The sequence below is a fragment of the uncultured Aquitalea sp. genome, assembly GCF_945957525.1.
Lineage (GTDB): Bacteria > Pseudomonadota > Gammaproteobacteria > Burkholderiales > Chromobacteriaceae > Aquitalea.
Window position 1 is genome coordinate 1 of record NZ_CAMFLA010000025.1, and the last position, 54,595, is coordinate 54,595.

61 protein-coding genes, 1 tRNA gene and 1 pseudogene (1 of these 63 cut by a window edge) are annotated in these 54,595 nt (G+C 61.5%); 35 read left to right on the forward strand and 28 right to left on the reverse strand.

Annotated elements, in window-relative coordinates; all coding sequences use genetic code 11:
• From Q0P52_RS17635 to mnmG, 12 genes and pseudogenes are all read right to left on the reverse strand, one after another.
• A pseudogene (locus Q0P52_RS17635) lies at nt 1-584 on the reverse strand (F0F1 ATP synthase subunit beta); the annotation flags it as partial.
• A 41-nt stretch (nt 585-625) separates the two neighbouring features.
• Nucleotides 626-1,492: a F0F1 ATP synthase subunit gamma gene (gene atpG / locus Q0P52_RS17640; protein WP_293761503.1), complete on the reverse strand. Its 867-nt coding sequence runs from the start codon at nt 1,490-1,492 to the stop codon at nt 626-628.
• A 40-nt stretch (nt 1,493-1,532) separates the two neighbouring features.
• The gene (gene atpA, locus Q0P52_RS17645; RefSeq protein WP_293761831.1) at nt 1,533-3,077 is read right to left on the reverse strand and encodes a F0F1 ATP synthase subunit alpha; all 1,545 of its coding nucleotides are present in this window, start codon (nt 3,075-3,077) and stop codon (nt 1,533-1,535) included.
• Between the two features lie 8 nt (nt 3,078-3,085).
• Nucleotides 3,086-3,622, reverse strand: coding sequence for a F0F1 ATP synthase subunit delta (locus Q0P52_RS17650; RefSeq protein ID WP_293765938.1), 537 nt, complete (start codon nt 3,620-3,622; stop codon nt 3,086-3,088).
• A 7-nt stretch (nt 3,623-3,629) separates the two neighbouring features.
• Nucleotides 3,630-4,100 (reverse strand): F0F1 ATP synthase subunit B, encoded by a 471-nt coding sequence (locus tag Q0P52_RS17655; RefSeq protein ID WP_293765937.1) that lies wholly within the window; start codon nt 4,098-4,100, stop codon nt 3,630-3,632.
• A gap of 55 nt (nt 4,101-4,155) precedes the next feature.
• The gene (gene atpE, locus Q0P52_RS17660; protein WP_293765936.1) at nt 4,156-4,437 is read right to left on the reverse strand and encodes a F0F1 ATP synthase subunit C; all 282 of its coding nucleotides are present in this window, start codon (nt 4,435-4,437) and stop codon (nt 4,156-4,158) included.
• A 68-nt stretch (nt 4,438-4,505) separates the two neighbouring features.
• Complete coding sequence (atpB, locus tag Q0P52_RS17665; protein ID WP_293765935.1) at nt 4,506-5,324, reverse strand: F0F1 ATP synthase subunit A; 819 nt, start codon at nt 5,322-5,324, stop codon at nt 4,506-4,508.
• A 15-nt stretch (nt 5,325-5,339) separates the two neighbouring features.
• Complete coding sequence (locus Q0P52_RS17670) at nt 5,340-5,702, reverse strand: ATP synthase subunit I (protein WP_293765934.1); 363 nt, start codon at nt 5,700-5,702, stop codon at nt 5,340-5,342.
• Nucleotides 5,703-5,794: 92 nt separating this feature from the next.
• Nucleotides 5,795-6,652 (reverse strand): ParB/RepB/Spo0J family partition protein, encoded by an 858-nt coding sequence (locus Q0P52_RS17675; protein ID WP_293765933.1) that lies wholly within the window; start codon nt 6,650-6,652, stop codon nt 5,795-5,797.
• A gap of 4 nt (nt 6,653-6,656) precedes the next feature.
• Nucleotides 6,657-7,448: an AAA family ATPase gene (locus Q0P52_RS17680; RefSeq protein WP_293765932.1), complete on the reverse strand. Its 792-nt coding sequence runs from the start codon at nt 7,446-7,448 to the stop codon at nt 6,657-6,659.
• Nucleotides 7,445-8,071 carry a 16S rRNA (guanine(527)-N(7))-methyltransferase RsmG gene (gene rsmG / locus Q0P52_RS17685; protein WP_293765931.1) on the reverse strand — a complete coding sequence of 209 codons (627 nt, stop codon included), beginning with the start codon at nt 8,069-8,071 and terminating at the stop codon, nt 7,445-7,447. The genes Q0P52_RS17680 and rsmG overlap by 4 nt, the downstream gene beginning before the upstream one ends.
• A 19-nt stretch (nt 8,072-8,090) precedes the next feature.
• Nucleotides 8,091-9,983, reverse strand: a complete 1,893-nt coding sequence (gene mnmG, locus Q0P52_RS17690) for a tRNA uridine-5-carboxymethylaminomethyl(34) synthesis enzyme MnmG (protein ID WP_293765930.1) — start codon at nt 9,981-9,983, stop codon at nt 8,091-8,093.
• Nucleotides 9,984-10,214: 231 nt separating this feature from the next.
• On the opposite strand from mnmG, the gene Q0P52_RS17695 reads away from it, so the two are divergent.
• The 4 genes from Q0P52_RS17695 to Q0P52_RS17710 all read left to right on the forward strand — a co-directional run bounded on the left by Q0P52_RS17695 (nt 10,215) and on the right by Q0P52_RS17710 (nt 14,102).
• On the forward strand, nt 10,215-10,964 hold the full coding sequence (locus Q0P52_RS17695; protein ID WP_293765929.1) for a GNAT family N-acyltransferase: 750 nt from the start codon (nt 10,215-10,217) through the stop codon (nt 10,962-10,964).
• Nucleotides 10,965-11,059: 95 nt separating this feature from the next.
• Nucleotides 11,060-11,761: a tRNA (N6-threonylcarbamoyladenosine(37)-N6)-methyltransferase TrmO gene (gene tsaA / locus Q0P52_RS17700; RefSeq protein WP_293765928.1), complete on the forward strand. Its 702-nt coding sequence runs from the start codon at nt 11,060-11,062 to the stop codon at nt 11,759-11,761.
• Between the two features lie 50 nt (nt 11,762-11,811).
• Nucleotides 11,812-12,747 (forward strand): Tim44-like domain-containing protein, encoded by a 936-nt coding sequence (locus tag Q0P52_RS17705; RefSeq protein ID WP_293765927.1) that lies wholly within the window; start codon nt 11,812-11,814, stop codon nt 12,745-12,747.
• Between the two features lie 149 nt (nt 12,748-12,896).
• Nucleotides 12,897-14,102, forward strand: coding sequence for an EAL domain-containing protein (locus Q0P52_RS17710; RefSeq protein ID WP_293765926.1), 1,206 nt, complete (start codon nt 12,897-12,899; stop codon nt 14,100-14,102).
• A 94-nt stretch (nt 14,103-14,196) separates the two neighbouring features.
• Here Q0P52_RS17710 and Q0P52_RS17715 read toward each other — a convergent pair whose 3' ends face one another.
• From Q0P52_RS17715 to Q0P52_RS17730, 4 genes are read right to left on the reverse strand one after another with little or no spacing between them, the layout of a single operon-like run.
• On the reverse strand, nt 14,197-14,784 hold the full coding sequence (locus Q0P52_RS17715; RefSeq protein WP_293765925.1) for a BON domain-containing protein: 588 nt from the start codon (nt 14,782-14,784) through the stop codon (nt 14,197-14,199).
• Nucleotides 14,785-15,375, reverse strand: a complete 591-nt coding sequence (locus Q0P52_RS17720) for a phosphoheptose isomerase (RefSeq protein ID WP_293765924.1) — start codon at nt 15,373-15,375, stop codon at nt 14,785-14,787.
• 28 nt (nt 15,376-15,403) lie between these two features.
• Entirely contained in the window at nt 15,404-15,742 is a 339-nt protein-coding gene (locus Q0P52_RS17725) for a YraN family protein (protein ID WP_293765923.1), read from the reverse strand.
• Nucleotide 15,743: 1 nt separating this feature from the next.
• Nucleotides 15,744-16,856 carry a penicillin-binding protein activator gene (locus Q0P52_RS17730; RefSeq protein ID WP_293765922.1) on the reverse strand — a complete coding sequence of 371 codons (1,113 nt, stop codon included), beginning with the start codon at nt 16,854-16,856 and terminating at the stop codon, nt 15,744-15,746.
• On the opposite strand from Q0P52_RS17730, the gene rsmI reads away from it, so the two are divergent.
• The 20 genes from rsmI to Q0P52_RS17830 all read left to right on the forward strand — a co-directional run bounded on the left by rsmI (nt 16,851) and on the right by Q0P52_RS17830 (nt 31,871).
• The gene (gene rsmI, locus Q0P52_RS17735) at nt 16,851-17,753 is read left to right on the forward strand and encodes a 16S rRNA (cytidine(1402)-2'-O)-methyltransferase (RefSeq protein WP_293813782.1); all 903 of its coding nucleotides are present in this window, start codon (nt 16,851-16,853) and stop codon (nt 17,751-17,753) included. The genes Q0P52_RS17730 and rsmI overlap by 6 nt on opposite strands.
• A gap of 45 nt (nt 17,754-17,798) precedes the next feature.
• Nucleotides 17,799-17,883 (forward strand) — tRNA-Leu (locus Q0P52_RS17740).
• A 179-nt stretch (nt 17,884-18,062) separates the two neighbouring features.
• On the forward strand, nt 18,063-19,244 hold the full coding sequence (locus Q0P52_RS17745) for an integrase arm-type DNA-binding domain-containing protein (protein WP_293765920.1): 1,182 nt from the start codon (nt 18,063-18,065) through the stop codon (nt 19,242-19,244).
• A 66-nt stretch (nt 19,245-19,310) separates the two neighbouring features.
• Nucleotides 19,311-20,834 (forward strand): SIR2 family protein, encoded by a 1,524-nt coding sequence (locus tag Q0P52_RS17750; protein ID WP_293765919.1) that lies wholly within the window; start codon nt 19,311-19,313, stop codon nt 20,832-20,834.
• A gap of 582 nt (nt 20,835-21,416) precedes the next feature.
• Nucleotides 21,417-21,635, forward strand: coding sequence for an AlpA family transcriptional regulator (locus Q0P52_RS17755; RefSeq protein WP_293765918.1), 219 nt, complete (start codon nt 21,417-21,419; stop codon nt 21,633-21,635).
• Between the two features lie 18 nt (nt 21,636-21,653).
• Nucleotides 21,654-22,367, forward strand: coding sequence for a hypothetical protein (locus tag Q0P52_RS17760; RefSeq protein ID WP_293765917.1), 714 nt, complete (start codon nt 21,654-21,656; stop codon nt 22,365-22,367).
• Entirely contained in the window at nt 22,364-22,762 is a 399-nt protein-coding gene (locus Q0P52_RS17765) for a hypothetical protein (protein ID WP_293765916.1), read from the forward strand. Before Q0P52_RS17760 ends, Q0P52_RS17765 begins: the two co-directional genes overlap by 4 nt.
• A gap of 11 nt (nt 22,763-22,773) precedes the next feature.
• Complete coding sequence (locus Q0P52_RS17770) at nt 22,774-23,058, forward strand: ogr/Delta-like zinc finger family protein (RefSeq protein ID WP_293765915.1); 285 nt, start codon at nt 22,774-22,776, stop codon at nt 23,056-23,058.
• Nucleotides 23,059-23,424: 366 nt separating this feature from the next.
• Nucleotides 23,425-23,598, forward strand: coding sequence for a hypothetical protein (locus Q0P52_RS17775; protein ID WP_293765914.1), 174 nt, complete (start codon nt 23,425-23,427; stop codon nt 23,596-23,598).
• Nucleotides 23,595-23,939 carry a DUF1484 family protein gene (locus tag Q0P52_RS17780; protein ID WP_293765913.1) on the forward strand — a complete coding sequence of 115 codons (345 nt, stop codon included), beginning with the start codon at nt 23,595-23,597 and terminating at the stop codon, nt 23,937-23,939. Before Q0P52_RS17775 ends, Q0P52_RS17780 begins: the two co-directional genes overlap by 4 nt.
• Before the next feature lie 10 nt (nt 23,940-23,949).
• Complete coding sequence (locus Q0P52_RS17785) at nt 23,950-24,297, forward strand: hypothetical protein (protein ID WP_293765912.1); 348 nt, start codon at nt 23,950-23,952, stop codon at nt 24,295-24,297.
• Nucleotides 24,294-27,068, forward strand: a complete 2,775-nt coding sequence (locus tag Q0P52_RS17790; RefSeq protein WP_293765911.1) for a toprim domain-containing protein — start codon at nt 24,294-24,296, stop codon at nt 27,066-27,068. The genes Q0P52_RS17785 and Q0P52_RS17790 overlap by 4 nt, the downstream gene beginning before the upstream one ends.
• Before the next feature lie 455 nt (nt 27,069-27,523).
• On the forward strand, nt 27,524-27,808 hold the full coding sequence (locus Q0P52_RS17795; protein ID WP_293813783.1) for a hypothetical protein: 285 nt from the start codon (nt 27,524-27,526) through the stop codon (nt 27,806-27,808).
• 251 nt (nt 27,809-28,059) lie between these two features.
• A complete protein-coding gene (locus Q0P52_RS17800) occupies nt 28,060-28,653 on the forward strand; it encodes a hypothetical protein (protein ID WP_293765910.1) in 594 nt (197 codons plus the stop codon).
• Nucleotides 28,654-29,306: 653 nt separating this feature from the next.
• The gene (locus tag Q0P52_RS17805) at nt 29,307-29,543 is read left to right on the forward strand and encodes a hypothetical protein (protein WP_293765909.1); all 237 of its coding nucleotides are present in this window, start codon (nt 29,307-29,309) and stop codon (nt 29,541-29,543) included.
• A 3-nt stretch (nt 29,544-29,546) separates the two neighbouring features.
• Nucleotides 29,547-29,678, forward strand: a complete 132-nt coding sequence (locus Q0P52_RS17810; protein WP_293765908.1) for a hypothetical protein — start codon at nt 29,547-29,549, stop codon at nt 29,676-29,678.
• 192 nt (nt 29,679-29,870) lie between these two features.
• Entirely contained in the window at nt 29,871-30,056 is a 186-nt protein-coding gene (locus Q0P52_RS17815) for a hypothetical protein (protein ID WP_293765907.1), read from the forward strand.
• Between the two features lie 213 nt (nt 30,057-30,269).
• Entirely contained in the window at nt 30,270-30,626 is a 357-nt protein-coding gene (locus tag Q0P52_RS17820) for a hypothetical protein (RefSeq protein ID WP_293765906.1), read from the forward strand.
• Nucleotides 30,627-30,763: 137 nt separating this feature from the next.
• Nucleotides 30,764-31,201: a DUF411 domain-containing protein gene (locus tag Q0P52_RS17825; RefSeq protein ID WP_293765905.1), complete on the forward strand. Its 438-nt coding sequence runs from the start codon at nt 30,764-30,766 to the stop codon at nt 31,199-31,201.
• Between the two features lie 196 nt (nt 31,202-31,397).
• Entirely contained in the window at nt 31,398-31,871 is a 474-nt protein-coding gene (locus Q0P52_RS17830; RefSeq protein ID WP_293765904.1) for a GNAT family N-acetyltransferase, read from the forward strand.
• Nucleotides 31,872-32,069: 198 nt separating this feature from the next.
• On the opposite strand, the gene Q0P52_RS17835 is transcribed toward Q0P52_RS17830, so the two are convergent.
• The 5 genes from Q0P52_RS17835 to Q0P52_RS17855 all read right to left on the reverse strand — a co-directional run bounded on the left by Q0P52_RS17835 (nt 32,070) and on the right by Q0P52_RS17855 (nt 35,302).
• On the reverse strand, nt 32,070-32,867 hold the full coding sequence (locus Q0P52_RS17835; RefSeq protein ID WP_293765903.1) for a transporter substrate-binding domain-containing protein: 798 nt from the start codon (nt 32,865-32,867) through the stop codon (nt 32,070-32,072).
• A gap of 50 nt (nt 32,868-32,917) precedes the next feature.
• Nucleotides 32,918-33,271 (reverse strand): DUF4019 domain-containing protein, encoded by a 354-nt coding sequence (locus tag Q0P52_RS17840; protein ID WP_293765902.1) that lies wholly within the window; start codon nt 33,269-33,271, stop codon nt 32,918-32,920.
• A gap of 149 nt (nt 33,272-33,420) precedes the next feature.
• Nucleotides 33,421-33,834, reverse strand: coding sequence for a GFA family protein (locus tag Q0P52_RS17845; protein WP_293765901.1), 414 nt, complete (start codon nt 33,832-33,834; stop codon nt 33,421-33,423).
• 10 nt (nt 33,835-33,844) lie between these two features.
• The gene (locus Q0P52_RS17850; RefSeq protein WP_293765900.1) at nt 33,845-34,603 is read right to left on the reverse strand and encodes a class I SAM-dependent methyltransferase; all 759 of its coding nucleotides are present in this window, start codon (nt 34,601-34,603) and stop codon (nt 33,845-33,847) included.
• A gap of 96 nt (nt 34,604-34,699) precedes the next feature.
• The gene (locus Q0P52_RS17855; protein ID WP_293765899.1) at nt 34,700-35,302 is read right to left on the reverse strand and encodes an HD domain-containing protein; all 603 of its coding nucleotides are present in this window, start codon (nt 35,300-35,302) and stop codon (nt 34,700-34,702) included.
• 184 nt (nt 35,303-35,486) lie between these two features.
• On the opposite strand from Q0P52_RS17855, the gene Q0P52_RS17860 reads away from it, so the two are divergent.
• On the forward strand, nt 35,487-35,777 hold the full coding sequence (locus Q0P52_RS17860) for a putative quinol monooxygenase (protein ID WP_293765898.1): 291 nt from the start codon (nt 35,487-35,489) through the stop codon (nt 35,775-35,777).
• 70 nt (nt 35,778-35,847) lie between these two features.
• On the opposite strand, the gene Q0P52_RS17865 is transcribed toward Q0P52_RS17860, so the two are convergent.
• The gene (locus Q0P52_RS17865) at nt 35,848-36,060 is read right to left on the reverse strand and encodes a hypothetical protein (RefSeq protein ID WP_293765897.1); all 213 of its coding nucleotides are present in this window, start codon (nt 36,058-36,060) and stop codon (nt 35,848-35,850) included.
• A gap of 69 nt (nt 36,061-36,129) precedes the next feature.
• On the opposite strand from Q0P52_RS17865, the gene Q0P52_RS17870 reads away from it, so the two are divergent.
• Nucleotides 36,130-36,354: a hypothetical protein gene (locus tag Q0P52_RS17870; RefSeq protein WP_293765896.1), complete on the forward strand. Its 225-nt coding sequence runs from the start codon at nt 36,130-36,132 to the stop codon at nt 36,352-36,354.
• Nucleotides 36,355-36,427: 73 nt separating this feature from the next.
• On the opposite strand, the gene Q0P52_RS17875 is transcribed toward Q0P52_RS17870, so the two are convergent.
• Entirely contained in the window at nt 36,428-36,622 is a 195-nt protein-coding gene (locus Q0P52_RS17875; protein ID WP_293813784.1) for a hypothetical protein, read from the reverse strand.
• An 86-nt stretch (nt 36,623-36,708) separates the two neighbouring features.
• Nucleotides 36,709-38,274, reverse strand: coding sequence for an inorganic phosphate transporter (locus Q0P52_RS17880; RefSeq protein ID WP_293765895.1), 1,566 nt, complete (start codon nt 38,272-38,274; stop codon nt 36,709-36,711).
• A gap of 224 nt (nt 38,275-38,498) precedes the next feature.
• Between Q0P52_RS17880 and Q0P52_RS17885 the strand changes: the two genes are divergently transcribed.
• Together Q0P52_RS17885 and Q0P52_RS17890 are read left to right on the forward strand one after the other, a co-directional pair.
• Nucleotides 38,499-38,804: a DUF3761 domain-containing protein gene (locus Q0P52_RS17885; RefSeq protein ID WP_293813785.1), complete on the forward strand. Its 306-nt coding sequence runs from the start codon at nt 38,499-38,501 to the stop codon at nt 38,802-38,804.
• Nucleotide 38,805: 1 nt separating this feature from the next.
• Nucleotides 38,806-39,255: a GNAT family N-acetyltransferase gene (locus Q0P52_RS17890; RefSeq protein ID WP_293765893.1), complete on the forward strand. Its 450-nt coding sequence runs from the start codon at nt 38,806-38,808 to the stop codon at nt 39,253-39,255.
• Between the two features lie 19 nt (nt 39,256-39,274).
• Here Q0P52_RS17890 and Q0P52_RS17895 read toward each other — a convergent pair whose 3' ends face one another.
• Together Q0P52_RS17895 and phnR are read right to left on the reverse strand one after the other, a co-directional pair.
• Nucleotides 39,275-40,495 carry an MFS transporter gene (locus Q0P52_RS17895; protein ID WP_293813786.1) on the reverse strand — a complete coding sequence of 407 codons (1,221 nt, stop codon included), beginning with the start codon at nt 40,493-40,495 and terminating at the stop codon, nt 39,275-39,277.
• A 65-nt stretch (nt 40,496-40,560) separates the two neighbouring features.
• Nucleotides 40,561-41,322 carry a phosphonate utilization transcriptional regulator PhnR gene (gene phnR, locus Q0P52_RS17900; protein WP_293765891.1) on the reverse strand — a complete coding sequence of 254 codons (762 nt, stop codon included), beginning with the start codon at nt 41,320-41,322 and terminating at the stop codon, nt 40,561-40,563.
• Between the two features lie 191 nt (nt 41,323-41,513).
• Here phnR and phnW point away from each other — a divergent pair, with 191 nt between their 5' ends.
• The 5 genes from phnW to Q0P52_RS17925 all read left to right on the forward strand — a co-directional run bounded on the left by phnW (nt 41,514) and on the right by Q0P52_RS17925 (nt 47,569).
• Complete coding sequence (gene phnW, locus Q0P52_RS17905; RefSeq protein WP_293765890.1) at nt 41,514-42,647, forward strand: 2-aminoethylphosphonate--pyruvate transaminase; 1,134 nt, start codon at nt 41,514-41,516, stop codon at nt 42,645-42,647.
• Nucleotides 42,648-42,650: 3 nt separating this feature from the next.
• Complete coding sequence (locus tag Q0P52_RS17910) at nt 42,651-44,042, forward strand: aspartate aminotransferase family protein (protein WP_293765889.1); 1,392 nt, start codon at nt 42,651-42,653, stop codon at nt 44,040-44,042.
• Nucleotides 44,039-44,854, forward strand: a complete 816-nt coding sequence (phnX, locus tag Q0P52_RS17915) for a phosphonoacetaldehyde hydrolase (RefSeq protein WP_293765888.1) — start codon at nt 44,039-44,041, stop codon at nt 44,852-44,854. Before Q0P52_RS17910 ends, phnX begins: the two co-directional genes overlap by 4 nt.
• A gap of 157 nt (nt 44,855-45,011) precedes the next feature.
• Nucleotides 45,012-45,800, forward strand: a complete 789-nt coding sequence (locus tag Q0P52_RS17920) for a TatD family hydrolase (RefSeq protein WP_293813787.1) — start codon at nt 45,012-45,014, stop codon at nt 45,798-45,800.
• A 122-nt stretch (nt 45,801-45,922) separates the two neighbouring features.
• Entirely contained in the window at nt 45,923-47,569 is a 1,647-nt protein-coding gene (locus tag Q0P52_RS17925; RefSeq protein ID WP_293765886.1) for a methyl-accepting chemotaxis protein, read from the forward strand.
• 83 nt (nt 47,570-47,652) lie between these two features.
• Here Q0P52_RS17925 and Q0P52_RS17930 read toward each other — a convergent pair whose 3' ends face one another.
• Nucleotides 47,653-49,128, reverse strand: coding sequence for a TolC family outer membrane protein (locus Q0P52_RS17930; protein WP_293765885.1), 1,476 nt, complete (start codon nt 49,126-49,128; stop codon nt 47,653-47,655).
• 295 nt (nt 49,129-49,423) lie between these two features.
• Here Q0P52_RS17930 and Q0P52_RS17935 point away from each other — a divergent pair, with 295 nt between their 5' ends.
• Nucleotides 49,424-50,065 (forward strand): transglutaminase-like cysteine peptidase, encoded by a 642-nt coding sequence (locus tag Q0P52_RS17935; protein WP_293765884.1) that lies wholly within the window; start codon nt 49,424-49,426, stop codon nt 50,063-50,065.
• A gap of 10 nt (nt 50,066-50,075) precedes the next feature.
• Nucleotides 50,076-51,995: a LapD/MoxY N-terminal periplasmic domain-containing protein gene (locus tag Q0P52_RS17940; protein ID WP_293765883.1), complete on the forward strand. Its 1,920-nt coding sequence runs from the start codon at nt 50,076-50,078 to the stop codon at nt 51,993-51,995.
• A gap of 194 nt (nt 51,996-52,189) precedes the next feature.
• Here the strand turns inward: Q0P52_RS17940 and Q0P52_RS17945 are convergent.
• On the reverse strand, nt 52,190-54,595 hold part of the coding region annotated (locus Q0P52_RS17945; RefSeq protein ID WP_293813788.1) for an Ig-like domain-containing protein (this coding region is incomplete at its 5' end). The annotated region continues 1,208 nt past the right edge of the window; 2,406 of 3,614 annotated nt are visible.

Below are 54,595 nucleotides of genomic sequence, written 5' to 3' on the forward strand. Positions count from 1 at the left end.
GAGTCCTTCATTTCGTGGTAGAAGTCGTTACCCTCACGAGTACGCTCACCTACACCAGCGAATACGGACAGACCGGAGTGGGCCTTCGCGATGTTGTTGATCAGTTCCATCATGTTCACGGTCTTGCCTACACCGGCGCCGCCGAACAGACCCACTTTACCGCCCTTGGCGAACGGACACAGCAGGTCAATCACCTTGATGCCGGTTTCCAGCAGGTCGGTAGCAGAGGACAGCTCGTCAAACTTCGGAGCAGCCTGGTGAATGGCGCGACGCGCCTCGGTAGCCACCGGACCAGCTTCGTCCACCGGGTTACCCAGTACGTCCATGATGCGGCCGAGGGTGGCAGCGCCAACCGGCACCGAAATCGGTGCGCCGGTGTTGGCTACAGCCATGCCACGCTTCAGGCCGTCAGAGCTACCCATGGCGATGGTACGCACAACGCCGTCGCCCAGCAGCTGCTGGACTTCAAGCGTCAGATCTGCGTCAACCAGCTTCAGGGCATCATAAACCTTCGGCATGGCGTCGCGCGGGAATTCCACGTCGATCACCGCACCAATGATTTGTACGATTTTGCCTTGGCTCATTATCGGTTCCTAAACAATAAACTTTTACAGTCTGTGACGGCTTACACCGCTGCGGCGCCGGCCACAATTTCAGACAGCTCGGTCGTGATCGCCGCCTGGCGTGCCTTGTTGTATACAAGGCGCAGCTGCTTGATCGTGTTGCCGGCATTATCGGTGGCGGCCTTCATGGCCACCATGCGCGCAGCCTGCTCGGAAGCCATGTTCTCGGCCAGAGCCTGATACACCACCGATTCCAGATAACGTTTGACCAGGAACTCCATCAGGCTCGGGGCATCCGGCTCGTAGAGGTAATCCCACGAGTGCGAGTGCTCCACCACCATGTGATGCGGAGTCAAGGGCAGCAGTTGCTCCAGGGTCGGCTCCTGCTTCATCGTATTGATGAAACCGGAGTACACGATGTAAACCGCGTCCAGTTCGCCGTCAGCATATTGCTTGAACAGCACTGTAAGCGGGCCAATCAGTTTTTCCATCTTGGGCACATCGCCCAGATGTACCGCGCTTGCCACGACATTCAGTCGGGCGCGCTGGCAGGCGGCCAGGGCTTTTTGACCCAGGCAGCAAACATCGACTTCGATGTTTTGTTCCTGCAGTTCCTTGACCTTGGCGTAGAAGCGCTTGAACGAATTCACGTTCAAGCCGCCGCACAGACCCTTGTCGGAGGAAACCAGGATGATGCCAGCGCGTTTGACAACGTCACGGCGTGCAAGCAGGGGGTGACCCAAGTCCGCATTAGCCTGAGCCAGGTGCGCCATGACTGTGCGCACCTTCTCGGCGTAAGGACGGGCAGCGCGCATACGCTCTTGCGTTTTGCGCATCTTGGAGGTCGACACCATTTGCATAGCGCGAGTGATCTTCTGCGTGTTTTGCACGCTTCGGATCTTGGTGAGAATGTCTTTTCCGACTGCCATATCCCGAACCTTTCTTTAATTACGACGTGAGTCGAAAGGCTCAGTTGAAGCTGTAGCCAGCCTTGAACGATTCCATCGCCTTGGCCAGTACCTTCTCGTTATCGGCAGACAGGTCGCCGGAGGCGTTCACAGCAGACAGTACTTCGCTGTGGTTCGCACGCACGTAGGCGAGGAACTCGGCTTCGAAAGCCAGGGCTTTCTTCACCGGAACGTCTTCGTAAGCGCCCTTGTTCACGGCCCACAGGGTCAGCGCCATGTCAGCGGTGGACAGCGGCAGGAACTGCTTTTGCTTCATCAGTTCGGTAACCACTTCACCGTGCTGCAGCTGCTTGCGGGTAGCTTCGTCCAGATCGGAAGCGAACTGCGAGAACGCAGCCAGTTCACGGTACTGGGCGAGCGCCAGACGGATACCGCCGCCGAGCTTCTTGATCACCTTGGTCTGAGCCGCGCCACCTACGCGGGATACCGAGATACCGGCGTTGATGGCCGGACGGATACCTGCGTTGAAGAGGTCGGATTCCAGGAAGATCTGGCCGTCGGTAATGGAAATCACGTTGGTCGGCACGAAGGCGGACACGTCGCCAGCTTGGGTTTCAATGATAGGCAGGGCGGTCAGGGAACCGGTCTTGCCTTTCACTTCGCCAGCGGTCAGTTTTTCCACTTCGTCCGGATTGATGCGCGCAGCGCGTTCCAGCAGACGGGAGTGCAAATAGAATACGTCGCCCGGGTAGGCTTCGCGGCCCGGCGGACGGCGCAGCAGCAACGAGATCTGACGGTAAGCAACGGCTTGTTTGGACAAGTCGTCGTATACGATCAGCGCGTCTTCGCCGCGGTCGCGGAAGTATTCGCCCATGGCGCAACCGGAGTACGGTGCGATGAACTGCAGCGCAGCGGCTTCGGAAGCGGAGGCGGCAACGATGATGGTGTGACCCAGAGCGCCGTGCTCTTCCAGCTTGCGAACCACGTTGGCGATGGAGGAAGCCTTCTGACCGATGGCGACGTAGATACACACTACGCCGGTGCCCTTCTGGTTGATGATGGCGTCCAGCGCAACAGCGGTCTTGCCGGTCTGGCGGTCGCCAATGATCAGCTCACGCTGACCACGGCCGATCGGCACCATGGAGTCCACGGACTTCAGACCGGTTTGCATCGGCTGGGATACGGACTGACGGGCAATCACGCCGGGAGCGATCTTTTCGATCGGGCTGGAAGCCTTGGCGTTGATCGGACCCTTGCCGTCGATAGGCTGACCCAGGGCGTTGACCACGCGGCCAACCAGTTCCGGACCTACCGGCACTTCCAAAATGCGACCGGTACACTTGACTTCGTCGCCTTCGGAGATGTGCTCGTACTCACCCAGAACCACGGCGCCGACGAAGTCGCGCTCCAGGTTCATGGCGAGGCCAAAGGTATTGCCCGGGAATTCGAGCATTTCGCCCTGCATCACGTCTGCCAGACCGTGGACACGAACGATACCGTCGGTCACGGAAATGACCGTACCCTTGGTACGGACTTCAGCGCCTTCAGCCAGGTTCTGAATCTTGGCCTTGATCAGATCGCTGATTTCAGAGGGGTTCAACTGCATGATCTCTCCTAATTCTTGAGGCTTGCCGCCATCGCTTGCAGCTTGCCGCGCACGGAACTGTCGATGACGTCGTCACCCACCAGTACCCGCACCCCGCCGATCAGATCAGCGTTGTCACGCACATCAAGACGCACGGTTTTGCCGTACTTCTTGGAAAGCGTGGCGGTGAGCTCGGCTTTCTGCTCTTCGGTCAGCGGGAACGCCGTTTCCACTTGCGCGTCAACGATGTTTTCCGCTTCGGCCTTGAACAGCTCGAACTGATTCGCGATTTCCGGCAGCAGCATCAGACGGTGGTTCTCGATCAGGGCGGACACGAAACGTTTTACGCTTTCGTCGCCGCGCTCGCCGAGAACATCCAGCATCAGCGCCTCAACCTCTTTTGCGGTATGTTTCGGACTGGTAACAACTGCCACCACGTCCGGGTTGTTCACCATGGCAGCCAGCCACGCGAGCGCATCGGACCACTTGTCCAGCGTGCGCTGCTCGGTGGCGAGGCTGTATACCGCTTCGGCGTAGGGCCTTGCGACGGTAATGAGTTCTGCCATGAGTTAATTAAAACTCCGCTTTGATGGAGGAAAGCAGATCGGCGTGCTTGGTCTGATCGATTTCCTTGCGCAGGATTTTCTCCGCGCCGGTCACGGCCAGAGAGGCCACGTGCTCACGCAGGGTCTCCTTGGCGCGCAGCACTTCTTGATCGATCTGACCCTTGGCTTCGGCCACGATACGGGCACCTTCGGTGCTAGCCGCGTCTTTGGCTTCTTCCACGATCTGGCTGGCGCGCTTCTCGGCAGCGGTCACGATTTCCATCGCTTGCTGCTTGGCCTTGCGGATTTCGTCCGCAACGCGCTTTTCAGCGGCTTCCAGATCTTGCTTGCCACGTTCTGCAGCGGCCAGGCCGTCTGCAATACGCTTGGCACGCTCTTCCATCATATTGGTAAGCGGAGGCCAAACAAACTTCATGGTGAACCATACCAGGATGGCGAAAGTGATCGCCTGGCCCAGTAGTGTTACGTTGAATTCCACGCTTGTTTTCCTCCAGATTTAAGACTTGCTACACCAACCGTTCAATGGCTGCTAATTAGCCGCCCAGAGCTGCTTTGGCAGCGGACAGGAACGGGTTGCTGAAGGTGAACAGCATGGCAACACCAACACCGATCATGGAGATCGCGTCCAACAGACCGGCGATAATGAACAGCTTGGTTTGCAGAACCGGGATCATTTCCGGTTGACGGGCGGAGGCCTCGAGGAACTTGCCACCCAGAATGGCGAAGCCGATAGCAGTACCCAGAGCGCCCAGGCCAATGATCAGAGCGGCTGCAATAGCGGTCATCGACTGAATCTGAGAAACGAGTGCTTCCATTTATGTATCTCCTAAGACTTAATGCAAGGATGGTTGGTAAAAAAGTTAAAACACGAACTAACAGAAAATCAGTGCGCTTCCACGGCAAGGCTGAGGTACACGATGGTCAGCATCATGAACACGAAAGCCTGCAAGGTAATGATCAGGATGTGGAAGATGGCCCACGGCGCGCCCAACACCCATTGAGCACCCCACGGCAGGAGCGCGATCAGGATGAAGATCAGCTCGCCGGCGTACAGGTTGCCGAAAAGACGAAGGGAGAGGGAGATCGGCTTGGCGGCCAGCTCCACCAGCTGGAACACGAAGTTCAGCGGAGCGAGGATGATTGCGCCGATTGGGTTGTGCGTGTGGAACGGAGCCGTCAGCAGTTCTTTGCCCCAGCCGCCCAGGCCCTTGGCCTTGATGGAGAAGCCGATGATGCAGAAGAAAACGGACAAAGACATGGCGAAGGTGGCGTTCACGTCGGCCGAAGGCACGGAACGGAAATAAACGTGGTGCGGTTCCAGACCAAAGAAGGTGTGGCCTACCCATTGAGCGATGTTGGGCAGCAGGTCAACCGGCAGCATGTCCATCGCGTTCATGAGGAAAATCCAGCAGAAGATGGTCAGCGCCAGCGGGGCGACAACCTTGCTCTTGGCATGGAAAATTTCTTTCACCTGTGTGTCCACCAGTTCGATGATGGACTCGACGAACAGTTGGAGTTTCCCCGGATTTTCCAGACTGGCGCGACGTGCCACCATGGCGAAAACACCGGCAAAGATGAAAGCCAGAACCAGGGATACGGAGAAGGTGTCGACGTGCAGGCTCCAGAAGCCGCGGCTAGGTGCCGGGTTGGAGTTCCAGAACGTCAGGTGGTGATTGATGTACTCAATTGCGTTGCTTGCCATCGCTCTTTTCTCAATTTATTTGATCAGAAGCCCTACCCAGTACCCGGCGATGGCGGCAACGAACCCCCCGAAATAGCCGACTACTGATAAATCCTTGAAAAATCCCCAAACCGCACCAAACATTAAGACGGTGAGGCCGAACTTGACCCCTTCCGCCATGAAGTGCGCCTTGATAAGCACCGCAGGCGGGACATGGCGCCGGGCGTAGGCGATCCGTGCATAGACGACGGCGGGTAACAACGCCGTCAGCCCCCCCAGCAGGACCGACATCGGGACGTTCAACGCCCCGCCAGCAAGCAGGGAGCCCAGTAGCGTCGCCGCTACAACCAGTGCGGCTTGCACTTTCAGCACCCGTTTGACTTCCGGATTAACTACCATGTCCGACACTTGAAAAATCGCTCGATTATAGGCTGAGGGCTTGACTTGCGTCAAACTGAAACTCGGCTAACTTATTGCACTGCAATAAAAAATCAGCCAATTGATTTTGCTTGAAGTTTCTTCAGCAGATCGTCCAATTCTTCAAGATTGGCGTAATCGACCTGCAACTTGCCGTGCCCGCTGGGGTTGTGACGAATACTGACCTTTGCGCCAATCTTTTCAGACACTTCCTGTTCCAGACGGTGGATGTCGTTATCCATCCCGCCGTGCCGCGATGACGGTGTGGTTTTTTTGACAGCTTGCTGCTGAACGCGGCGCTCCACTTCACGGACGGACAAGCCCTTTTCCGCCACCTCCTGCGCCAGTGAAAGCTGCTCCACGACGGGTAGACTGAGCAGCGCGCGAGCGTGCCCCATCTCCATGCCGCCTTCATGAATCTGCTTTTGAACGGGTTCCGGCAGCGCCAGCAACCGCAAAAGGTTGGAAACGGCGCTGCGTGAGCGGCCCACGGCTTCGGCGGCCGATTCATGCGTGAGGCCGAATTCATCGATAAGGCGTTTGAGACCGTGCGCTTCTTCAATCGGGTCCAGTTCTTGGCGCTGGATGTTTTCAATCAGCGCCATGGCCAGCGCGGCTTCGTCGGGCACGGTTTTGATCACCGCCGGCACTTCGGCCAAGCCCGCCTTGCGCGCGGCGCGCCAGCGACGCTCGCCGGCAATCAGTTCGTACTCCCCTAGGCCGATTTCGCGCACCACCACAGGCTGGATGACACCCTGCGCGCGGATGGAGGCGGCAAGCTCTTCCAGAGCGGCTTCGTTCATACGGCTGCGCGGCTGGTATTTGCCGGGGCGAATCAGGTCGATGGACAGCGTGGTGAGTCGGTCGTCCGCCGGTTCGGCAGCGGCGAGGAGCGCGTCGAGTCCGCGCCCGAGTCCTTTGAGTTTGGCCATGATGTCAGACAGAGGGGGTTTCGGTTGCGGGTTCCATGCGCGACACCAGCTCCTGCGCCAGCGCAAGATAAGCCTGCGCACCGCGCGAGGTGCGGTCGTAGATCAGTCCGGGCAGGCCGTGACTGGGCGCTTCGGCCAACCTCACATTGCGCGGCACCACGGTATCCAGCACCTTGTTGCCGAAGTGGCGAGCCAGTTGTTCGGCCACTTGCTGGGACAGGTTGCTGCGCGCATCGAACATGGTGCGCAACAGGCCCATGATTTCGATGCGCGGGTTCACTACGGCACGCACTTTGCGCAAGGTGGTAACCAGATCGGACAAGCCTTCCAGCGCGTAGTATTCGCACACCATGGGAATGAGCACGCTGCTGGCGGCCACCAGACCATTGAGGGTCAGCAGATTGAGCGAGGGCGGGCAGTCGATGAGAACGTAGTCGTAGTCGTTTTCCACCGCCACCAGCGCGTTTTTCAGACGGGCTTCGCGGGCCAGTTCGTTGACCAGCTCCAGTTCGGCGCCGCCCAGGTCGCGGTTGGCCGGCAGCACGTCGTAGCCGCCTTCTTTGGCCGGTTGCCGCGCTTCTTCCACTGTGGCGTCGCCCAGCAACACCTGATAGACGGAGCGCTCGAGCGACTGTTTGCCGATGCCGCTGCCCATGGTGGCGTTGCCTTGCGGGTCCAGATCGACGATCAGCACGCGACGGCCCAGCTCAGCGAGGCCGGCAGCCAGATTGACGACGGTCGTGGTTTTGCCCACGCCGCCTTTCTGGTTCGCGATCGCGATCACCCGGGCAGTCATCGGCGCACCATTCTCACCAGATGGCGCTCGGCTTCAAGGCCGGGCACCTGCACCGGGATGACCTCGCTGACGGCGATATCCGCCGGCAGCAGGGAGATTTCCTCATAGGGATACACACCCTTCATGGCCAGATACTGGCCGCCTTCGGCCAACAGGTGGCCGGTGAGCTTGACGAATTCGGTCAGCTCGGAGAAGGCGCGGCTGGTGATGCGGTCGAACTTTTCCGCCGGCTGATAGGCTTCCACGCGATCGGTGATCACTTCCACATTGCTCAGGCCCAGTTCGATGACCGCCTGGCGCAGGAAGGTGGTTTTCTTGTGGTTGGCATCCAGCACCACCACTTGTAGGTCCGGACGGGCGATGGCCGCGGGGATGCCGGGCATGCCGCCGCCGGAGCCCACGTCCAGCAGACGGTTGCCTCCGGCCAGATGCGGCACCAGCGTCAGGCTGTCCAGCAGGTGGTAGCTCACCATGCGCTGTTCTTCGCGCACGGCGGTCAGGTTATAGGTGTGATTCCATTTGGCGAGCAGGGTCAGGTAGCCGTCGAGCAAGGACAGTTGCGCGTCGGAGAGTTCCAGCTGCAGCGCCGGCAGGCCGGCTTTCAGTTCTGCGATATGTGTCATGCGTTCTGCTTAACAGGGTTTATTCGGTGCGGGCGTCGGCAAAGCCGCGTTTCAGATGCACCATCAGCAGCGCCACCGCCGCCGGGGTGACGCCCTGGATGCGCGAGGCCTGTCCCAGGGTTTCCGGTCGCTGCTGGTTGAGTTTTTGCTGCACTTCGCGCGACAGGCCTTTTACCAGCGCGTAATCGATGTCGTCCGGCAGCCGGATGTCTTCCAGATTGTCGCGGCGTGCCAGTTCTTCATTCTGACGATTGATGTAGCCCTGGTATTTGACCTGAATTTCCACCTGCTCGGCAACCGTGCCTTCATCCACGCCGCCGCCGGCTTCGGGCAGGGTCATGAGTTCCTGATAGGCGACATGCGGCCGCTTGAGCAGATCGTAGAGATTGTATTCGCGATCGATGCCCTTGCCGAGGATACGCGCCAGCAAGGCCGGATCTTGCACGCGGGCCGGGTGCAGCCAGGTGGTTTTCAGGCGGGCGGTTTCCGCTTCGATGGCGTCGCGCTTGCGGCAGAAGGCATCCCACTGGGCATCGCCCACCACGCCCAGCTTGCGACCCATTTCGGTCAAGCGCAGGTCGGCGTTGTCCTCGCGCAGCTGCAGGCGGAATTCCGCGCGGCTGGTAAACATGCGATAGGGCTCGGACACGCCCTTGGTGATGAGGTCGTCCACCAGCACGCCCAGGTAGCCCTCGTCGCGGCGCGGACACCAACCCTCTTCGTCGCGCACGAAACGGGCGGCGTTGAGGCCGGCCAGCAAGCCTTGCGCGGCGGCTTCTTCATAGCCGGTGGTGCCGTTGATCTGGCCGGCAAAGAACAGGCCGCTGATGTGTTTGCTCTCCAGCGTGGACTTGAGCCCGCGCGGATCGAAGTAATCGTATTCGATGGCGTAGCCGGGGCGCAGGATGTGGGCGTTCTCCAGCCCGCGTATGGAGCGCACGGCCGCCAGCTGGATGTCGAACGGCAGACTGGTGGAGATGCCGTTGGGGTAGTACTCGTGGGTGGTCAGGCCTTCGGGCTCGAGGAAAACCTGATGACTGTCCTTGTCCGCAAAGCGGTTGATCTTGTCTTCGATGGACGGGCAGTAACGTGGCCCCACCCCTTCGATGACGCCGGTGAACATCGGGCTGCGATCAAAGCCGGAGCGGATGATGTCGTGCGTCTGCAGATTGGTGTGGGTGATCCAGCACGGCAGCTGGCGCGGATGCATGGCTTGTGTGCCGCGATAGGAAAACACCGGCTCGGGCGTATCGCCCGGCTGCTCTTCCATCACCGAGAAATCGATGCTGCGGCCATCGATGCGCGGCGGTGTGCCGGTTTTCAGGCGACCCACCGGCAGCGCCAGCTCGCGCAGACGCGCGCCCAGCGTGGAGGCGGCCTGATCGCCGGCGCGGCCGCCAGTGTAGTTTTCCAGACCCACATGAATCTTGCCGGACAGGAAGGTGCCGGCGGTCAACACTACCGCGCGCGCGCGGAACACGATGCCGATGGCGGTAACAGCGCCGGCCACGCGATCGCCCTCTACCAGCAAGTCATCCACCGGCTGCTGGAACAGCGTCAGATTAGGCTGGTTTTCCAGCATCTCGCGGATGGCGGCTTTATAAAGGATGCGATCGGCCTGGGCGCGGGTGGCGCGCACTGCCGGGCCTTTGGAGGCGTTGAGCGTGCGGAACTGAATGCCGCCGATATCTGTGGCCAATGCCATTGCGCCGCCCAGCGCATCCACCTCTTTCACCAGATGGCCCTTGCCGATACCGCCAATGGACGGGTTGCAGGACATCTGACCCAGCGTCTCGATATTGTGGGTGAGAAGAAGCGTGTTGCGGCCCATGCGGGCGGCCGCCAGCGCGGCCTCAGTGCCGGCGTGACCGCCGCCGACCACGATGACGTCGAATTCTGTGGGATAAATCATGACTTGCTTCACTCTGCCAGGCGGAAGGCGCGCGCTCCGGCGGACTCCCCGATTCGCGCAGCAAAAACGCGCTATTTTACGGCAAAACAATTTGCTTGATAAGTCATTGATTTTCAAACCCGCACCGGTAACGTGAGCTTAAAACGATCGTCACTCACCAGTCATGCTATCGACATGGCTTCGTCAAACTGGCTGTTTAGCATGGCTCTCATGTTCCGAGGGGAGTGAAACATGCAGCTAAATGAACAAGTTGCCGAACGCCGCAAACTGAAACTGGCTGTCCGCGTGGCCGAGTCGGCCGAAGACATCCGCCGCGCGCAGAAGCTGCGCTTTGATGTGTTCGCCGGAGAAATGGGCGCTGAATTGTCCTCGCGGGCCCAGGGCATAGACTGCGACGAATACGATGCGCTGTGCGACCACCTGATCGTGGAGGACCCCGCCAGCGGCCTGGTGGTGGGCACCTACCGCATGCTGCCCCCGGACGCCGCCCGCCGCGCGCCCAGCCTGTATTCCGAACATGAATTCGACCTCACCCGCCTGCGCCACATCCGCGACAACCTCATCGAAGTGGGTCGCTCCTGCGTGCACAAGGATTTCCGCAGCGGCGCGGTCATAGCCCTGCTGTGGTCCGGACTGGCCGACTACGTGCAGAAAAAAGGCGGCGAATATCTGGCCGGCTGCGCCAGCGTCAGTCTGGTGGACGGCGGCCATCAAGCGGTCAGCCTGTATCGCCAGCTGGAAAGCAGCCATCTCTCTCCGACCGACTGGCGGGTATTCCCTCACCTGCCGCTGCCACTCAACCGCGTACACGACGATGCGGCCCCCGCGCCGATGCCGCCGCTGATCAAGGGCTACCTGCGCGCCGGCGCCTATATCTGCGGCGAGCCGGCCTGGGACCCGGATTTCAACTGCGCCGATTTCTTCATGCTGTTGCCGATGAGCCGGCTCACCGGCCGCTATAACCGTCACTTCGTGGGCTGACCGGTCACACCAGCCCGCACCAGCCTGACGGCTGCCATCAGCCCGCCCGGAGCCCCTGTCCGGCCGGGCTGTTCCGCATTGGGCTACAATGCCGCATGGAATTCACCTTTCACGCCGTGGGCGTTGTCCGTTCGCCCTACAAGGAAAAATTCGGCATCCCGCGCCAGCCGGCGCTGGCGCCCGCCGCCCGCCTGTCCATTGAATTAACACCGCCCTACAACCATCCGGACAGCGTGCGCGGACTGGAGGCGTTCTCCCATATCTGGGTCAGCTTCGTGTTTCATGAAACCGCCGATCGCGGCTGGCAGCCGTTGGTGCGCCCGCCGCGGCTGGGGGGCAACGCCAAGGTGGGCGTCTTCGCCAGTCGCGCCACCCACCGGCCCAACCCCATCGGCCTGTCGCTGGTCAGGCTGGACGAGGTGGACACCCGCCACGGCGTGGTGTTGCGCATCTCCGGGGCAGACCTGCTGGACGGCACGCCCGTGCTGGACATCAAACCTTACATCCCGTTTGTGGAATCCCGCCCCGAAGCGGTGGGTGGCTTTGTCGACGGCCCGCCTCCCCTGCTGACGGTAGTCTGGCGCGAAGCGGCCCGGCAACAGTTGGCCGAAGACCCGCGCCTGCCAGCGGATTTCGCCGAACTGGTGGAACAAGTACTGGCGCAGGACCCGCGCCCGGCGTATCAGGATGATCCGGCGCGCATCTACGGTGTGTTGCTGTATCACTGCAATGTCCGCTTCAGCGTTGTGGAAAACACCGCCACCGTGCTTGAAATCCTTTCCGCCGCCCAGAACTAACTTGTCATGCCCCGGTCAGACCGTGGCAACTCACACTGGAGAAAACCATCATGACACCTCGTGCGAAGACGATGATTCTCGCCTTCACCCTGGTTTCCGTTCTGGCGACGCCGTTCGCCGAAGCCGCGCGAATGGGCAAGGGCAAGAGCTCGGGCATGCAACGCGCAGCCCCCACCCGCAGTTATCAGCAGCCGACGCCCTCCCCGGCTCCGGCTCCACAAGCCGCACCGCAACCGGCTCAGCCCAAGAAGGGCCCGGGCGTCGGCACCGCCATCGCCGCTGGCGCGGCTGGCGCGGCCGCCGGCTACATGCTGGGCTCGGCCATGAACAACAATCACGCCTCCGGCAACGCCAGCGAAGCCGCTGGTTCCGGCTTCCCCTGGGGCACCATCGCCCTGCTGGGTCTGCTGGGCATCGGCGGGCTGATGTGGTTCCGCCGCAAGGCCGGCAGTCCGGGCGCGGCCCAGACGCAAGCGCCGCAGCCGGCCGGCATGGCGCCGAGTTTCGACAACAACGCCAACCAGCCGCCGCGCTTTGAACCCATCCCCAAGATTGGTTCCGGTCTGGGTCAGGCACCGTCCTACGGCGGTGCTCCGACCATGGCTGCCAGCACGCTGGCCCGCCTGCCCGACGGCACGGAAACCCCCAACTTTCTGCGCCAGGCCAAGGCTACCTTCCTGCACCTGCAAAGCCTGAACACGCCGGAAAGCCTGGAAGAAGTGCGCAAGTACATGACGACCGACCTGTTCAACGCCCTGCGCGACGACATCGCCGGCAACGGCGACGTGGCGGACTTCCCGCAACTGGACTGCCAGTTGGCCGAAGCCGTGGAAGAAGCCGGGCGTTTCATCGCCACGGTGCACTTCTCCGGCACGGTGAGCGAATCGGTGAACGCGCCGGCAGTGCCGTTCAGCGAATACTGGCACTACATCAAGGATGGCGGCGCCAGCGGCAAATGGCTGGTGGCAGGCATTCAGCAAGACTGAGCCGGCTGACTTCGGTCAACTTCTGCAAACGGGCCCCCAGCGGGCCCGTTTTTTCTTGCCCCCGCATGCACTACACTGGAATGCCGATTGCTAGATGCTTGAGGTACGGGCCGAAAAGAGCCCCATCCCCAAAGGAAGGAAGTACTGCAATGACACGTTTAGAGCATGGCGGTTTGCTGCTGGGCAGCCATTTTCAGCCCATCTACAGCCTGGCCCATCGCCGCACCGTTGGTGTAGAGGCCCTGCTGCGCGCCGAACAGAACCATGCCCCGCTCAGCCCTGCCGAGGCTTTTTATTCGATGGTGTCGCCGGAGAGACGGCACGAACTCGATCTGGCCGTCAGCAAGGCCCATATCGCGCATTTTGGCGATCTGGGCTTCCAGACGCCGCACTGGCTGTTTCTCAATATCGACGCCTCGTCCTTGTCCCGCCCCGAACGCGCCATGGCGCTGACCAATACCATCCGCGAAGCCGGCCTCAACCCCGGCAATGTGGTGCTGGAGGTGCTGGAACACGTGCTGGAAATGGACGATGTGCTGATAGAAGGCGTCAACCTGCTGAAAAAAGCCGGCTTTCTGATTGCCATCGACGACTTTGGCGTTGGCCATTCCAATCTGGACCGGGTCTGTCTGCTGGAGCCGGACTTGGTGAAGTTCGACAAAGACCTGCTGCGCAGCGCCATCAGCCAGCCCCGGTCGCGCAACCTGCTGTCCCGTTTGGTGCGTTTGATGCACGAAATTGGTGCATTGGTTGTGGAGGAAGGCATCGAAACGGAAACCGATGTGCTGGTGGCGCTGGAGTCCGGCTGCGATCTGGTGCAAGGCTATTATGTAGCGCGCCCGGCAGAACACCCGGACGCCGACGACATCATCTCCAGCCGGCTGGACGCCCGCTGGGACGAACTGATGGTGCGCGACCTGCTCAAGCGCAAGATCACCCGTCGCCAGATAGAACTGGCGCGCCAGGCATTCGTGCAGGCCGCCATTTCGCTGATGCAGGGCACCCCATTCGATCAGGCCGCCACGCCGATGCTGGCCATGCCGGACGTGATTCGCTGTTTTCTGCTGGACAGCGAAGGCCGCCAGATTGGCCGCAACCTCAACAATCGTCACAACGAGGTCAACGCCAACCAGAAATTCGCCCCGCTGGCCGACACCACCGGTGCCGTGTGGTCGCGCCGGGCCTACTTCCAGCACGCCATCGACCAGCCCGGCGTGCTGTACATGAGCGAACCCTATCTCTCCATGACCGACACCCGCTCCTGCGTGACGCTGTCCATGGCCATCGAGATAGACGAAGCCATGCACGTGCTGTGCGCCGACGTGCTGGCGCCGCGCCATCCGCTCAACGGCTGATTGCCGGGCTGAGCAAAGAAAAAAGGACCGCAATGCGGTCCTTTTTCTTGGGGCACCAAGGTTTGCCGAAGCGCCTGCGTAGCGGGGCAGGCCCTTACTGAGCCGGCGTCACTTCCGCCACAAACTCCACCACCGACACCACGCGCTGCACGCCAGCGGTCTCGCTGACGATGCGCGTTACCGACTCCGCTTCTTGGCGGGTCAGCAGGCCCATCACGTACACCGTGCCGGCCTCGGTCACCACTTTCACGTCGTTGGGCGAAAAGCCCTTGCCGTCCAGCATGCGGGTGCGCACCTTGCTGGTGATCCAGGTATCGTTGCTGCGCTGGGACAAGCCCGATGCCGGGCCCACCGAGGTGTAGTTGTACACGCGGCGCACATTGGGCATGCCGCGCGCAGTGAGTTCGGCTTGCTGCTTGGCTTCTTCGCTGGGCACTTCGCCAGTCAGCAACACCGTACGGTTATAACTGGTGACATTCACATGCGCGGACGGCAGCTTCTTGCCGATCTGGTCCGCCACTTTCAGCTCGATGGACTGATCGTCCACATACGCACCGCTGGTGCGCCGCTCGCTGGCCACCATGGCGCCGCCGACAGCACCGCCGGCCACGATGGGGAAGCAGGCGCTCAAGGCGGAGCTCAAACCGGCCGCCAGCAACAGGGTTTTCATGGTGTGTTTCATTTACTCGCCTCCTAGCAGCATGTAATCAATGGCATCGCACAGCGCGTGGATGAGCAGGATATGCACCTCCTGAATGCGGGCGGTGCGCAGCACCGGCACATTCAGCTGGATGTCTTCCGGAGACAGGATCTCGCTGATCTTGCCGCCATCCTTGCCGGTAAGCGCAATCACACCCATGCCGCGCTCGTGCGCGGCGTAGATGGCTTCAATCACGTTGGCGGAATTGCCGGAAGTGGAAATAGCCAGCAGCAGGTCGTTGGTGTGGCCCAAGGCGCGCACCTGCTTGGAAAAGATCATGTCGAAATCGTAATCGTTGCCGATGGCCGTCAGCGCCGAGGTATCCGTCGCCAGTGAAATGGCGGCCAGGCCCGGGCGTTCCTTCTCGAAGCGGCCCAGCATCTCGGCGGCAAAATGCTGCGCATCGGCGGCGGAACCGCCATTGCCGCAGGCCAGAATCTTGCCCTCGTTCATCAGGCAAGCCACCATGCGCTCGGCGGCGGCGGCCAGCGGCGGCGACAGCAGTTCCATCGCCTCCTGTTTGGCGGCGATGCTTTCCAGAAAATGTCCGTTGACGCGTTCAATCAGATCCATGGTTTCCTCGTGCGGCCGGGCAGCCTGGCTACCCGGTCAAGATGTTCTTGAGCCATTCCGGCTCCGACTCCCCCACTGTCAACACCGCGTCAAAGCGGCAAGGCGCGTCAACCCGCCTTTCGGACAGGTAGACTTGCGCAGCGTGCAGGAGTTTCCGTTGTTTGGCAGGCGTAATGCTGGCGGCGGCGTCGCCAAAGCGGGCGCTAGCGCGGTGACGCACCTCGACAAACACCCATACCGGGCCGTCGCGCATCACCAGATCAAGCTCGCCGCCCCGGCAATGCCAGTTGCGCTCCACCAGCTTGAGCCCTCGCGCCTGCAGAAAGGCCAGGGCGCGGTCTTCGGCCAACCTGCCCTGCGGATTCATGTCAGTGCATGCTCTCGCCGATCAGCGATACCGGCAACTGGCGTTCAAACACCCGATCCTTGCCCGGCTTCAGATCGCCGGTAACGCCGTCCAGACGGATGGCGGACGGGTTGCGCGCCTTGCCCAGCTCCACCGCCAGGCGATAGGCGTCGATGCCCAGCGCGTACAGACGCTCCGTTTGCAGCGTCAGCGTTTCCGCCGGGCGCGGATAACGCTTCACCGCCGGATGCTCGGGCATCAGGAACCAGGGCATGTCGATGTAGCGGGTGCCGGCCAGCTGCGGGTCCGGGCTGCGGGTGCTGATTTGCGAAGTGGCGTACACCGCCAGCTCCGGCATCAGCGCCTGCTTCACCTTGGCGGCGGCGGCCGGCTCCAGCGCCAGAAACACGCCATCGGCCATGCCGGCGGCGCGGGCCACATCGGACAGATTGGCCTCGGCGTAATCCACCTGCGCGGCGGTTTTGCCGGTCTGGGCGCGCCAGGCTTCGGCAAACGCCTGTTGCAGGCGACTGGACAGCACCTCGCCGTCAGACACTATCAGCGGGTTGGCGCGGCCGTCTTCCCGCATCAGCTGGGCAATCTGCCGGGCTTCCGCCTCCACATTCAGCGACAGGGAATACAGCTTGGCATTGGGCGCCACTTCCTTGCCGAAGGAATTCAGCGCCAGCGTGGGCACATTGACGATGGGCGCCACGGCGGCGATGCCGCTGCGGGACAGGGGCCCCACCATTACATTGACGCCAGAGGCCACCGCCTCGCGGTATTTTTCGGCGGCGTTTTTCTCGTTGGCGTCTATCACCTCGATATCCGCCACCGGCTCGGCAGCCTGCGCAGCCTCAAAACCGTTGCGCACCACCGCCGCCGCCTCGCCCAACAGCCTGGACTCGGTAGGCAACAGCAGGCCGATTTTCAGCCTTGCGCCCGGCTTGGCGGCCGCAGCCGCCGGTTTCACCGCCTGCGCCGCCGGGCTGGATGCCGGTTTTGCAGGCTTGCCGCTCACACTATTGAGCGGCGCATCATTGAGTTGGATGATATAGTCCGGCGTCTGCGCCCGGGCAGCCGGAAGCCACACCATCATCATTACGCCCACCAACAGCGGAGCCAGTCTTTGCATACTTCGTTCGCTCACTTGCTTGAATCAGCACGGGAAAGTTTCTGTCGCGGCACATTATATGTGGTGGCCACGCCCATTGGAAACCTGACGGACATCACCGCGCGCGCTTTGGCCGCCTTTTCGGTAGCCGATGTCGTCTGTGCGGAAGACACCCGCGTTACCGGCTCCCTGCTGGGCGCTTACGGCATTCACGCCCGCAAACTGGTCAGCCTGCGCGAACACAACGAACGCGGCATGGCCGAACAGGTTATCCGCTGGTTGGCCGAAGGACTGATTGTGGTGCAAGTGTCCGACGCCGGCACACCCGCCGTGTCCGACCCCGGCGCCCGGCTGGTGGAAGCCGTGCGCGCCGCCGGCCACCCCGTCTCCCCGCTGCCGGGCGCGTCCGCCGTGGTGGCCGCCCTCTCCGCCAGCGGCTTCACCACCCCACATTTCCTGTTTCACGGCTTCTTGCCGCCCAAAAGCGGCGAGCGGCGCAAAACCCTCAACCAATGGCTTAGCAGCGCGCACATCACCGTGTGCTATGAAGCGCCGCACCGCATTGTCGACACGCTGGAAGACATCGTGGCCGTACTGGGCGCAGACCGCCGCGTCATGCTTACCCGCGAACTGACCAAAACCTTCGAAACCTTCCGCGGCCTGCCCGCAGGCCAACTGCTGGAATGGGTAAAGAGCGACAGCAACCAGCAACGCGGCGAAATTGCCCTGCTGATAGACGCTGCCCCCGCACCGGATCAAGAAGACGGCCCGCCGGCCGAAGCGCTGAAAGTACTGGACATACTGGCCGCCGAACTGCCCACCAAACAGGCCGCCGCCCTTACCGCCCAGATCACCGGCGCCAACAAGAAACAGCTGTACGATCTGGCCTTGGCGCACAAGAAGATGCGCGAGGAGTGATTTACAAGCGGGCGCGCATGCGATAGACTGCTTTCCTCTTGCGATGCCCGGGTGGCGAAATCGGTAGACGCAGGGGATTCAAAATCCCCCGCCGCAAGGTGTGTCGGTTCGAGTCCGACCCCGGGCACCATCGCAACGTACAGAGAAGTCCTCAGAAGTCCAGAAAACCCGCACAGCACAAGGCTACGCGGGTTTTTTGTTGTCCAAAACAGTCCGACACCTTCCAACCAAAGCCAGCGCCAAACGTTGGTATTTCTGTTGGTACGAAGTTACCCTCCTCGTAGAAATACCAACGCGAGGAATACCAACATGCCGCTGACCGATACCGCCATCAGAAACGCCAAGCCCCGTGAGGATGGCAAGCCCGACAAGCTGGCAGACGGCGGCAGCTTGTTTTTGTGGGTAATGCCCAACGGTGCCAAGTACTGGCGCATGTCTTATCGCTTCAACGGCAAACAAAAGACCTTGGCATGTGGCGTCTACCCTGATACCAGCCTGAAAGAGGCCAGAGAGAAACGCGAAGCTGCCCGCAAATTGCTGCAAGCCGGCACAGACCCAGGCGAAGAGAAAAAACAGCAGAAACGCGAAAAGAAGCTGGCGGCAGAAAATTCGTTCGAGACCATCAGCCGAGAGTGGTACACCAAGGAACTACCCCGCTGGAGCGAGGGCCATGCCAAGCGCGTCATCGAGTCACTGGAAGCAGATGCATTCCCCGATCTGGGCAAATACCCTATCGACAGTCTCACCGCCCCCATCATCTTGGATTGCATACGCAAGATCGAAAAACGCGGAGCCATCGAGACTGGCCAGCGAGTACTCCAAAGAATTGGCGCAGTCATGCGCTATGCCATCCAGACAGGCCGTGCTACTCACAATGTAACCGCCGACCTAGTTGGTGTACTGCGCGCCCCGAAAGTCGAGCACAGGCCCGCGCTTGCGCGTAGCGAACTGAAAGAGTTCTACCGCCGCCTGGCAGCAGAACCAATCTACCAGCCAACCCGCATTGCCATGCACCTGCTCATGCTGACTTTTGTTCGCCCTGGCGAACTGCGGCATGCCCGTTGGGAAGAGTTTGATGAAGAGCGCGCCGAATGGCGGATTCCGGCAGAACGCATGAAAATGCGGGAGGCACATATTGTGCCATTGTCATCACAAGCGCTAGAGTTGCTGAAGCAACTGCGCCCGCTTGCTGGCCGTGGTGCTCTGCTCTTTCCGGCAATGACAGATCATGACCGGCCAATGAGTGAAAACACCCTGAGCTATGCCATGGGCCGCATGGGCTACAAAGGCCAAGCCACACCCCACGGCTTCCGCGCCCTGGCATCAACGGTGCTGAATGAGGAAGGCTTCAACGCTGACGTGATCGAGCGCCAGTTGGCTCATGCGGAGCGCAACAAGATACGGGCGGCTTACCACCGGGCGGAGTATCTGGAAGAACGGCGCAAGATGATGCAGTGGTGGGCGGATTTTCTTGACTCACAAAAGCATTAGAATAGTATAAAAAATCTTATTAGTAGTTGCTTAGCCAGCGCAGCTTAAATTTTAATGGTGACGATTATGGATATCGAAGAAGAACTCAGTGCAATTTTTTCTCAGAGAAGTTCAGGCCCATTTCTATTTCTCGGCTCTGGCTTTTCTAGGCGATATATTGGCCTTGAAGACTGGGAAGGCCTTCTGGAAAAATTCTGCATATCAACCAAACCATATGCTTACTACAGAAGCAGCTCTAACCAAAACATTCCGCTGGCTGCCACATTACTTGCAAATGACTTTCATGATATCTGGTGGAGCGATGCCAGATTTGAATCCAGCCGAAATGCCTACGCACATGAAATTAAAAATAAATCATCCCCAATTAAATATGAAATTTGTAAATATTTAGTTGAAAAATCAGAACCCAACATAGCGTCTGAAGAGCTAAAAAATGAAATTGAAGCATTGAGAACATGCGATGTCGATGGAATAATAACAACCAACTGGGATATGCTCATAGAGAATATATTCCCCGACTATATAGTCTACTCTGGTCAAAATGAATTACTCTTCTCAAACACACTTAACATAGGCGAAATATATAAAATACATGGAACCTGCTGCAACCCAGAAAGCCTAGTATTAACCGACAGTGACTATCAAGATTATAATAGCCGAAATGCATACCTGGCATCAAAATTAATAACAATATTTGTCGAACATCCCGTTGTGTTTATCGGCTACTCAATAACAGACAACAACATCCGGGAATTATTGAAATCAATTTCATTATGCATTGGCAGTGAAAATATAGAAAAATTAAGAGATAATTTAATATTTATTGACAGGAAAGAGCCAAGCACCGGCCCAACAATTGAGACATCCTACTTACAATTCGACTCAATTCAAATTCCAATTAAAATTGTCAAATCAAAAGATTTTACCCCAGTATACAATGCAATCGCTCAATTCGAACGCAAACTACCTGCTCGAGTATTGAGATTTTGCAAAGAACGCCTATACGAAGTTGTTCAAGGTCAAAATCCTGACAAGAAAATTGCCGTGGTCGACTTTGAAAACATAGAGTACGCAGCAGACGTCGAAATCGTATTTGGCCTAGGAGTGATTGGAAAGCTTGGGGCAACTGGTTATAAAGCAATAACTGCCAACGACCTGTTTGAAGACCTTATTTATGATAATAAAGATTTTGACCCAAGCAGTATACTATCAATAACTATACCATCTTTCCAAGGAGGAATAAAATTTGCACCCATATTTAAATATTTAAGCAAATTAGACATCAAATCAATGGATGAATACAGAGCAAGCGGATTCAGAATTGATCGCCACATAAACAAAAAAAATCAAGACTTTGTCACAGGCAACGCCTCTGCTTTTGCAAAATATGCAAGCGGCTCATTCTCCGACTTCATAAAATCCGCGACTGAGCCAGAGATTCTATGCCTGACTCCATTATTCACTTTCATTGACCTAGATGCTTTGCTTGAATATATCACTCAAAATTACGAGCGAATAATTAACAGCAAATACAAATATCACTTCAGAAGATTAATGGCATTTTATGACTGGAAGAAATATGGTTTTTAAATTAAGCATTCGTATTTAACATTTACACATAGGAGGGGGCACTTTGCCTCTCCTTATATTTTTCATAAACGCTCACTCAATCAGGTTCCGACACTCGTCGGCATCCGTGTTCGTCGCACCAAGGCCGCTACAGCGCCGGCAGCCCACCAACTACCGCCAGACCCCGGCGCGCGCAATCGTAGCCCCGCCCCGCCTCCGGTCTTCATGTGCCGCTTTCCTTGCACCTGCATGACTCCCCGCAAAGCCCGCCCCGCCGGGCTTTGTTTGCGCCTGGCACCCCGCCCTTTTTCATGCGTTTTCATGCAGCGTTATGCGCTTTCATGCAGGCCCGCGCGCTGATTTCCTGCCTGTGCGTCCGGACGTCTGTGGACTATCGCCGTTTTTGATCCGAGCGCTGCCAGCCGCTTCCGTCACCGTCCCGCAGCCTATCGTTTTTGGGCGTTTTTTCTCCTCTTGTTGTATGGGGCCTTCATACAACGGGCTTCGCGTTTCAGGTCATTTTGTTTTGGGGATACTGCATTCCGTCGCCCGGCACATCCGGGCAAAACCGAGCACATCCACCCCATAACGACAGGACACAACATGCCCACTTCCAGCCGCCCGACCCCATCCACTCCCGCCCGTTTCCTCCGTCTGCCCGAGGTGATGGGTCTAACTGGTCTGTCACGCTCGACGCTGTACGACAGCATCAAGCGCGGCAGCTTCCCGGCCTCCGTGCCGCTGGGCGGCAAGAGCGTGGCCTGGTTGTCCACTGAGGTGGATGCCTGGATGGCCGGCCGCGTCGCAGCCCGCCAACAATAACAACTCGAGGAACTCCCTATGTCCCATTCCCCTATCACTCCGAGCCCCGCGCTCGTCCAGAAACAGGCCGAAGCTGAAACCGCGCTGGCCACCTATCAGCAGGCCCGCCAGGACTGGCAAGCCAAGGCGGTGCTGTTCACCCAGCAACAGCAGGCGGCCGAAGCCGCCGAAGCCAGCGCTCAGGGCTTCAAGGAGCAAGCCCGCGCCCTGCTGCGCCAGGTGCTGGGCAAGAACACCAAGGAATTGCAGGCATTGCGCGCCGAGGAGCGCGCCGCCTACAGCCAGGCCGAAGACTTCCGCAGCCTTCTGGATGAACTGGAGCTGGCGCGCGATGAAGCCGAGCTGGCCATGCTGGAGGCTGGCCAGGGCTATCTCTCCCGACGCAACCGGGCGCTGGAGATGCTGGCTGACGCCTATATGGCTGCCGCCTTGCAACAGATTGACCCACTGCTGACGGCCCTCTCGCTGCGGGAGGACGCGCTGAATCGCGAGGGGATGTGGGCCACCTGGCGACAGACCGGCTACCAGTCCGCCATCGACATGGCGCTGCACGATCTTGCCGGCGCACTGAAACAGCGCGTGGCCAACTTCAAGCGCGACGACAGCCAGGAGCCGATCATTCAGGCGCTGCCATGGCAAGACGGCCTCACCGAAGCCGGGCAATTCACGCTCTCCGTATCGATGACCCGTCAGCGCGAGCTGGAAACCCGCAAACAGGAGTTGAACGTATGAGCAAATGGATCGCAGTAGACCTGGACGGCACCCTGGCCGAAGTCGGTTCCAGCAACAAGGGCGCTATCGGCAAACCGGTTCAGCCGATGCTGAGTCGCGTCAAAGCCTGGCTGAGTGAGGGCGATTACGAAGTGCGGATTTTTACCGCCCGTGCCGCCGACCCGGTGCAAGCCGGCAAGGTGAAAGACTGGCTCAACCGTCAGGGATTGGGAGAGCTGGCCATTACCAACGTCAAAGACGCCGACATGGTGGAACTGTGGGACGACAAGGCCGTGCGGGTGGAGCGCAACAGCGGCAAGGTGTGCAGCGGTTGCGGCAATGCCGAGCGGCATAGCGCCGGCTTCAGCCATCGCCGCCACACGATGGCCGATATCCCGCAACTGACCGACTGCTAAAGGAGCACCGCATGGCCTTCCCTTGTCCGCTATGCGGGGCGGCGTCCCGCGTCAGAACCAGCCGCATGCTGTCCGCCACCACCAAGGAGACCTACTACAACTGCAGCAACGATGCCTGCTGCCACCAGTACAAGACGCTGGAGGGTGACCCCAGAACGCTGGCCAAGCCGGTCAACCCGGCCCAGGTGATTCCGCCCGAGCGGCTGCGCCAGCTGCCGCCAACCGCTAGCCCGTCCAAAGCGCCGGCAACGGCCATCACCCGCGAGCCTGGCCGCTTGCGTCACACCGTGCTGTAAGCCACCGGCCCGGAGTCATCCGGGCCAGTTCTGGCCATACGTTGGCCTTGCGAATCCGAGTCACATGCCATGCCTACCCACTTTCACTGTATTGACAAGCCAGGGCGACGGCTTAACAATAGCTGCGTGCTGTTCAATAGCGGCACCGGGTTTAGCAGCCCGACACACATTGGCGGACACCCGCCACCATGGCGGCTTTTTTACGTCCGTACACCGCTATCGGTGCGCCCATTTTTCTATGGCGGGTCGTGGTGGGGATACCTTCGGGTATGCCGGTTCCAATGTGCCGGTCTGCTAACCCTGTCACGTGCCTGCCACCCCCGTTTAGCAGCGGACGGCAGGCCCAACCACACATTGGAGGCCACTATGCCTAAGCTTTCCCGCGCCCTGTCGCAACTATTCCCCGCCCCCGTTATCCCTGTTTCCGTCTTGCCCACGTTGGCCGAAGCCCGCGCCTTGTCTGCGCTGCTGGTCGCTCAGGGCCACCGCGCCGTGTTTCACCGCACCGCCGCCGGTTTCGCTGTGGAGGTGATCGCATGAGCACCCTGCACGCCCTCAGCCAGGCCGCGCCGGCCGCCCACCTTGCCCTGTCCGCCCTGCAAGGCGAACTGGCCCGCCTGCAGATGCTGGCCAGCCAACCGGAGCAAGCCACCTTGCGCGACTCGCTCACCCAGCTGGCCAGCCTGTGCCAGCGCGTGGAGCACACCCTCGCCAATGGCGTTCACTCGCTGGCCCGCGCCGGCGACGGCCTGCAGGGCCTGCTTGATCTGCTGCAGCATGCCGAGGACAAGCCCATGCCGGCCCATCGCCTGGCCGGGCTGCTGACCCCGCTGCAACAGCAAGTCGTCCACGCCAGCGCCGATATCGGCCAACTCCTCTAAGGGGCTCCAGATGACCCACACCACTCTCCCGAGAAACGGGCGAGCCGCCCCTGGCTTGCCTGCCGCCACCACCCTGCGCCATTGGGCCTATCAGTCTGGCCACCTGCGCGCACTGGAGCTGCTGGACACGCTGCTGACCTTCCGCGACCGGCAAGAGGCTGCGCCCCAGCTGCAGGTCAATGCCGATGAAGCCGTCCTGGCTGGTTTCTTCGATACGCTGCGGCCGGCGCTGGACGCCGCCTTGCCGATGCTCACCCCTGAGGAGCGGGAATCGCTGCTGGCCAACCTGCAAGAGCGCTTGCTGATACAGGCCGACCGCCTGATGCACAACAACCCCATAAGCAGAGGTACGCCATGACCACCGCCAAGGGAGCGATGGGCGACTGGTTCGCCCAACTGAAACGCGATATCGACCTGCACGACCTGGCCGACAAGCTGGGCCTGCAACGGCAAGGCAGTCGCGGCAACTATCACAGCCCGCACCACCCGGACAGCAGCCCCTCGCTGTCCATCTTTGACGGCGGGCGCGGCTGGAAAGACTGGAGCGGCGACGCCGGCGGCAGCTGCATCGACCTGGTGCAATACTGCCGGCCGGAACTGACAACGCCTTTGGCGGCCGCCAGGCTGCTGGGCGAGTGGTATAGCGTCCCGCAACCCGCGATGAAGAAAGACAGTGCCGGCAGCCACACTGCCCCTACTCGCAAATCGACGCTGGACTACATTGCCGAACGCAGCCTGGCCAAGCCGGAACCGGTAGTCGCCTACCTGACCGGCCGCGGCATTGACGAGGCCACTGTCCGGCGCGCCATCCAGTGCAAGACGCTGGGCTGGAATGACTGGTTCAGCGCCAAGCTGCCACCCGACGAAGTCGGCCACGGCGGGCCGGCCGCCGCCTTCATCGTGCGCGGCACACTGTCGGCCGGCGTGGTGGCGGTGGATCTGCGCTATGCCGATCCGGCGCTGAATGGCGGGGTGAAGACCCAATGCCAGGGAGAACGCGAGGGCCATGGCTGGACGGCTGATCCCATGCGGCTGAAACGGGCGCAAACGGTCGTCATCGTGGAAAGCCCGGTCAACGCGCTGTCGGTGGATAGCGTCACCCACCACAGCGTGGCCAGCCTGGCGCTGCGCGGTACCGGCAACGTGGACAGCATCGACTGGACGTTCCTGCGCGGCAAGCGGGTGCTGGTGGCGCTCGATCACACTGACCCGGTCAACCCGCACACCGGGCAACGGCCGGGCTTGGCGGCCGCCTGGCGCTTGTCTGAAACCCTCATTGCCGCCGACATTGGCCACCTGCTGGTGGACATGCAGGACTGGGAGGAAGGCGAAGACATCAACGACGTGCTGCAACGCCATGGCGGCCAGGAGCTGACCGCCCGCCTGCGCAAGCTGGAGCCGTGGCTGGTGCCGGGCATGCCCGGCGGTGGCGAACGGCTGGAGGGCACCCGCCGCATCCAGCTGCCCGGCCATGACTTTGCCGTGTACTGGCGCTTCCGCGTCAAAGAGGATTTCACCCAGTACGTGGACGAATTCAAAACCGACGACGACGGCAACCGCTCGGAAACGCTGGGCGACCTGTGTTCCTTCCGCGTCGCCGGCCTGTCGCGTCTCAGAATACAAAGCCATCTGGCCACCATCAGCGGCACCCCCGACCACCAGCCGGAAACCGTGTTTGGCGTCAGCGCCCAACTGGCGCGGCATGGCGTGATTCTCCACCGAGAGGTGGCCACCGATGACAAGCTGTACAACCTGGAGTGGTGGAAAAGCCGCTTTGGCGCCATCTGGAAACCGGCGCAATTCCAGCGCCTGGTCAACCTGATGGAACGGGCTGCCGATCTGGGCGCGCGCGATGTGGTCAACTTTGTCGGGCTGGCGTGGAAGGCTGGAGAGTTGGCCGCCCAAGAGGGGCAGGACTGCTACTTTGTCGAACCGCAAAAGCAATGCCTCTACTACAACCTGACTTTCCCGCGCGGCAACCGGCATCAGGCCCGCTCGGTGATTCTCGCCTACCAGGACACCTTCAAGCACAATGCCGCCACCATCGCCCTGGTGTGGGGCTTGGGCAGCCACCTTAAAACCGTGCTGGGTTTCTATCCCCACCTGCAGATGCAGGCCGAGAAGGGCTCGGGCAAATCGCGGCTGCTGGAGAGCCTGCAAAACACGCTGGCGTTTCAGGTGCTGTCGGGCCAGATGCTGAAGACCGACCACCGCCGCCGGGCGTCCGTGTCGTTTACCTCGCAGCCGGTGGGCTGGGACGAATTCAGCAAGCTACCGAAAAACATCCTGGCCGATATCGACGCGCTGCTGCAGTCCACCTATCGCTTTGAATTCACCCGCGTGGGGGCAGCACTGACGCCATACCTGATGTGCGCCCCGGTCCTGCTGGCCGGTGAAGAAGTGGATGTGCAAAGCCTGCAATCCAAACTGTGCCGCAGCAGCCTGTCAGTAGCCCGGCAGGGCAACATCATCCCGCACGACCTGACGCAATTCCCGCTATGGCCATGGCTGCAGTTTCTAGGCGAAACCCCACCGGCCCGGCTACGTGACCTGCATCAGCACTATGTCGGTTACTGCCGCCAGCACTGCCGCGCCCCGGAGGGGGACGCCACCGCCAAGCGGATGATGGAGAACTATGCGGCCATCCTCACCAGTTGGGCGCTGCTGTGCGAGTTTGCCGAAATCGACTTGCAGCAAGGTGGCTTCATTGACGACCTGCTGGCCGAGATGAACAGCCACATTGTGGATACCGACGGCACCCGCCTGCCGTGGGTGTGGATCATGGAGATTCTGCTGTCCGAGCTGGACGCCCATCGCTATGAACACCCGTACTGCTGGGATACCTTCAAAACCGCCGATGGCCATAGCGACATGGCGCTGTTCATCCGTCCCAACCATGTGATGGACCACCTGTCCACCGCCAACCACCTGCGCGGCAAGTACGACGCGCTGCCGGTCAAAACCGGGCGCATCTTCAAAAGCCAGCTGCTGCAAAGCGGCGTGGTGCTGGCCGACGATATCGAAAAGACCATTCACGGCCGCCGGCATGGCCACCTGACCGCCATCAGCCTGGCCAAGCTGGAGAAGCTGGGCCTGTATGCCAGCCCGGACACCCAGCGCAACCACTGAGCAACCGCCGCCCAAGCACAACAGCCCGCCCCGCGCGGGCTGTTTGCTGTCTGGCCACTTAGCACAGCCACTGCCTGCTGCCTATCGGCACATCCGCCGATGCGCTGCATAAACATGCCGGCAAGTCACCAAACTGCAAATCCCTTTGAACGCCATTTATGACATTGACAACGCGCATTGGCCGCGAACCCGCCTGGCAAGCCCGGTTTCTGGCCGTTGACCTCGGGAGTAAGTGAAAAAAACCCGTGGATTGACGGTCCAATCCCGCTGAAAGCCTTATTCCACTAGGAAACCCTGCCCACGGTTTGCCTTCAAAAATCCACGGTTTCGGTCTGAATCTCCACGGTTTGCCCCAAAACTTCCACAACCCGTTTTTAGCTGCTTCGCCCCTCTTTATTCTTCTTCTTTTATAAAAATCAAAGAGATAGAGATAGAAAAGCAGTGAAAAGGGCAGAATGGACAATCCACGGAATTGGTTTCACAATGCCAAATGCATCCACGGTTTCACACCCCGAAAGCGTGGAAACCGTGGATGGCACCATCCCTTCAATGCATTGATTTTATTGAGAATTCAGAAGCATCCACGGAATGTAGGAAATACCCGTGGGCAAAACCGTGGGACTGAAACCCTTGCCTGGCAAGGCTTTGCGGGGTACATCCACGGTTTGGTGGCTTTTTTTGATGTGTGTGCCTGGCTGGTGGAGATGCTGGCCAAGAGTGAGATGGCCGCTTTCGGCTAATACCTGCCGTCGGTCATGCTTGCCCATAGAGGAAGCTCAGCGCCGGCTTTATGCTAACGTATTGGCACGCTGCCTTTTTCGACCTTTTTGGTTGTCATGCACCCATGTTAAACACTTTAAAATTCCGTAACGGTGCGGGTTTCCTGGCATATGACAGTCCAAAATTAGGGAGACAGGCACTGAAGTTATGCGTCAAATCGGTCTCCCTAAAACAAAGTTGGGTTGTACACCCCTATCGCTAGGCACCCACTATGGAAATTGCAACGCTGGTCCTTGAATATCTCAAAGTCATCCTGACAACCCAAGTTGCAGCAGGTGCGACTGCAATCACGTTCTTCGTTCTGTTCAAAGACGACATTAAAAGCCTTCTCAAACGCGTCGCAAAAGTACGACTTCCAGGTGGCGGGGAGTTTTCTACGACCCAAATCGAAAGAGACAGCGAAGCACTTCAGCCTCAAGGAGAGCAACTACCGACGACACCTCCGGACCCTCTACCACTACCCGACAACCTCACGCTCACCCCAGAACAGCAAAAGGTTGTAAGCGAGGCCTTTGCAGCAGAACGTGCGCGAGCCGAGCTCTGGGAATACCGCTACCTAAATTATTTTCTAGCGCACTCGACGCAATTGGTCCTCGACTGGTTAAATGCTCTTCCAGCGAGAACAACGACTTCGATGTTTGATGCATATTGGTTGCCAGTTATCACGAGCACAGAGGAAAGACGCACCATCATCAATGCGTTACAAGCGCACTCACTCATTACATTGAGCACCGATCTAATTGAGGTCACTCATAAGGGAAAGGCATACCTTCAATGGCGAGGACCATTGCCAAATGCAACCTAACCATCATTCCACCGGAGCTGGGTGAAGTGCTGCGCAGTCCTGTGAACTCAAACGTTCCTGAGCGTCAGCTTTCAAAAACCGGCTACGGCAGCTCTGGGTCGTAAGCCGCCATTTTCCTTAAGTCAGTTCTAGACTGTACAAATGTGGGTCAAGCTCACAACAGTGTTGGTATATTTGTTGGTACAAACAATTATCACACCGCGCAGAATCATTACCACACAATGCTTTCAAGCTATCATTCGATAGAGACCCCGCCAAGCGGGGTTTTCTTTTTTCCGCTCCCATCCCTCAAGTTATCAAGCCCACGATGCGGCTTAACAATGCCGCGTCGCGTTCAATAGCGCGAACGGGCTTGGCGGCCCGAACACAAAGGCGGACAGCCGCGTATGCGGCATTTTTTGTCCGTTGCCTTGGCATGCCTGTTTCCATGGTGGGCCTTGGCAGGGGCGTGCTTGCACGCGCCGGTTCCTTTGTGCCGGTCCGCCAACCTTGCCTTGCGCCCACCACCCCCGCTTGGCGGCGGGACGTGGGCTTTAAGTTCACAAAGGAGGCTTGCATGTCTTGCACTCTTCGCGCCTTGTCGCGCTCTTTCCCCTCTCTTGCTCTGTTTCCGCTATCAAGGTTGGCCGAAGGCCGGCTGTTCGGCTGTTTGCTTGCGCTGCCCAAGCGGGGTGCATGCCGATGAGCCATTTGCCGCAGGTGCCGCCGCGCTGGCGGCGTCTCCGCTGACGCTGGCCGCGTTGCAGGGCGTGTTGTTGCAGTTGCAGGCGCTGTTGGGTGCGCAGGTAGAGCCGGCCTTGCAGGCTTCGGCCAACCGTATTCAGGGCCTGTGCCAGCAACTGGAAGACTGCCTGTATGAGGGTTTGCGCACGCTGGCGGATGCCAGCTAGGGCTTGAGCGGGCTGATTACGCTGCTGGGTCATGCGGAGGGGCAGCCCTTGCCGGCACAGCAGCTGACGGTGTTGCTGACGCCCTTGCAGCAACAGGTGCTGCGGGCGAACAGCCAGCTTCGCCTGTTGTTTTAGTCGCGCAGCGCTTAAAGCCGCTGACAAAACGCCAGCTGCTGCGTTGCGCCTCCTTGCCATACTCATTACTGCCCGCGTTGGCGCGCCTTGCCTCCGCCGTGATACGGATTGCTGTTGCCCGCTCTTAAGGCTGGCTTAAGGCAGCAGGCGCAGGCTAGCGTGGGGAATTCCCCCCCAGAAGAGGATAAAGCCATGGTATCCAGCATTGGCAGTTCACAGCCTTACCAGCACTACCAGGCGCTTTCCGCTGGCGCGCAAGCGTCGCGGCCGCAAGTGGACAGTGACGGGGATACGGACAACAGCCGCGCGGGCGAGGTAGAAAACCAGCGCGGCCCGGTGTCCGCCACGGTGGGCACGCGTATCAACACCAGCGCCTGATCCCTCGCTGATGCAGCAATCAACCCGCCCTGTGGCGGTTTTTTTCATGGCGCGCCCGGTGGCTGGCGGCCACTGCCGGGTGGGGTTTGCGGCGCGGTGGGCGGCGCACAGAAAAGCTTGGCCGAAGGGCGGCGCGACGGCGGGTTTGATGTCCCTCAAGCAATGGCGCACTGTGTTTACCCCGACAAGGCATCAGGTGTTATCTTGGCCGGCATGAAAGCCCTGTACCGCTTGTTGATGCTGCTGATGTTGGCGCTGCCCGCACTGAATGTGCTGGCGGCGGACATGGGCATGCCTGCGGCTGACAGGGCAAGGGCCAGCCTGCATTGCATGGCCAAAACGGCGGAGCCGGCCTGCCATCAGGCTGCCGGCAAGGCCGCTGCTGCGGGCTGTCATCAAGGCGCGCAATGCGCCGGCAGCTGCTGGCAGCTTTGCGCCCCGCCGCTGTATCAGCCCCAGGCCTGGGCGGCAGCGCCCGCGCTTGCCGGCGGCGTGTTTGTACCCAATCAACCGGCCCGGCTGGCCGGCATCACGCTTACCCCGCCTCACCGACCGCCTTCATGGGCGTGACATCCCACTGATTGGCGCCGGCCCCGCGCCGACGCTTTGCACGCTGCTGATATCCGCTTGTCTGGCTTTCTTTTCGCCGGAAAAAACCGGATTGGCAGCGGTGTTTATCCGATGTCTTGCCCTGAAGGAGAGCCAAAATGGCCTTTATCCGCACTCATGTTGTTGCCGCCCTGCTGACCGTGTTCAGCGCCGCCGCCTTTGCCGCCGTGCCGGCCACGGTGTACAAGAGCCCCGCTTGCACTTGCTGCGAGGCGTATATCAGTTACCTCAAACAAAACGGTTTTGAGGTGGCCGCCGTCAACCGCGACGACATGCAGCAAATCAAGCAGCAGTTGGGAGTAACGCCGGGCATGGGCAGTTGCCACACCGCCCGGATTGGCCGTTACACCATTGAAGGCCATGTGCCGGCGGCGGCCATCAAGCAGCTGCTGGCCAGCAAGGCGGATGTGGTGGGCTTGTCCGCGCCGGGCATGCCGCAAAACAGCCCCGGCATGGGCGAGGTGAAGCCGGGCACACAGCCGGTGTATGTGATGCGCAAGGATCAGCGCACCGATGTGCTGTACGGCCGCTTTTAAACCCGCGCGGCACCCTGAGCCTGTTTGCGCGCCCCGGCTGCGGCCGGCGGCAGTACCGCTTGGCTCGGGGGCCCAACCCGGTGTCATGAGCGGCGCTTAGCCCTTCCCCGCCCCTGCCGCGCCGCAGGGGCGGCGGCCTTCGGCCAACCCCGACCCGCTGCGTTACAATCGGGCCTCCGCCTTTTTTTGCCCCGCCATGCCCATTCAACTGCTCCGTTTGTCCCTGCCCCAACTGCAAGCGCAGCTGGCCGATGCCGCCTTGACGGCGCCGGCCGCCACGCTGCCCCCGCATGTGCTGCAACGCGCGGTGGATTTGCTGCAAGCCGGCGGCCAGCCGCTGTGGTGCGCGCCTTGTCTGATGGTGCGCACGCTGGATGGCCTTGTGGTGGGCGCTTGCGGTTTCAAGGGCCCGCCGCGGGCGGGGGTGGTGGAAATCGGTTACGCGGTGGAGCCGGCCCATCAAGGGCAGGGGCTGGCCAAAGCGGCGGTGCGGGCTTTGCTGGCGGAAGCGCGTGGCAGCGCCGAGGCCCCGGACGTTTGCGCCGCCATCAGCCCGGACAACGCGGCATCGCTCAAGGTGGCGCAGGCGCTGGGCTTCCGCTTTACGGGCTGGCTGGTGGATGCGGAAGGCGAACGCCTGATGTGCTGGCGAATAGCCAGTCAATCGTGAGCACCGCCTTAAAACCCGCTAACAAAACCCCTGATGCTGCCTTGCGCCTTCTTGCCGTACTCAAGTGCTGCCGGGGTCGGCGCGCCTTGCCTCAGCCGTGATACGGATTTTTGTCAGCCGCCCCAAACAGGCAAGTGGGGCCGGCCTTCGGCCAACCTGGCGGCGCGGGCTCTGCCGCATCGTCCCAGGCGCAGGCAATCAGTAGATGGAGTAGTAGAAGTATTTGTCTTCCAGCTGCTGATAAGTGCCATCTTCAATGATTTGCGCCAGCGCTTTGTTGATAGCGGCTTTCAATGCGGCATCGCCTTTTCTGAGGCCGATTGCCGCCCATCCGGCGTCTGCGCCGGCCGTGCCGACCTGGCCCTCGACAAAAGCAAAGCCCTTCCCTTGGGACGTGCGCAGCAGTTTGTAATCCGCAGACACGACATCCTGAAAAACGGCATCCAACTCCCCCTTCGCCAGCGCGGCATAGAGCGCCCCCTCCTGGTAGGACTCCACCTGCACGCCGTTCTTCTGCCAGTGGGCCTTGGCGTAGCGCTCCTGCAGCGTGCCTTGTTCTACGCCTATCTTCTTGCCGGCCAAATCGGCATCCGCCAACTTGAAACCGGCGCTGGCTCTGGCCACCAGACGGCTGGGCGGGCTGTATATCTTCTCGGAGAAGTCGATTTGCGCCAGACGCGGCTTGCTGACATACATCGAGGAAAGGATGGCGTCGAACTTGCCCGCCTGCAGCGAAGGGATCATGGCGTCGAAGTCCTCCTCCACCCAGACGCACTTGGCCCGCAAATGAGCGCAAATCGCTTGCCCCAACTCGATATCGAAACCGCCCAGCCTGCCCTTGGCCTGCTGGTACTCAAACGGCGGGTAGGAGGCATCCGTGCCAAAGCGGATTTCACTCACCCCGCTGGCAGCGCCCTCCGGGCCGCGGGGGGTAGAACACCCCGCCAGCAACATCGCGGAAAGCGCCGCGCCGCAGGCTGTCGCCAGTCGTTTCATATGGTTTGTCTCCTGTCGTGTTTTTAGTTTGCGTATGCGGCGGCAACACACTAGCTGATGTAATAGCCAACGGCTTTCCAGCCGGCCTTGTCTTCGCGCTGCATGGCGACGGTTTCCACCGCCTGCTCGGCGCCGTCAAAACGGCTGAGATACTGGATCAGTACATAGTCGCCCTCCGGCGCGCCGGGCAAATGATGTTCTTCGCTGGCGCGGTGCAGTACCCGGCCATGCAGGGCCTTGAGCGGGCCGCGCCCCGCGCCGGCGGCTTCTTCCCAGGCTGGCAGGGCGATCTGTTGCTGAAAATAAGTTGCCGCCGCCTGCCAGGCCGGGGCGTAACTGCCGGCATCCATCAGGCCCAGCCAGGCTTCTGCGGCGCTGGCCGCTTGCACTACGCTGTTTGTCATTGCGATTCTCCAAAATGCGGCTTTCAGGCTCGCCTCCCCTGCCCCTGCCTTGTGCACCTTGGCGCAGGGTTTCTGCCAGGTGTAGCCAGCGGCTTTCAGGCTGTGCTGCGTGCGATGGTTGGCCGCTTCGGCCAACCTGGCCTGCGCCGTCACTCCCCTGCCGGGCGATCAGACACATGATTGATGCCGTCCGCGGTGGGCAACAGCCCCAGCCGGAACGGGTCCACACCCTCCAGACAGCCAACATTGAAGGCATAAACGCCGGGGTCGGAACGGCGCTGGTGATGGGTGTATACCCCACACACTTTGCAGAAATAGTGTTTGGCCACGCGGGTGTTGAATTGGTACAGGGTGAGCAAGGCTTCGCCCTGCACAATGCGCAGCGCGGATACGGGCACGGAAGCGCACACCGCGCCGCGCCGGCGGCAGATGGAGCAATTGCAGTGGCGCGGGTTTTCCACGCCATGCGGCAGTTGCAGTTCCAGCACCACGCCGCCGCAGTGGCAGCTGGCGCGGTGGACGGGCTGGATGCGGGTATCGCCGATGTGGGTGTAATGGGTCATGGCTTGCCGCTTACTCGAGGTCTGCCTGCGCAATCACAATGATTTCCGCGCTATCGGCCCGCCACGGCTCGCCTTGCCAGTCGCCATGCCAGTCCACCCGGCTAAAACCGGCCCGGGCCAGATGTCCGGCAATACGGGCCTGTGGCATGAAGCGCAATACGCTGTCGCTGCGCAGGCGCTCGCCGCCGGGCAGAAAGTGGTAGTGGGTGGCAAAGCGCAGCAGCTCGCCGGCCAGTTCTTGCGTTTGGTGATGGATCTCCACCTGTTCGCCATCCGGCGTGGCGAGCACATGGCGGGACTGCTCGGCTGTCCACTTTAGCCAGGGCCGGGCCTGCGGATTGCGGCTTTCAAACATCAGCCGGCCGCCGGGCTGCAGGCGCTGGCGCACCGCCCGCAGCGTGCTTTGCACTTCCGCATCGCTCAGCAGGCACTGAAAGGCGTGGCCGGTCATCACCGCCACGTTGTAGTGCTCATCGTCCGGCAATTGCGCCGCGCCGCCTTCCAGCCAGCGCACCGCCTCCGCGCCCGGCCGCGCGCGGGCCGCCGCCAGCATGGCCGGCGCGGGATCGATGGCGACAACGTGGTGCCCCAGCGCGGCCAGCCGCACGGCAAAGACGCCGGTTCCGCAGCCGATGTCCACCACGCTGAGGGGGGCCGGGCCAAGGCGGTGCTCATAAAACTGATAATCCGCCACGCCGCTGTTTTGCAGGTCGTACAACGGGATCAGGCGCGGGTGCGTGTATTGGGCGTTTTCGCAAGAGTGGGGCATAGCAGGCAGCGCCGGAAGCAAACAAACCAGCCATCCATGCTACTAGCATTTTCGGCTGCGGAGCAGCCAGTGCGGCGCAAGGCCGCCCGCCCTCGTTCAACAACCGGCGTCGTTCACAGGCTGGCCGGCAAAATGCTGTTCAATCCATGCCTCGCACACGGCCCACAACTTGGGCGCGCCGCGCTGGATGGCCGGGCCATAGCGGGATGCCACCTGTTGCAGCGTGACCTTGTTTTCCGTCCAGGTACCGCCGCCGGTAAACACATTGATGAGCAGGGGCTGGAAACGGTCCAGCGCCTTGGCGAAGCGGGCGTCTTCCGTTTCTCCGGCTTCGAACTCCCGCCACAAGGCCAACAAGCCTTCGCCTTGCGCGGCCGGCAGCAGGCCGAACAGACGCTGTGCGGCAAGGGCTTCCTCCCTGGCCTGCGCCTCAACGCTGTGGCCGGCGTGGATGGGGAAATCGCCCACGTCGATTTCCACGATGTCGTGTATCAACAGCATGCGCAGCACGCGGTTGGCGTCCACCGAGGCAGCGGCGTAATCGCTCAGCAGCAAGGCGTACATGGCCAGGTGCCAAGAGTGTTCTGCCGAGTTTTCCTTGCGGCTTTGGTCCAGCAAGGGCGATTGCCGAACGACGGATTTCAGACGGTCGATTTCGCGGAGAAAACTCAACTGTTGCTGCAAGGCGGCAATGGGCATGGCAGGCGGCGCAAAAGGGGTAGGCGCTGATTATATCGACCTGGCGACAAGCAGGCCCGCCTCGTACCGCCATTATCAATTTATTTTTGAAATAAATTGCTTTTCTGTCTTGTTTTTCAAAACAGAATAATGGGCGATCATGGACACTCTGATTTTCAGCATTGACGGGATTAAAGGAAACCTCATGTCCGAACTCACTCTGATCGCCAATATCACCGCCAAAGCCGAGCAGATTGCGCTGGTGAAAGCCGAACTGCTAAAGCTGATCGACGTTACCCGCGCCGAGGCGGGTTGCCTGCAGTACGACCTGCATCAGGACAATGACGACGCCGCGCACTTCACCTTTGTAGAACGCTGGGCATCGCGCGAGCTGTGGCAGGCCCATATGCAGTCGCCGCATCTGCAGGATTACATGGCAGCCACCGACGGCGCGGTGGCGCTGTTTACGCTGAGCGAGCTGACGCGCGTCGCCTGATCCGCGCCAGCGCGGCAAGCATGCAAAAAGCGGCCAAAACAGCCGCTTTTTTTGTGGTGCGCACGCCGCTTCAGCCCGGCAGGTCGCGATAGAGTTCCGGGTCCAGCAAATCGCGCAGCGGCAGGCCTACAGCGTCAGCCAGGGCGCTCATGTTGTCGACTGAAATATTGCGTGCGCCTTTTGCCTGCGGGGCATGGCGCACCGCAAAAAGACCAAGCCCATGAGCAAGGCGCCGCGCAAACCCGCCCGGGCCGATCCGCGTTTTGCCCGCTTCATGCAGCAAGCCTGTCTGCCGGCGGATGGCTGACGCGCCCGCCTCATTGCCCTGCAACAGGCACTGGGCGACGCCCCCTTGCCCGAAGCGGCGCAGGCCTTGCAGCGCGCCGGCGACAGGCTGGAATCCCGGCTGACGGCGGTGCGGCTGCTGCTGAACGATAGCGGCAAGACGCTGGGGCAGGTCATGGCCATGCTGGAAAGTGCCGGCGTTGAAGACCTGATCCGGTTTGACCCCCAAATCATGCTGACCCACCTGCGCGAGCCGCTGCGCTGTGCACAAGAAGAGCTGCACCGCCTCTGAACGGCCGCCGGCAAGACAAAGCCCCCGGCCTTGCGGCGCGGGGGCTTGGCTGCTACCGGGTTGGCCGCAGCCTTCAGCGCCACAAGAAAAGGATAAACAGCGCCAGCAGGCCCAACTCCAGCGTCAGCACCACTGTGCTGACGATAAGGGATGACTTCCGGTCCACTTCAGCATTGCGCTTCATGTCCAGCATGCTGACTCTCCTTGGTGGGGCGGGACGCCCGATAAGCTGGGTGGACAAGCCGGCCGCGCCATGGGTTCCCGCCATCCGCGCTTCCCCATGACAAAGCCCCCGGCCTTGCGGCGCGGGGGCGCTTTACCGGGGGCTTGGCCATTGGCCAAAGGGCTGCCGCATCAGAACAGCTTGCTCAGCACAAAATACAGGCTGCCGGACAACAGCATGGCCATCGGCAGGGTCAGTACCCAGGCCATGGCCAGATTGCGCACCGTGGCCATTTGCAGGCCGGAACGATTGGCGGCCATGGTGCCGGCCACGCCGGAGGACAACACATGGGTGGTGGACACCGGCAGGCCGAAGGCATCCGCCGCGCCGATAGTGGCCATGGCCACCAGCTCGGCGGAAGCGCCCTGGGCATAGGTCAGATGACTCTTGCCAATTTTCTCGCCCACCGTCACCACAATGCGCTTCCAGCCCACCATGGTGCCCAGACCCAACGCAATGGCCACAGCCACTTTCACCCACAACGGAATGAACTTGGTGGCGGCGTCGATCTCGCTCTTGAAGGTTTTGAGATTGGCCTGAGTTGCCGGCGGCAGCGCGATGGTCTTGTCCTTGCCGATTGCATTGATGGCTTCGGACGCCAGATACATATCGTTGCGCACATTGGCCACGCTGGATTTGGGCAGCTTGTTCAGCGAACCATGCTGCGCCACTTGCTCGCGGATGCCGCCCACCACTTCGCCCAGCGCCGGCAGCAGGGCCGGGGTGGCCTGATGACTGCGGATGTAGTCGGTGAGCGTGGCGCGGGGGTTGGCCGAAGCCGGGCCTTGCGGCAGCGACTGCTGGGTCACCGTGGCCACGGCGACAAACTGGTTGGCCTGGCTGGCCGGCATGGCGTGGTTCAACGCGTAGGACATGGGCACGGTGCCCACCAGGATCAGCATGATCAGGCCCATGCCTTTCTGGCCATCGTTGGAGCCGTGCGCGAAGGACACGCCGGTACAGGTGAGCACCAGCAGGCTGCGCACCCACCACGGCGGCGGCTGCTGGCCCTTGGGGGCTTCATAGAGTTCGCGGTTTTTCACTACCTGCCGCAGCACGATCAACAACAAGGCGGCGCAAGCAAAGCCGATCAGCGGCGACAGCAGCAGCGAGTAGCCCACCTTGGCGGCTTGCGACCAGTCCACGCCGCTGGTGCCGTCGCGGCCGTGCATCAGCGCATTGGCGATGCCCACGCCGATGATGGAGCCGATCAGCGTATGCGAAGACGAGGCCGGCAGGCCCAGCCACCAGGTGCCCAGATTCCAGACAATGGCGGCCAGCAGCAGGGCAAACACCATGGCGAAGCCCGCGCCTGAGCCCACTTGCAGGATCAGCTCCACCGGCAGCAGCGAGATGATGCCGAACGCCACCGCGCCGCTGGAAAACAGCACCCCCAGAAAATTGAACACGCCGGACCACACCACAGCCACATGCGGCGGCAAGGAGTGGGTGTAGATCACGGTAGCCACCGCGTTGGCGGTGTCGTGGAAGCCGTTGACGAACTCGAAACCCAGCGCAATCAGCAAGGCCAGTCCCAGCAGCAGATAAGGCAGGTAGGAGGTCAGCTGGCTGGCGGCCAGATCCTGACGCAGATTGAGCACGCAAAACAGCAGGCCGGCAAACACCAGCAGCAGGAACAGACTGCGAAAGGCCGGGTGCGGCTTGCCCAGCCGGGGCAGAGTGGCGGTGGAGCTCATGGAAAACCTCGGGCATGGATAACAGTGGCCAGTCTCCGCCATGTTTATTAAAGATTTTTAATGGCTTTTTCGGCGCTTCGTTAAATATTGTAATTCCATGAGCATGTGCGATAAACCGTGTCAATCCGGCAACAAGACGCCTTGCTCGCGTCCTGCTTTCTCAGCTCGCCAGCACGGGCGGTTTGCACCGTAAAATGGTTGGCCATGCATTTTGGAAATCAGCCATGTCCGGTTTGTTGCAATCCCTTCGGCCAACCTTGCCCAGACTTTGTCTTGCTATTGGCCTAGTGTTTTCTTATGGCGTGGTGGAGGCCAAAACCCCGCCGCCGCGCGTCGAAGATGCGCAGTTGATTGAACAAGGCAGCTACATCAACAAAGACGGCCAGACCGTGCACAGCCCGGCCCATACCCGCAGCGGCAAGAAACCCGACGGCGCCAGCGCCCGCTGTCGCGACGGCAGCTACAGCTTCAGCACTCATCACCGCGGTACCTGCTCGCGTCACGGCGGCGTGGCCGAGTGGTATCGCTGACATGGATAGCCCGCTGCGCCTGCGACCGGCCGGGCCGGAAGACGAAGCCTTTTTGTTGGCCTTGCGCCGCGACACCATGAACGAGCACTTGCTGCGCGCGGGCGAAGCCACCGACGACGACAGCCACCTTGCGCGCCTGCGCCTCAATTACGCGCACGCCTGCGTGGTAGAGCTGCGTGGCCAGCCGGTGGGTTTGCTAAAACTGGTGCGCGAGGCCGGCCCGCGCGGCTGGTATCTGAACCAGATCCAGCTTCTGCCGGCGCTGCACGGGCAGGGACTGGGCGAAGCGCTGCTGCGCCAGGCAATGCGCGCAGCCGGCGCGGCCGGGGTGGGCTTGCATTTGAGCGTATTGCGCGGCAATCCTGCGCTGCGCCTTTATCAGCGCGAGGGGTTTGTGGAATACCGCTCAGACGAGCGCAACCACTATTTGCACTGGCCCGGCTCAACGTGAAAAACCGGGCCTCTGGTCGTCATGCGCCCGGATTCGTCAGCGCCTGCTCCACCTTCCAGGACAAGGGCAGCGTCAGCAGCAGCACCGCCGCCAGCGTCAACAGCGCGTCGGTCAGACCGACGCGGTCGCTCAATGCGCCAAACAACACGGGAGCAATGGCCCCCGCGCCGATGGTGACGGTATAGAAACGGGCAAAGCCGCGCTCGCGGCTTTCTTTGCCGGAGACTGCCGGCACGGTGCCGGCCAGCGCGGTGGAGGTGCCGTTGAGCACCAGCCCCAGCGGCGGCAACAACAGCCATAGCGCCCAGAGCGGCACAATCAGCGCCAGTGCGATCATCAAGGAGGTGGCGGTTTCGCTCAGCCACACCGTGCGCATCATGCCGATGCGCGCGCCCAGATAGCCGCAAGCCAGTTTGCCGAAGGCCCCGCCGACAAACAGCAGGGACAAAGCCAGGCCGATGGCGGCTTTGCCCGCGCCGTGCGCCTGCAACAAAAAAGGCAGGAAGGTCATGAAGCCGCTGCGCGCGGCGGTATCCAGAAAGCCGGTCAGCAACAGCGGCGTCAGGCCGCCGTGGGCGCCCCCCGCTTCCTTTGCGCTGCGCTTGGCGCCTTGTGCTGTCGGCGCGGCGTCCTTTGGCAGAAGCCAAGCCAGCAAGCCGGCGGCGGCCAAGCCCAGCGCGCCTGCGCCCAGCAGGCTGTAGCGCCAGCCCACATAGGCCAGCCCGATGCCGGTCAGCGCCGGTAACGCCATCTTGCCCACGTCGCCGGCAAAGTTGTAATGCGCCAGCGCCTGCCGCATGCGGGTTTCGTCCCGCTGGCTGTCCGCTACCAGCGCTGACGCCAGCGGGTGCTGGGTGCTTGCACCCAGGCCACCCAGCACCAGGGCCAGCAACAGGGTGTAGAGCCCCAGCGCCTGGGAGGCCAGCAAATAGGCGCAGCCGGTAAGCACGGTGCCGGCCAGCAGCAAGCGGCGACGGCCAAAGCGCAGCGCCAGCCGGCTCATGGTCAGCTGGCAACTGGCCATCGCGCCGGAGTACGCGCCGCGCAGCAAACCCACCACCGCGTAAGGCAGGAGAAATTGCTGCTGCCATACCGGCAACAGCACATAGACAAGATCGGTCAGGCCGTCGTGCACGGCATGGGCGACACTACCGGCCGCAACGGCGCTGCGGTCGCCATATGAAGCGGAAGACGGGCTTGGCATGGGAGGAGAAGAGGTGGCGATCAACAACCATGACACTGTGCTCGGGCGGCCGGACTGTCAAGCCGAAGGCCAGCCGGGGCAACGCTGGCCGGCGCGCGGGCTCAGCCCTTCGTCCAAGCTTCCTCGTCGCCGGTATCCACCTCAATTTCCAGACTGTCGTGCCGCCAGTATTCGATGTCGTAATCCACCACCCGGCCATGCTGGTCGTAGTTGAGGCGTTGCAGCAGCAGGGCCGGCAGGCCGGCGGTGGCGCCCAAGAGATTGGCCACGTGGTCCGGCAGGCTGGTGGGATGGAAGCGCAGCCGCATGCGGGCGTAGCGCAGATCGTAGCGGGTGGCGTAGAGATCGGTGAGGCTGCCGTTGAGATCCTGATCCAGCAAATCCGGCGCGCGTTCGGGCAGCACGATGTTTTCGCAGTAACACAGCGCGCGCTCATTGGCGAAACGCAGCCGCTTGAGCAGGTACACCTGATCAAAAGCCTTCAAGCCCAACACGTCCATGACGCCGGCCGGCACAGTCTGGCGGCCCTTCTCCAGCAATTGGGTGCGCGGCACGCCGCCCTGTTCGCTGACGATACGGTGGAAATTGGTGGTGACGGTGGGATTGAGCCGCAGCCTTGGCGGCGTGACGAACCAGCCGCGCCGTTCTTCGCGGTAAATCAGCCCACTGGACTCCAGTTGCACCAGCGCCTCGCGGATGGTGACGCGGGTGGTGTCGAAGCGTTCGCACAGCAGGCGCTCGGAGGCCAGGCGGTCGCCGGCGGCGAGGCCGCCTTCGCGAATCTGGCGCGCCAGTTCGTCCTTGATGCGCAGGTATTGCGGCTTGCCGGCGCTGTCGGCGAGAAGATGCAGGCTGTCGGTCATGGCAGTGTGTCTTTTGGTATACACCAAGATTATGCCGCAAAGGCAGTCGGCACGCGGGATTTTCTGGTATTGGCGAATGGTGGGCTTGTCGGTTTGATGAATTTTTTGTTGCACCTGCCGCTAAGGCTTTGACTGAGTGGTATGTGCAACGGAGAATGGCGGCAAATCTGGTATATACCAAGGAAACCGCCATGAGCCTGATCCCCGACGCCAAAACGCAAGACTATCTCCTGCTGACCCCCGGCCCGCTCAGCACCACCCGCAGCGTGCGGGCCGCCATGCTGTACGACAGCTGTACCTGGGACGACGATTACAACCTCGGCGTGGTGGAGCCGGTGCGCGCCGAGCTGGTGCGGCTGGCCGCGCCCAACGGCGGCGGCGACAACTACACCGTGGCCCTGCTGCAAGGCAGCGGCAGCTATGTGGTGGAAAGCGTGCTGGGCTCGGCGCTGGCCGGGCGCGACAAGCTGCTGATCGTCAACAACGGCGCTTACGGCTCGCGCATGGTGGAGATTGCCCGCGTACTGGGCTTGCATTATGTGGAGATGGATTGCGGCGAGACCTCGGCGCCCAATCTGGCCGCCATGGCGCGCCTGCTGGAAAGCGACGCCGGCATCAGTCATGTGGCGATGGTGCACTGTGAAACCACCACCGGCATGCTCAACCCGCTGGAGGAGGTGGCCGCGCTGTGCCGTCGCCACGGCCGGGAACTGATCGTGGACGCCATGAGCAGCTTCGGCGGCGTGCCGATGGATGTGCCGGCGCTGGGCGCGAGCTTTGTCATCAGTTCGGCCAACAAGTGCATCCAGGGCGTGCCCGGCTTCGGCTTCGTCATTGCCCGCCGCGACGCCATGGCGCGTTGCCAGGGCCGCGCCCGCTCGCTGGCGCTGGATCTGTACGCGCAATGGCACGCCATGGAAACCCAACACGGCAAATGGCGCTTCACCTCCCCTACCCATACCGTGCTGGCCTTTGCGCAAGCGCTGCGCGAACTGGATGCCGAGGGCGGCGTGGCCGCGCGCTATCAGCGTTATCGCCAGAATCAGCGCAAGCTGGTGAACGGCATGCGCGAGCTGGGCTTCGACACCTTGCTGCCGGATGCGCAGCACTCGCCGGTGATCACCGCGTTTCACTCCCCCAGCCATCCGGATTACCAATTCAAGCGCTTCTATCAGTTGCTGAAGGACAAGCGCTTTGTCATCTACCCAGGCAAGGTCTCGCGGGCGGATTGCTTCCGCATCGGCAATATCGGCGACGTATCGCCGGCGGATGTGGATCGTCTGCTCACGGCCATCGCCGCCTCCCGCTACTGGCTGCGGGACTGAGCCATGCGGCAGGACATTCACGGCGCGGGCCGCGCCGACAGCGAAGGCGACATCAACCAGAGTGCCGAACGGCAGGCCTGGCACGCCGGGCAAAACGACGACATCCGCCTGAGGCTGGCGGACGACGCCGGCGTGTTTCTGCATCAGGCGCTGTCCACACCCTGCCTGGACACGCTGGCAGGCGCGGAGGGCTGTTGGCTGATCAGCGAATCGGGCCGCCGCTATCTGGACTTTCACGGCAACAACGTACATCAACTGGGCCATGGCCACCCGCAGGTGGTGGCGCGGGTGAAGCAACAGCTGGAACAACTGCCTTTCGCGCCGCGCCGCTACACCCATGCCCTGGCGGTGGACTGCGCCCGGCGGCTGACCGCGCTGCTGCCGGACGAGCTGTCCCGGGTGCTGTTCGCCCCCGGCGGCACGGCCGCGGTGGGCATGGCCTTGAAACTGGCGCGCTTTGTCACCGGCAATCACAAGGTGGTAAGCCTGTGGGACAGCTTCCACGGCGCCTCGCTGGACGCCATCGGCGTAGGCGGCGAAGCCTGCTTTCGCAGCGGCATGGGCGCGCTGATGCCGGGCGTGGAACGCATCCCCCCGCCCACGCGCTATCGCGGCGTGTGGTATCGCGGCGATGGCGACGATCTGCACTACGCGGACTATCTGGAATACGTCATCGAGAAGGAAGGCGGCATCGGTGCCTTCATCGCCGAGCCCATCCGCAATACCGATGTGCAAATGCCCTCGGCGGCTTACTGGCAGCGCATCCGGCAAATTTGCGACCGCCACGGCGTGCTGCTGATTCTGGACGACATTCCCAACGGCCTTGGCCGCACTGGGCGCATGTTCAGCTTCGAGCATTTCGGCATCGAGCCCGACATCCTCTGCCTAGGCAAAGGCCTGGGCGGCGGCGTACTGCCTTTCGCCGCCATGATCGCCCGCGAACGCTACAACCAGGCGGCGGCCGTTTCACTGGGCCACTACACCCATGAGAAAAGCCCGCTGGGCTGCGCGGCGGCGCTGGCGGTGCTGGATGTGATCCGCGATGACAACCTGTTGGCCGAAACCCGCGCCAAGGGCGAATTCTTTGAAGCCCGCCTGCGGGCGCTGATGGCGCGCCACCCGCTGATAGGCCAGGTGCGCGGAGTGGGCCTGCTGTGGGCGGTGGAACTGGTGGCCAATCGCCAAAGCCGGCAACGCGCGCCACGCGCGGCCGAACGCGTGCTGTACGACTGCCTGCGCCACGGACTCAGCTTCAAGCTGGCGCAAGGCAATGTGATTCAACTTTCCCCACCGCTGGTCATCAGCCGCGAACAATTGCAACAGGCGCTGGACATTCTGGACGCGGCGCTCGGCCGCGTTTCCGCAGCGCTGCCCCTTGAGGACAACCCGACATGACACAAGCCCGCATTGAAGCCCTGATTCTGGACTGGGCCGGCACCGTAGTGGATTTCGGCTCTTTCGCCCCCACCGCCATCTTTGTGGAAGCATTCGCCCTCGCTTACGATTTTCCGCTCAGCATGGAGGAAGCGCGCGCGCCCATGGGACTGGGCAAGTGGGACCATATCGCCGCCATCGGCCAGCTGCCCGGCGTGGCGCCGCGCTGGCGGGCCCGCTTTGGCCACGATATGAGCCGCGAGCAAGTCGACCATCTCTATCACACCTTCATGCCGCTGCAGATTGCCGCCGTCACCCGCTTCGCCGAACCCATTCCCGGCGTGCTGCCCGTGTTGCGGCAGTTGCAAGCGCAAGGCCTGCGCATCGGTTCCTGCTCGGGCTATCCCCGCGCCGTGATGGAAGCGCTGGTTCCGGCCGCCGCCCAGTACGGTTACCAGCCGGACTGCTGGGTGGCCACCGACGACCTGCCCGCCGGCGGCCGGCCCGGCCCTTGGATGGCCCTGCAAAACGTGATTGCGCTGGGCATCGGCGCAGTGGCGCATTGCGTGAAGGTGGACGATGCCGCGCCCGGTATCGCCGAGGGGCGAAACGCCGGCATGTGGACGGTGGGCTTGTCGGTGTCCGGCAATGAATTCGGCGCCACGCTGGCGGCATTCCAGGCCATGTCGGCCGAAGCCGTCGCCGAACGCCGTCTGCCCGCCGAAGCCAAATTGCGCGCCGCCGGCGCGCACTATGTCATCGACACCCTGGCCGACATCCAGCCGGTGCTGGCCGATATCCAGCGCCGGCTGAACGCGGGCGAGCGTCCCTGAAGCAGCAATAGCGGAGACAAACCCGACGACGGGCGAAGGCGCGCAGGGCTGAATGCACGCGTACCCTGCGCCTGCCGGCAGGCTTAAGCCGCATCCGGGCCCTGCCGGGAGCGTGTCGCTGCGTTATAGTGGCGGCATGCTCTCTCCGGTGTCCGCCATGCGTTTTTCTCCCCTGCCCGCTCCCAGCCTGATCGATACCCACTGTCATCTGGATGCGCCGGAGTTTGCCGAACGGGTGGACGCCGTAGCCGCCGATGCGGCGGCGGCCGGGCTGGGTCAGCTGCTGGTGCCCTCGGTCAGCCGCGACAGCTTCGCCAGTACGCTGGCCATGCGCGAGCGCTTTGGCTGCTGGATTGCGCTAGGCTTGCACCCCATCTATATAAACCAGCATCTGGACGCGCATCTGGCGGAGCTGGAAACGCTGATCCGGCAGGAAACGCCACAGGCGGTGGGCGAAATCGGTCTGGATTTCTATGTGCCCGGCCTCGACGCGCAGCGGCAGGAATGGCTGTTTGCCGAACAGCTGAAACTGGCGCGCCGCTACGATCTGCCGGTCATCCTGCATGTGCGGCGCTCGCAAGACCGTATCCTTAAATACCTGCGGCAAATCCCGGTGCGCGGCGGCATCGCCCACGCCTTCAACGGCAGTCGCCAGCAGGCCGACATGTTCATCAAACTGGGTTTCAAACTGGGTTTTGGCGGGACGATGAGCTATAGCGGCTCGCGCCGCATCCGCGAACTGGCCGCCACCCTGCCCATTCAGCACATCGTGCTGGAAACGGACGCCCCTGATATCCCTCCGGAATGGGCCCAATCGCTTCATAATGTGCCCGCCAATCTGCCTAGACTGGCAAAAATACTGGCCGAACTGCGAAACATCGACTTAGATGAAATGACGCGGACACTCTGGCGCAACTCGTTGACGGCACTGGGCCTCGCGCCCTAGGCCGGACAGCTGCCCGTCCGGACGGCCACGCCCATCCATACCAAAAGCTTTACACATGCTGAACCGGACAAGACCGCCATCAAGACGGCATGCCGGGCTCAGGGGAACCTGTCGGGGGTAACGTGAAAAATCTGTCCATCGCAGCCCGTATCATCACGGGCTTTGTCCTGCTGCTTGCCGCCTTGCTGGTGGTGGGCGTCATCACACTGATTGGTCTTGGCAAGATCAATAGCCGCGTGGCCGATGTCTCGGCGCACGAATTGATGTTCTACAAATCCACCACCGAGCTTGAAGTACACATGGGCAATCTGCGGCGCTTCGAGAAAGACTACTTTCTCAACATCGCCAATGCGGACAAACGCCATGAATACATGGGCAAGTGGAAGGACACCTATGATAAGGCGCAAGCCACGGTAAAGAACCTGCAGGATGAGCTGGCGGGCGATACGGATACGCTGGTTTCGCTCAAAGAACCGGTGTCGAAACAGTCCGGCCTGCTGGCCGCCTACGCCGAGGGCTTCAATGCGGTGTCCGGCCAGATTGAAGGCGGCGCGCTCACCAGCTCGGCCGATGCCAACAATGCTTTCTCCAAGTACAAGGACAATGTGCATCAGATGGAGGACATGCTGGCCAAGATCGCCAAAACCTCCAATGACGCCGTAAACACCTTGAGCGACCAGATCAACGACACATCCAATGGCGTGCGCACTGCAGACCTATCCATCCTGGGCGCCGCGCTGCTGATCGGCATCGTCCTGTCCTGGTGGATTGTCGGCTCCATCCGCGGGCCGCTCAACGCCATGCGCGACAATAGCCATGAGTTGGCTGAAACCCGCAACCTCACCCGCCAATTGCCGGACTTCGGCAATAACGAGCTGGGCAGCGTGGGCCGGTCGCTGGACAATCTGGTGGGCACGGTACGCCAGCTGATCCAGGAATCGCACCAATGTTCGGCGCAGCTGGTCAGCGCAGCGGAAGAACTGAGCGAAGTCAGCGAGCAAGTGGCGCGCGCTTCCTCCATGCAGTCCGAAGCCGCCTCCAGCGGGGCCGCCGCCATCGAAGAGATGACGGTAAGCATCAACGTGGTGGCCGACAACACCCAGAGCGTGGAAGAACAAGCCCGCCACACCACGGCGGAAGCCAACAACAGCAGCCAGTTGGCCATCGAGGCCGCTGGCGAAATCCGCCAGATCGCCGGCAGCATTGCGGAGACCTCGCGCGTCATTGATCAGCTCAACCAGCGCTCCGGCGAGATCGGCGACATAGTCAAAGTAATTCGCGACATTGCCGACCAGACCAATCTGCTGGCGCTGAACGCCGCCATCGAAGCCGCCCGCGCCGGTGAGATGGGGCGCGGGTTTGCCGTAGTAGCCGACGAAGTGCGCAAGTTGGCCGAACGCACCAGCCAGGCCACTGCGGAAATCTCCTCGCGCATTTCCGGCGTGCAAACCGATACCCGCCAGGCCTATCAGAGCATGCAGGAAGCCAACTCCCGCATCGAAAACGGCGTCAGCAGCGCCGAGCAGGTGGCAGCGTCCTTGCAGCGTATCCGCGAACTGTCGCAAAGCTCGATGGACAAGATTGCCGACGTTGCGGACGCCATCAAGGAGCAAAGCCACGCCAGCCAGGATGTGGCGCGCAATGTGGAACAGATCGCCCAGATGAACGAAAGCACCAATCTGTCGGTGCAACAGTCCAGCGAGCTGGCGCGACAGCTGCAAAGCCTGTCCGCCGAACTGGACAACAGCCTCAACCGCTTCGTGGTGTAAGCGCTTTCAACACAGCGTCCGCGCTGTGCCGCCCCCATGAAAAAAGCCGCTCGATCGAGCGGCTTTCTTTTTCCCGGCCACGCTTAGTTGGCGGCGGAAGCATCCTTCTTCGCTTTTGCCTTGGCCGGCTTGGCGGGCTTCGCCGGCTTGGCGGCTACCGGTGCCGCGGCGGCTGCCGGGCTAGCTTCCGCGGAAGCGGCCACATACTGACGCGACTGGATGGTCTTCACATCCATCAGGGTCGGGGCTGCGTAAACGGTATCGCACGCGGCCTTGTCTTCTTCGGTCAGTACATCGTCGGCCTTGAAGTCGTCAACCGGCTTCAGCTTCAGGGTTTCCAGCAGGCGGCCGGAATTGGCCAGCACCGTAGCCTGGGCAATCTTCACATCGGCCTGGGCATTGATGTAGGCGTTTTGCGCGTCAAACAGTTCGTTCTCACTGTCCAGCACGTCCAGCAGCGTGCGCTGGCCGATGTCGAACTGTTTGCGATACGCATCGCGAGCCTTCTCGGTGGACAGCTGATGCTGACGCAGCGATTCCAGCTGGCCGCCCAGCTTCACCACATTGTTGTTGGCGATGCTGAGGTTCTGACGCATGTCGCGGCAAGCCTTGTCGCGCAAATCCTTGCTGGCGTTCAGCTGCTCGGCGGCCGCGCCCAGGCGGGCACGGTCGGCGCCGCCGCGGAACAGGTTCATGTTGAACACCACCGCTACGCTGGAAAGATTGGTGCGGCCGGCGTAACCATCGTAATTGCGGTCATAGGTCTTGCTGGCCTGCAGGTCCAGCGTCGGCGAAAACGCGCCGCGGCGTACGTTCACCAGCGAATTGGACGAGCGCACCTGAGCCACGCTGGACAGGAAAGCCGGATTGCGCGGCAGCGCATCGCGAATCAGGCCGTTGCCTTGCGGCAAGGCGGACTTGAAATCGGGCACATCGCTCAGCTGCGCCGGCGGCTGCGCGCCAGTCAGGCGGACGAAACGCGCGCTGACATCGTGCAGATTGGAAGTCTGGGTGATCAGATTGGTCTCGGCCAGCGCCAGACGACCGGAAGCCTGCTCCAGGTCGACGCGGCGGCCAACGCCGGCTTGCACTTTCTGGGAGATCTGATCGTAGATGCCCTTGTGCACGGCGTAGTTTTCCTGGGCGCTGTCCACCAGCTGGCGATAGCGCAGTACATCCTGATAAGCCTGAACGGTTTGCAGACCGATGCTTTCGCTGGCGTCCAGCATGTCGAAGTAGCGAGCTTGCTCGTCATAACCCAGCTGCTTCACGGTGTTGTAGGTCTGCAGACCGCGGAACAGGTTCTGGTTGAGGCCGACGGTCCAGCCGCGGGTGGTGTAACGCTGGTCGGCAGGCGCGCCGGCGTTGTCGGGATAATCGTAGCGCTGGCGGTTGGCCTGGTAGGAAACGTCCACGGTCGGCATGAAGTCCGCCCGGCCTTCACCCACCGTGGCGCCGGCAGCGCGGAACTGGTGCAGCTTGTAAAGGACTTCAGGATTATTCTGAATGGCGGCCTGTACTACACTGACAACGTCAGCGGCATGAACAGGCAGGGCCACGGAGGCTGTCAAACTGGCCAATGCCAGATTGACAGACAAAATAATGGATTTGCGCGAAGTTCTCATTAATACTGCCCCATGAATAATTAAGTGGTTATTTTTAATATAAAACTTAAAACAAAAACAACCAATGTTCTAAATTTGAGGCGATTATACACAGCGAATACTGGTCTTTCGATATATTTTTCTTTGATTCAAAGCAAAGCAGATGACAAATTGTTGTGTCTTCCCTACATGCGAGCATGACACGCCCCAAAACACGGATCGCGATGCAAAACGGCACGGATTAATGCCATTGGCAATTCGCGCTCTGCTTTTGCTGGGTCTCTGGCTGTCCTGCCTGGTGGTGACCGGCAGCAGTCTGCCTAGCGAACAGACGGTGGCGCGGTACGGCCCCAATGCACAACGGTTGTTTCGAGACTGGCAGGCCATGCTGAACAACCAGGCAAGCAACCCGGAAACCCAGCGTCTGAAAGAGGTCAACGAGTTTTTCAATCGCCGCATCACCTACGCGGAAAACAGCGCGGTGTGGCGGCAGGAAGACTACTGGGCCACCCCGCTGGAAACCTTCGGCAAGGGCATGGCCGACTGCAAGGGCTTTGTCATCGCCAAGTACGTGTCCCTGCGCTTGTCCGGCGTTGCACCGGACAAAATCCGGCTGACCTACGTCAAGGCCCGCATCGGCGGGCCCTCCAGCAATGTGACGCAAGCGCACATGGTGCTGGCATACTATCCCACGCCCACCACGGAGCCGCTGATTCTGGACAATCTGATCACCAGCATCCAGCCGGCCTCGCAACGCAGCGATCTGATTCCCGTATTCAGCTTCAATATGGAAAGCATCTGGGTGGGCGGCACCCAGAACAGCAACGTCAGCCGGCTGACCCGCTGGAAACAGCTGCTGGACAAACTCAAGGCGGAAGGATTCTCTTTCTGAGAGCGCGATCGTGACCACAAACAAACTATCTCTCGTACAACGGCTGTGGCTGCTGCTGCTGCTGCTGGTCAGCTTGTCCATCGGCGGCGCGCTGATCGCCAATCTGCTCAACGCGCGCGGTTATCTGGAGCAACAGCTGACGGCGCAAAGCGCGGATACCGCCAACTCGCTGGCCTTGATGCTCACCCAGTACAAGGCCGACCCAGTCATGGCGCAAACCTTGCTGAACGCCGCCTTCGATCAGGGCCACTTCGCGGAAATTCGCTGGGAAGGCGCACCGGGCAATGAGTCCATCCGCCTGCGCAATCAAAGCCAGCTGGAAGACACCCCCGCCTGGTTCCATCGGCTGCTGCCGCTGGCCCCGCAAGCCGGCATGGCTCAGGTCAGCAATGGCTGGCTGCAAGCCGGCCGCATCGTGGTGGTGGCCCATCTAGGCTATGCCTACAACTCGCTGTGGCTGGGTGCGCTGCAAACCGTGCTGTGGCTGGCGGGCATCGGCCTGTTTGCCGGCTTGCTGGGCTTTTTCGACATCCGGCAGCTTCGTCGCCAGCTGGGCGCGGTTGTCGGCCAGGCGCACGCCATCAGCGAACAGCGCTTCATGCGCATCCCGGTGCCGGGCATTCCCGAGTTGGCCGAAGTGGCGCGCGCCATGAACCACATGGTGGAAAGGCTACAGAACTATCTGGCGGGACTGCGCGAAGAAGTGGACAAATTGCGCCGCGACGTGTTGACCGACAGCAGCACCGGCCTGCCCAACCGCGATGCCTTCGACCAACGTTTTTCCAGCCTGCTTGAACCGCAGGAAGACCCCATCGCCGGCCAGTTGCTGCTGATCCGCGTGGCCGGGCTGGCGGAGCTGAACCAGCGCCTGGGCGGCCGCAAGACCGACGCGCTGCTCAAGCGCCTGGCGGATGATCTCTCGGTGTATTGCCAGAACCATCAGGGCTGGATGGCCACCCGCCTGCGCGGCGCGGACTTCGCCCTGCTCTGCCCTGAACTGGTGCCGGCCGACGCCGCCACCCTGGCCGATGAGCTGTGCGGCCTGTGGCCCATCTATTGGGCGATGGAGCTGACCGACCAACCCGGCGTGGGCCACATCGGCATTACCTCTTTCCAGACCGGCGACACCATCGGCAAGGTGCTGGGCCGCGCCAACAATGTGCTGACCCTGGCCGAAGCCCAGCCCATCAACAGCTGGAAGATGGACGACGGCACCACGGCCGCCATTGCCCAGTCTTCCGATCTGGACTGGCGCCGGCTGATCGAGTCTTCCTGCGCGGACGACTCACTGCAGCTGCGCTGGTATCCGGTGTGCCGCGCCAATGGCGAACCGCTGTGGAATGAAGGCATGTTGTTCCGCCCGGCCAGCGGCGATATCCCGCAAATGAGCGCATTGCGGCTGATTTCCCACGCGCTGCGGCTGGGACTGGTTCACAAGCTGGACATCAACACCCTGTCGCTGGCCTTGCAGCACGGCCCGGGCGGCGTGCTGGCGGTGAATATGTCGCCGGCTTCGCTGCAGCACCCGGATTTCCTGCCCGCCATCCTGCAGCTGCTGAAAGCCAACCCGGAGCGCACTGTCCATTTCGAATTCCACGAAACCGGGCTGGACGAACACTGGGAAGCCTTCATCGCTTTCAGCCGCGCCGTCCGCCCGTCCGGCCATCGCGTGGCGGTGGAAATCCAGGGCCACAACATGACGCTGGTGGCGCGCACCCACGAAGCCAGCATCGCCTATCTGGTGCTGGACAACACCCTCACGCAGGGCGTCCACACCGACAGCGGTCGCACCGCGCTGTTGCGCGGCCTGCTGCAGATGGCCTCCCTGATGGGCGTGCAACTGGAAGCCAAGGGCATCAACAACCGGGAAGACGCCGACACGCTGATCGAGCTTGGCGTGCATTGCCTCACCGGCCCGGCCATCGGCTAAGCCTTCCCCCTTGCCCCAAAACCCCGGCTTGCCATACTGCCGGGGTTTTCTTTTGTCCTCTCCGCGCGCTCGCGTGACTGTGTTCCCCCCGCATCAATGAGTGCTGCCATTGCGGCAGCCTGCCCCATCTTCTTGCCGGACAATAAAAAACCGGCCTCTTGCGAGGCCGGTTGTAAGCGTTTGCCGAAGCGCTATCAGTCCGTGATCAACTTGTTGTTGGTCAGCAGGTTCTGAATGATCTGCGTATCCGTCAGCGTAGCGCCACCGCTGTGGGTCAGATCAACGCCTTGCAGGACAATCTGCTGGGTTTCACTGCTGCCTACCGTACCGGTTTCGCTGACATGCACCACCGTGCTGGTCACCCCGCCGGAAGTGGTGGTGGTGAAATGCAGGTAGTTGGTCAGGTTGGCCGAACTGCCGGTAGCGTGCTCGCCTTGCAGTAGGTCGCGCAGATCCAGCACATCGCCGCCGCTAGCCTTGGACGCCGTGTTGAAGTTGATGATGGTGTCCACTGCCGGCTTGCTCGTCGTGCCCTGATCGCCCAACACCCACTTGAAGGTATCCACACCGGTGCCGCCCGTCATGGTGTCGTTGCCCGCGCCGCCTTGCAGCAGGGTAGCGCCTGCACCGCCATACAGGTAGTCGGTGCCCGAGGCGCCGTGCACTTCATTGCCGTTGGCTACGGTGAAGGTCACCGGCACCGTCGACGAAGTCGCGGTATTGCCGTTGGTTTCCGTCGCAGTGACCGTGGCGTTGAAGGTGACCTGGCCATGGTAGTTGCCCGACAGTTGCAAGGAACCGCTTTGCAGGTCGCTCAGGCTCAGGCCGCTTACCGACAGGTTGCCGGAAGCATCCGGTGTGTAGGTGGTACCGTGCAGCACCAGACTTGGTGCGCCCTCAGCGGTAGTCAGGCCGCTGATGTTCAGCGTCAGGGTCTCGGCGCTGACAGCCACCGGGTGAGAAGCGGTCAACAAGTTGGACAAACCAATCGTGGTCAACCCGCTGCTGTCCGCCGCCTGGAAACCGCCCTGCGTCAGCACGATATTGTCCACCATCGCGCCGCGACCGCTTGGATCAACCGCTGCAGCCGGGGTATCCGTCAGGATGGTGATGGTCTGCGTACCGCCGCTGCCCGTGAAGTTGAACGAGATATTGTGCCAATCCAGCGTGCTGCCGGAGGTGGCGGAATACTCGGCCACCAGTTTGCCATCCACCAACACGCCGATCTTGTTCACGTCAGAGGAATACCCCGGACGACCAGCGTAATCCAGACTCAGCGTGTACTGCGCGCCGGCCACGGTAGTGACGTCGCGCGTGATGCCCAGCGTCTGGATGATGTTGCTGGTGGAGTTGTTCAGCTCCAGCCAGTTCGAACCGCCAGTGCTGGAGGCACTCGGCGTAAACGAAGAGCCGTCCGCGCGCGTCATGGTGTCCGAGCTGGTCCAGATTTCAAAACCGTTGATACCGCCAGGCGCAACATCATTGGTAGTCACCAGCTTCCAGCCGTCCGAAGGCGTATTGACATTGGTGTTCTGGCTCACGCTTTCCCAAGTGGTATTGAACAGCTGGGTGGCGACGATATTGGAAACCAGGTTCACCGTCGGCAAGGTGGTATCCACGCCAAGGGCATGGGTTGCCTGCGTGGCGGCATTGCCGGCCAAATCGGACACATTGGCGGTAACGGTGTAGTTGCCGTCAGCCAGCGCGGCCACGTTGGCCGCCGGCACGTTCAGCGTCCAGGCGTTGTTGGTGACCGTGGCGCTGTAATGCACGCCGCCCAGCACCACATCCACCACTTGGTTGTTTTCCACGCCGGAAGTCGTACCGTTGATGGTCAGCTGCTGATTGTGTTCAACCGCGTTGATCACATCATCGGTGGACAGATGCGCGGCAATCGCGATGGTCGGGGCTACCGTGTCCACAGCCAGCGGATGCGTGGCCTGGGCTGCCGGGTTGCCGGCCTTGTCGCTGACATTGGCAGTAACGGTGTAATTGCCGTCCGCCAGTGCGCCTACCGCCGTGGCGGGCACGGACAGGCTCCATGCATTGCCGGTGACCGTGGCGCTGTAATGCACCCCGCCCAGCACGACATCCACCTTCTGACCGTCTTCCACACCGGTGGTCGTGCCATTGATGGTGAGCGCCTGATTGTGTTCGGCCGCGTTGATGATGTCGTCGCCTGCCAGCTTGCCAGTGAAGGCCACGGTCGGCGCAGTGATGTCTTCCAGCGCAGAGGCCGACTTGCTGCCGGACACATTGCCGAAATTGTCGGTCTGGGTGGCAGTCACGCTCACAGACTTGGCATCGCCCGGCGCGCCCATCGTCAGCACTACCTGGCCGGTAGTGCTGCTGTAGCTTGCAGTAACGCCATTGGCCTGACCGGTGATGGAGCCATCCTTGTTCACCTGCAGCGTCGTGGTCACGCCCGCATCCACCACCACGATATTGGCGCTGCCGCCAGCGCTGATCACGGACGGGTCAAGCTGCACGGTGGACGACACCTTGTTGCCGGCGGCGGTCAGTTCGGCGCTGTTGAGGTAGCCGTTCTGATCGCCGTCCGTGGTGATCAGCACCGGCGGCGCGGACGGCAGGTGGTAGCT

Excerpts from the sequence above, each read along its gene's own strand:
- atpG (WP_293761503.1), bottom strand. The coding sequence starts at position 1,492 with ATGGCAGTCGGAAAAGACATTCTCACCAAGATCCGAAGCGTGCAAAAC.
- atpA (WP_293761831.1), bottom strand. The coding sequence starts at position 3,077 with ATGCAGTTGAACCCCTCTGAAATCAGCGATCTGATCAAGGCCAAGATT.
- Q0P52_RS17650 (WP_293765938.1), bottom strand. The coding sequence starts at position 3,622 with ATGGCAGAACTCATTACCGTCGCAAGGCCCTACGCCGAAGCGGTATAC.
- atpE (WP_293765936.1), bottom strand. The coding sequence starts at position 4,437 with ATGGAAGCACTCGTTTCTCAGATTCAGTCGATGACCGCTATTGCAGCC.
- atpB (WP_293765935.1), bottom strand. The coding sequence starts at position 5,324 with ATGGCAAGCAACGCAATTGAGTACATCAATCACCACCTGACGTTCTGG.
- Q0P52_RS17670 (WP_293765934.1), bottom strand. The coding sequence starts at position 5,702 with ATGGTAGTTAATCCGGAAGTCAAACGGGTGCTGAAAGTGCAAGCCGCA.
- Q0P52_RS17675 (WP_293765933.1), bottom strand. The coding sequence starts at position 6,652 with ATGGCCAAACTCAAAGGACTCGGGCGCGGACTCGACGCGCTCCTCGCC.
- Q0P52_RS17680 (WP_293765932.1), bottom strand. The coding sequence starts at position 7,448 with ATGACTGCCCGGGTGATCGCGATCGCGAACCAGAAAGGCGGCGTGGGC.
- rsmG (WP_293765931.1), bottom strand. The coding sequence starts at position 8,071 with ATGACACATATCGCAGAACTGAAAGCCGGCCTGCCGGCGCTGCAGCTG.
- mnmG (WP_293765930.1), bottom strand. The coding sequence starts at position 9,983 with ATGATTTATCCCACAGAATTCGACGTCATCGTGGTCGGCGGCGGTCAC.
- Q0P52_RS17695 (WP_293765929.1), top strand. The coding sequence starts at position 10,215 with ATGCAGCTAAATGAACAAGTTGCCGAACGCCGCAAACTGAAACTGGCT.
- tsaA (WP_293765928.1), top strand. The coding sequence starts at position 11,060 with ATGGAATTCACCTTTCACGCCGTGGGCGTTGTCCGTTCGCCCTACAAG.
- Q0P52_RS17705 (WP_293765927.1), top strand. The coding sequence starts at position 11,812 with ATGACACCTCGTGCGAAGACGATGATTCTCGCCTTCACCCTGGTTTCC.
- Q0P52_RS17710 (WP_293765926.1), top strand. The coding sequence starts at position 12,897 with ATGACACGTTTAGAGCATGGCGGTTTGCTGCTGGGCAGCCATTTTCAG.
- Q0P52_RS17715 (WP_293765925.1), bottom strand. The coding sequence starts at position 14,784 with ATGAAACACACCATGAAAACCCTGTTGCTGGCGGCCGGTTTGAGCTCC.
- Q0P52_RS17720 (WP_293765924.1), bottom strand. The coding sequence starts at position 15,375 with ATGGATCTGATTGAACGCGTCAACGGACATTTTCTGGAAAGCATCGCC.
- Q0P52_RS17725 (WP_293765923.1), bottom strand. The coding sequence starts at position 15,742 with ATGAATCCGCAGGGCAGGTTGGCCGAAGACCGCGCCCTGGCCTTTCTG.
- Q0P52_RS17730 (WP_293765922.1), bottom strand. The coding sequence starts at position 16,856 with ATGCAAAGACTGGCTCCGCTGTTGGTGGGCGTAATGATGATGGTGTGG.
- Q0P52_RS17745 (WP_293765920.1), top strand. The coding sequence starts at position 18,063 with ATGCCGCTGACCGATACCGCCATCAGAAACGCCAAGCCCCGTGAGGAT.
- Q0P52_RS17750 (WP_293765919.1), top strand. The coding sequence starts at position 19,311 with ATGGATATCGAAGAAGAACTCAGTGCAATTTTTTCTCAGAGAAGTTCA.
- Q0P52_RS17755 (WP_293765918.1), top strand. The coding sequence starts at position 21,417 with ATGCCCACTTCCAGCCGCCCGACCCCATCCACTCCCGCCCGTTTCCTC.
- Q0P52_RS17760 (WP_293765917.1), top strand. The coding sequence starts at position 21,654 with ATGTCCCATTCCCCTATCACTCCGAGCCCCGCGCTCGTCCAGAAACAG.
- Q0P52_RS17765 (WP_293765916.1), top strand. The coding sequence starts at position 22,364 with ATGAGCAAATGGATCGCAGTAGACCTGGACGGCACCCTGGCCGAAGTC.
- Q0P52_RS17770 (WP_293765915.1), top strand. The coding sequence starts at position 22,774 with ATGGCCTTCCCTTGTCCGCTATGCGGGGCGGCGTCCCGCGTCAGAACC.
- Q0P52_RS17775 (WP_293765914.1), top strand. The coding sequence starts at position 23,425 with ATGCCTAAGCTTTCCCGCGCCCTGTCGCAACTATTCCCCGCCCCCGTT.
- Q0P52_RS17780 (WP_293765913.1), top strand. The coding sequence starts at position 23,595 with ATGAGCACCCTGCACGCCCTCAGCCAGGCCGCGCCGGCCGCCCACCTT.
- Q0P52_RS17785 (WP_293765912.1), top strand. The coding sequence starts at position 23,950 with ATGACCCACACCACTCTCCCGAGAAACGGGCGAGCCGCCCCTGGCTTG.
- Q0P52_RS17790 (WP_293765911.1), top strand. The coding sequence starts at position 24,294 with ATGACCACCGCCAAGGGAGCGATGGGCGACTGGTTCGCCCAACTGAAA.
- Q0P52_RS17795 (WP_293813783.1), top strand. The coding sequence starts at position 27,524 with ATGGACAATCCACGGAATTGGTTTCACAATGCCAAATGCATCCACGGT.
- Q0P52_RS17800 (WP_293765910.1), top strand. The coding sequence starts at position 28,060 with ATGGAAATTGCAACGCTGGTCCTTGAATATCTCAAAGTCATCCTGACA.
- Q0P52_RS17815 (WP_293765907.1), top strand. The coding sequence starts at position 29,871 with ATGGTATCCAGCATTGGCAGTTCACAGCCTTACCAGCACTACCAGGCG.
- Q0P52_RS17820 (WP_293765906.1), top strand. The coding sequence starts at position 30,270 with ATGAAAGCCCTGTACCGCTTGTTGATGCTGCTGATGTTGGCGCTGCCC.
- Q0P52_RS17825 (WP_293765905.1), top strand. The coding sequence starts at position 30,764 with ATGGCCTTTATCCGCACTCATGTTGTTGCCGCCCTGCTGACCGTGTTC.
- Q0P52_RS17830 (WP_293765904.1), top strand. The coding sequence starts at position 31,398 with ATGCCCATTCAACTGCTCCGTTTGTCCCTGCCCCAACTGCAAGCGCAG.
- Q0P52_RS17835 (WP_293765903.1), bottom strand. The coding sequence starts at position 32,867 with ATGAAACGACTGGCGACAGCCTGCGGCGCGGCGCTTTCCGCGATGTTG.
- Q0P52_RS17840 (WP_293765902.1), bottom strand. The coding sequence starts at position 33,271 with ATGACAAACAGCGTAGTGCAAGCGGCCAGCGCCGCAGAAGCCTGGCTG.
- Q0P52_RS17845 (WP_293765901.1), bottom strand. The coding sequence starts at position 33,834 with ATGACCCATTACACCCACATCGGCGATACCCGCATCCAGCCCGTCCAC.
- Q0P52_RS17850 (WP_293765900.1), bottom strand. The coding sequence starts at position 34,603 with ATGCCCCACTCTTGCGAAAACGCCCAATACACGCACCCGCGCCTGATC.
- Q0P52_RS17855 (WP_293765899.1), bottom strand. The coding sequence starts at position 35,302 with ATGCCCATTGCCGCCTTGCAGCAACAGTTGAGTTTTCTCCGCGAAATC.
- Q0P52_RS17860 (WP_293765898.1), top strand. The coding sequence starts at position 35,487 with ATGTCCGAACTCACTCTGATCGCCAATATCACCGCCAAAGCCGAGCAG.
- Q0P52_RS17875 (WP_293813784.1), bottom strand. The coding sequence starts at position 36,622 with ATGGCGGGAACCCATGGCGCGGCCGGCTTGTCCACCCAGCTTATCGGG.
- Q0P52_RS17880 (WP_293765895.1), bottom strand. The coding sequence starts at position 38,274 with ATGAGCTCCACCGCCACTCTGCCCCGGCTGGGCAAGCCGCACCCGGCC.
- Q0P52_RS17885 (WP_293813785.1), top strand. The coding sequence starts at position 38,499 with ATGTCCGGTTTGTTGCAATCCCTTCGGCCAACCTTGCCCAGACTTTGT.
- Q0P52_RS17890 (WP_293765893.1), top strand. The coding sequence starts at position 38,806 with ATGGATAGCCCGCTGCGCCTGCGACCGGCCGGGCCGGAAGACGAAGCC.
- phnR (WP_293765891.1), bottom strand. The coding sequence starts at position 41,322 with ATGACCGACAGCCTGCATCTTCTCGCCGACAGCGCCGGCAAGCCGCAA.
- phnW (WP_293765890.1), top strand. The coding sequence starts at position 41,514 with ATGAGCCTGATCCCCGACGCCAAAACGCAAGACTATCTCCTGCTGACC.
- Q0P52_RS17910 (WP_293765889.1), top strand. The coding sequence starts at position 42,651 with ATGCGGCAGGACATTCACGGCGCGGGCCGCGCCGACAGCGAAGGCGAC.
- phnX (WP_293765888.1), top strand. The coding sequence starts at position 44,039 with ATGACACAAGCCCGCATTGAAGCCCTGATTCTGGACTGGGCCGGCACC.
- Q0P52_RS17920 (WP_293813787.1), top strand. The coding sequence starts at position 45,012 with ATGCGTTTTTCTCCCCTGCCCGCTCCCAGCCTGATCGATACCCACTGT.